The organism is Variovorax sp. 3319, from assembly GCF_031456585.1.
Lineage (GTDB): Bacteria > Pseudomonadota > Gammaproteobacteria > Burkholderiales > Burkholderiaceae_C > Variovorax > Variovorax paradoxus_P.
In genome coordinates, this window is record NZ_JAVDUZ010000008.1 from 111363 (window position 1) to 166950 (window position 55588).

Below are 55588 nucleotides of genomic sequence, written 5' to 3' on the forward strand. Positions count from 1 at the left end.
CCAGGTGCTGCAGCCCATCGTCGCTCACGATGATCTGGGTGGCCGGATGTCGCGCCAGCAGAGCCTGCGCAGCCTCCACACGGCGCCGGGCCACAAAAACAGGTGCACCGGTGGCATGGCGGATCAGCGCCGGTTCGTCGCCCACGTCTTGCGGATCGCTTTCGTCCAGCACCTCACGGCAGTCGTCTGTGCTGCGGCCGTAGCCGCGCGAGATCACTCCAACGCGCAAACCGCGGCCCTGCAGATGCCGAACCACCGCCATCACGACTGGCGTCTTGCCGGCACCGCCCGCAATGACATTGCCCACGACGATCACGGGCACCTGTACGCGTTCGGTTTTCAGCCATCCCAGCCGGTAGAACCAGCTTCGCAGTGCGAAGAGCGCCGCATAGACAAGCGACAGCGGCCAAAGCAGCCAAGCCAGCACACCGCGATGCAGCCACGCGCGCTGCAGCCGCGAGGCCGGTGCGCTGTGACTGCTGCTGCCGTAGGGCGGCACTCAGCGTCCCGCTTGCGCCGTCGATTGGGCTGCGAAGGTGATCTGCACCAGGCCGGCCCGGCGAGCTGCTTCCATGACCGTGATCACGGCCTGGTGCGGGCTGCTGGCGTCGGCGCTGATGATGACCACGCTGTCCTTGCCGCCCGTTGCTGCCGCGCCGAGAGCAGCGGCCACCGTGGCCACGTTGCGATCGGCAAGGGGGGTCTTGTTGATCGAGTAGCGGCCGTCGGCCGACACCGCCACGATCACTTCCTTGGGATAGTCGCGCTGCGAGTCGACGTCCGCCGTTGGCAGGCGCAACTGCATCTCCGTGAACTTGCTGTAGGTGGTCGACAGCATCAAAAAGATGAGCACCACCAGCAGCACGTCGATGAACGGGATCAGGTTGATCTCGGGCTCGTCCCGCGCGCCGTGGCGAAAGTGCATGCGGCCGCGGCTCATGCCCGGTCTCCGTCAAAACCGGCAATGGCAAGCGTGGGGACGGTCATCATTTCCGAAGCGCGTTCAGATGGCGGGCAAAGCGCTCGCCCGACAATTCGAGGTTCAACAGGTATTCGTCGACCCGGCTGCGGAAATAGCGCCAGAAGATCAGGGTCGGAATGGCCACGATCAGGCCGAAAGCCGTGTTGTAGAGCGCAATCGAAATGCCGTGTGCCAACTGCGCCGGATTTCCGGAACCCACCGCACCGCTGCCTGGCGACTGCGAACCGAAGATCTCGATCATGCCGATGACAGTGCCCAGGAGGCCGAGCAGGGGAGCGGCTGACGCAATGGTTGCCAGCGCCGGCAAATAGCGCTCCAGCTTGTGCGCCACCGTGCGGCCCGAGGCTTCCATTGCCGCGCGAAGGTCGTCTTCGGTGCAGCGGGGGTTGGCGTTGAGCGCGCGCAGACCGGAGGCCAGCACCTGCCCGAGCAACGAATTGCGTTCGAGCTTGGTCACCACGTCAGGGCCCGGAACCGAGCCGTGCGAGACGGTCATCGCCTCGTCGAGCAGTTTGGGCGGCAAGACCTTCACGGTCTTCAAGCTTGTGAAACGTTCTATAACCAGCGCGAGCGCGATGACCGAACAAGCGAGCAATGGCCAAATCGGCCAGCCCGCGGCAACTATGATGGAAAACAAGAAAATCCTCCGGCCCGTAGACTGCAAATGCGCGGCGATTATCCACCGAGCCCACCATCGCCACGCGGCTCGTTTGCTTGTAAGCAAAGACGCACAGATTCTGTGGATAACTTTGTGATTAACCCGTGGCGCAACGTGTCCGGACCCGCATGGCACGGGCTTTCCATTAGATCGATTGAATTTTGAGCAGCACTTTTCTTAATGAAATCAACAGGTTGCACGACAAACCGTGCGCCTGTTTCGTATCGGGCCCCTACCGCCTGTGGGTGGCCGCTCACTGTGGAAGAGTGGTCGCCGGCCACTTGTGCGATTTGTGAATCTGCGTGAACCGAATACCACACCAGGTCCGCGGATCTGGGCTGTAGGCGCGCTGTGCCGCGCGGTTGCCGATGCGCTCGACGCGCGGTTCAACCCGGTTGCGGTGCGTGGCGAAATCTCGGGTTTTTCGCGCGCCTCAAGTGGACATTGTTACTTCGCGCTCAAGGACGAGTCCGGCCAACTGCGCTGCGCAATGTTCAGGCGAGCGGCCGGCCTGCTCGATTTTTCGCCGCGCGACGGCGACCAGGTCGAGGTGCGCGGGCGCCTGGCGGTCTATGAGCCGCGCGGTGATCTGCAACTGGTGGTCGAAAGCTTGCAGCGCGCAGGGCAAGGCGCGTTGTTCGAGCAGTTTCTTCAGCGCAAGGCGCGGCTCGAGGCTGAAGGACTGTTCGATGCCGGCCGCAAGCGGGCACTGCCCACAATGCCGCGCGCGGTGGGCCTGGTGACCTCGCTGGGCGCAGCGGCGTTGCACGACGTGGTTACCGCGTTGCGGCGCCGCGTGCCGCACATTCCGGTGGTTCTGGCGCCTGCAGCGGTGCAGGGCGCGGGTGCTCCGGCAGAGCTCGTGCGTGCACTGCAGTCGCTTTATGCGCTGGAGCCGGCGGTAGACGCCATCTTGTTGGTGCGGGGCGGCGGCTCCATCGAAGACCTCTGGGCTTTCAACGACGAAACCTTGGCTCGCACCATTGTGCAAAGCCCGGTCCCGCTGATCTGCGGAGTGGGGCACGAAACCGACTTCACCATCGCCGACTTTTGCGCCGATCTGCGCGCGCCTACGCCTACCGCCGCCGCAGAACTCGTCAGTGCCCCCCAAGCCATGTGGCTTGGTGCGATCGATCTGCTCGGTGAGCGCCTCAGCGACGCTATGGATACCCGGCTTGACGTGTTGGGCCAGCGGCTCGACCAGGCGGCCGCAAGGCTTGGACGGCCTTCGACGCTGGTGGCCCGCCAGCAGCTTCAACTCGCGCACCATTCCCAGCGCCTGCGCTACGCATTGCTATCGAGAACCGAGCGTATCGCCCATGTGCCACGCTCCATCTCCGCCGATTTCCCCTTGAAGCTCGAGCGGGCGCTTGCCCAGCGGCGCGAGCGGCTCGAGCGGGTGGCCTTGCGCCTTCGGCTGCTCGATCCGGCGCTGGTGCTGCAGCGTGGCTACGCCTGGCTTACCGGCCCCGACGGCCGCGCGATCATCAGCGCAAAGACGCTGAATGCGGGCGACGCCGTCGTTGCGCGGCTCGCCGATGGCTCGGTCGACCTGACCGTAAGGTCCGGCGAAACGGGACCGCGTCCGACGCCGGGCGCGTGATTCCTTTCTAGAATCCTTTATTCCCCGCAACCAACCCACGAGAAAAAACCATGGAACATGTGCTCCCACCCCTGCCGTATGCGCTTGATGCGCTGGCACCCGAGTACTCGAAGGAAACCCTCGAGTACCACTACGGCAAGCACCACAACGCCTACGTGGTGAACCTGAACAACCTGCAAAAGGGCACCGAGTTCGAATCGATGACGCTCGAGGAGATCGTCAAGAAGTCCAGCGGCGGCATCTACAACAACGCCGCCCAGATCTGGAACCACACCTTCTTCTGGAACTGCATGAAGCCCCAGGGCGGCGGCACTCCGACCGGCGCGCTGGCCAAGGCCATCGATGCCAAGTGGGGCAGCTACGACGCGTTCAAGGAAGCGTTCGTGAAGTCGGCCGTGGGCAATTTCGGCTCGGGCTGGACGTGGCTGGTGAAGAAGGCCGACGGTTCGGTGGACATCGTGAACATGGGCGCCGCCGGCACGCCGCTGACCACGGGCGACACGCCGGTGCTGACGGTGGACGTGTGGGAACACGCCTATTACATCGACTACCGCAACCTGCGCCCCAAGTTCGTCGAGACATTCCTGGCCAAGCTGGTCAACTGGGACTTCGCGGCCAAGAACTTCGGCTGAGCGGGTTCTCCCATTGAAAAAGCCGACCCTCGGGTCGGCTTTTTTGTGGGCCGGACAATGGCGCGGACTCAGCGCCGCGACGCGGCAAACAACTCGCCGCCCAGCTTGGCGCCTTTCTTGATGTTCTTCTTGGCGAACCAGCCCTGGTTCATTTCGAGCACGTAGCGCACGGGCTCTTCGGAGCAGTGCGAGTTCTCCGTCATGGGCTGCATGTCGACCAGGTTGACGATGCGGCCATCGTCGGCCACGAAGGCGGCGGTCAACGGCAGCAATGTGTTTCTCATCCAGAAGCACTGGGTGGCCGGCTGCTCGAAAACGAAGATCATGCCCTCGGACTGCGGCATTTCCTTGCGGAACATCAGGCCGATTTCCCGCTCGCGAGGGGTTTGCGCCACTTGCGCATCGATCTTGTACAAGCCGAGCGACAACTTGGTGCGTGCGAGGTCGGTCTGGGGTTGCTGTTGTGCCTGTGCCGGGCCGATCAGAGAGGCGGCGAGCAGGAGCAGGGCGGCGAAACGCTGAAACATCGGGGCTTCTTTCAAGGCGGGTTCAAGGACGCAGGTTCAAAGGCGTGTGACCAAGAAAAATGCCCGCTGATGCGGGCATTGGCAGGCATTGCCGGTGAGCTCGGCAGCTTACACCTTCTTGGGTGCGGTCGCGTGGGCCTTGGCTGCGTGGTGGCGCACCTTGTGCTTCTTCACGGCGTGCTTTGCAGGCTGCTTGGCCTTGTGCGTGGCGGCGGCCATGGGCGCGTCTGTCTTGGGTGCGGGTTCGGCCTGTTGGGCAAATGCACCGGCTGCGAAGAGACCGGCGACCAGGGCTGCGAGCAGCTTGTTCATGGAGACATCCTTTGAGATTGTAGATATGGACCACCTCCTTGCGAGAGGTCATCAATCAACGCGCCAGTCGCACGCCCCGGTTGACAGCCGTTCGGCAATTGACGGCGAAAAAAAAGCGCTCCGAAGAGCGCTTTTTCGTGGAAGCTCGCCGAATTACTTCGGGGTGCTGCCTTGGGTCGACTTGCGCTTGACGCTGCCGTCCTTGTTGCGACGGCGCTGGTCGCGCGTTTCAGCGCGCTTTTCGCCGGAAGCCGCAGCCTTGTCGGCGCCGATGGCACCGCCTTCGGGCGTCTTGGCGATGTCGCCGGCGGGAGCAGCCACTTGACCTGCGGGCTTTGCTTCCTTCTTGGCTTCCGCACGGGCTTGCGGCTTGCTGTTGGTAGCGTTGCCTTGCTCGGGCGTGGTGCCGGTGGGGTTCTGGGCGTAGGCGCCAGCGGCGAACAAGCCAGCGATCATGACTGCGAGAATTTTGCTCATTGTGATTCCTCTATCGAGAATTGGTTGGAAACGCCTCCCGGCGAGCAGAAGGTCAGCCACTAACGAGACCATTGGCCTCAAGGTTGACAAACGCTCGCTGATGGGTTGCGTCTAAAATGTACAGCGATTTGTTCGCGGGCTGTACAGCGATTCCCCGTCGCTGTCTGAATTCGCAGACAGTCGTCCGAATTACGTCACTCCCGGAGTCATTCCCCCTCATGTCCAGCTACCAGCACATCAAAGTCCCGGCCGAAGGCCAGAAGATCACGGTCAACGCCGACAACTCGCTCAATGTGCCTGATCAGCCGATCATTCCCTTCATCGAAGGCGACGGCACGGGCCTGGACATCACCCCCGTGATGCTGAAGGTGGTGGATGCAGCGGTTGCCAAGGCCTACGGCGGCAAGAAGAAGATCCACTGGATGGAAGTCTATGCCGGCGAAAAGTCGACCAAGGTCTACGGTCCCGACGTCTGGCTGCCCGAAGAAACGCTGCACGCCGTGCGCGACTATGTCGTTTCCATCAAGGGCCCGCTGACCACGCCGGTGGGCGGCGGCATCCGCTCGCTGAACGTGGCGTTGCGCCAGGAACTCGACCTGTACGTGTGCCTGCGCCCCATCCAGTACTTCGAAGGCGTGCCCAGCCCCGTGCGCGAGCCGCACAAGACCAACATGGTCATCTTCCGCGAGAACTCGGAAGACATCTACGCCGGCATCGAGTTCGAAGCCGAAAGCGACAAGGCCAAGAAGCTCATCAAGTTCCTGCAGGACGAACTGGGCGTCAAGAAGATCCGTTTTCCCAACACCTCCGGCATCGGCGTCAAGCCCGTGTCCAAGGAAGGCACCGAGCGCCTGGTGCGCAAGGCGCTGCAGTACGCGGTCGACAACGACAAGCCCAGCGTGACCATCGTGCACAAGGGCAACATCATGAAGTTCACCGAAGGTGGCTTCCGTGACTGGGCCTATGCACTGGCCGCCAAGGAGTTCGGCGCCGAACTGATCGACGGCGGCCCGTGGATGAAGTTCAAGAACCCCAAGACGGGCAAGGAAATCACCGTCAAGGACAGCATTGCCGACGCTTTCCTGCAGCAGATTCTCCTGCGCCCCGCCGAGTACAGCGTGATTGCCACGCTCAACCTCAACGGCGACTACGTGTCGGACGCCCTGGCCGCGCAAGTCGGCGGTATCGGCATTGCCCCGGGTGCCAACCTGAGCGACACCGTCGCCATGTTCGAAGCCACCCATGGCACCGCTCCCAAGTACGCCGGCAAGGACTACGTGAACCCCGGTTCCGAAATCCTCTCGGCCGAAATGATGCTGCGCCACATGGGCTGGACCGAAGCCGCCGACCTGATCATCAGTTCGATGGAAAAGTCCATCGCCAGCAAGAAGGTCACCTATGACTTCGCGCGCCTGATGGACGGCGCCACCCAGGTGAGCTGCTCGGGCTTCGGCCAGGTCATGATCGACCACATGTAAATTGCGCGAGCAATAGCGCTCTGGCGCCCCGTGCGCCTTGAAGCAAAGGCCCTCTGGATCTTCCGGTCTAGAGGGCCTTTTCTTTTGACGCAAGCAAACCGGGTGGTTGGAGAAATGGAACACCCTGCTCCAAATACCCATTTTTTTGGAGTGCCTGCCGCGTAGCATTTGCGCTGCGGCGCCCGCAAACGGCAGGGCTTTTTTGCAACGTCTGTGGTGTCGCACACGACGCAAGCCCCTTGATTTGTCGATTACGCGCCACCAAGTCTTCTTGCGCCGGCACGGTGCTTGCACGCTCTATAGAATCTTTTTTATGGCAACGAGAATTCCCAAGACTCCCAGCACTCCGCCGGCCCAGAAACCGGCAGGAGATGACGGAGATTCGGTCGTTCTGGAGCGGCGGCCGCAAAAAACTGCGCCGCCCCAGATGTACCAGGTGGTCATGCTGAACGACGACTACACCCCCATGGAGTTCGTAATCGTCGTCCTGCAAGAATATTTCAACAAGGATCGCGAAACCGCGACCCAGATCATGCTAAAGATTCATCTCGATGGCCGCGGCGTTTGTGGGGTTTATTCCCGCGATCTCGCGGCCACCAAGGTCAACCAGGTGATGGAGGCGGCGCATCAGGCCGGACATCCGCTGCAGTGCGTGAGCGAGCCTGTTGCGTGAACCAGTTGAATTGCGCAAGCTCCAACCCATCTGAGAACTTATTTACAGCAAGGCAAAAGGAAATCACATGATTGCCCAGGAACTGGAAGTCAGCTTGCATATGGCCTTCGTCGAGGCCAGGCAGCAGCGCCACGAGTTCATCACCGTGGAGCATCTGTTGCTCGCTTTGCTGGACAACCCGAGCGCCGCAGAGGTTCTGCGCGCGTGCTCGGCCAACGTCGACGACCTGCGGGCGTCGCTCACCAACTTCATCAAGGACAACACGCCGCAAGTGGCGGGTACCGACGATGTCGACACCCAGCCCACGCTGGGTTTCCAGCGCGTGATCCAGCGCGCCATCATGCATGTGCAGTCCACCGGCAACGGCAAGAAGGAAGTCACCGGCGCCAACGTGCTGGTCGCGATCTTCGGCGAGAAGGATTCGCATGCGGTGTACTACCTCCACCAGCAAGGCGTTACCCGCCTCGACGTGGTGAACTTCATTGCCCACGGCATCAAGAAGAGCGATCCGCCTGAGGCCGTCAAGGGCAGCAGCGAATCGTCTTCGGGCGAGGGCGAAGAGGGCGGCGGCGAAAAGAACGAGAAGGCTTCGCCTCTCGAACAGTTCACGCAAAACCTCAACCAGCTCGCCAAGGACGGAAAGATCGATCCGCTGATCGGCCGCGAATACGAGGTCGAGCGCGTCATCCAGATTCTCTGCCGCCGGCGCAAGAACAACCCGCTGCTGGTGGGTGAGGCCGGCGTGGGCAAGACCGCCATTGCAGAAGGCCTGGCATGGCGCATCACGCAGACCGACGTGCCTGAAATCCTCGCCGAGGCGCAGGTCTACTCGCTCGACATGGGCGCGTTGCTGGCCGGCACCAAGTACCGCGGCGATTTCGAGCAGCGCCTGAAGGGCGTGCTCAAGTCGCTGAAGGACAAGCCGAATGCCATCCTGTTCATCGACGAGATCCACACCCTCATCGGTGCGGGCGCGGCCTCGGGCGGCACGCTGGACGCGTCCAACCTGCTCAAGCCGGCGCTCTCTAGCGGCCAGCTCAAGTGCATTGGCGCCACCACGTTCAGCGAATACCGCGGCATCTTCGAGAAGGATGCGGCCCTGTCGCGTCGCTTCCAGAAGGTCGACGTGGTTGAGCCGACCGTGCAGGAAACCGTCGACATCCTGAAGGGACTGAAGTCGCGCTTCGAAGAGCACCATGGCGTCAAGTACGCGGTTGCGGCCCTGCAGGCTGCGGCCGAACTGAGCGCCAAGTACATCAACGACCGCCACCTGCCCGACAAGGCCATCGACGTGATCGACGAGGCCGGCGCCGCACAGCGCATCCTGCCCGCGAGCAAGCGCAAGAAGACCATCAGCAAGTCCGAGGTCGAGGACATCGTCGCGAAGATCGCGCGCATTCCCCCGGCCAACGTCAGCAACGACGACCGCGGCAAGCTGCAGACCATCGAGCGCGACCTGAAGAGCGTGGTGTTCGGCCAGGACAAGGCGCTTGAGGTGCTGGCTTCCGCCGTGAAGATGGCGCGTTCGGGCCTTGGCCGCGAAGACAAGCCGATCGGCTCGTTCCTGTTCAGCGGCCCCACGGGCGTCGGCAAGACCGAAGCGGCCAAGCAGCTCGCCTACATCATGGGCATCGAGCTGATCCGCTTCGACATGTCGGAGTACATGGAGCGCCATGCGGTGAGCCGTTTGATCGGCGCGCCTCCGGGCTACGTCGGGTTCGACCAGGGCGGCCTCCTGACCGAAGCCATCACGAAGAAGCCGCACGCGGTGCTGCTGCTCGACGAAATCGAGAAGGCGCACCCGGACATCTTCAACGTGCTGCTGCAAGTCATGGACCATGGCACCCTGACGGACAACAACGGACGCAAGGCCGACTTCCGCAACGTGATCATCGTGATGACCACCAATGCGGGGGCCGAGACCATGAACAAGGCGACCATCGGCTTTACCAACCCGCGTCAGGCGGGCGACGAAATGGCCGATATCAAGCGCCTGTTCACGCCGGAGTTCCGCAACCGCCTGGACGCGACCGTGAGCTTCAAGGCGCTGGACGAGCAGATCATCCTGCGCGTGGTCGACAAGTTCCTGCTCCAGCTCGAAACGCAGTTGGCCGAGAAGAAGGTCGACGTCACGTTCAGCGACGGCTTGCGCAAGCACCTGGCGAAGAAGGGCTTCGATCCGCTGATGGGTGCCCGCCCGATGCAGCGCCTGATCCAGGACACGATCCGTCGTGCACTGGCCGACGAGCTGCTGTTCGGTCGCCTCATCGATGGGGGCCGCCTTTCGGTCGATATCGACGACAAGGGCGAGGTGCAGCTGGACATCCAGCCGCTGCCCAAGAAGGAAGGCAAGTCCAAGCCTGAAGCCGAAGAGGCTGCGGCAGGATAAAAAAGCGGGCCGACAGAGCCGGTTCCGCGGTATTCCTGGCAACACTGAAAAGGCCGGTAGCATTCGCTGCCGGCCTTTTTTCTTGGGGCCGGAAATTACCCGCACACAAGCTTCACCTTGATTCTTCCCGAGCTCAGTCAGGAATGGAAAACCGGCCTCTCTTTGGCCTGGAGTGGCTATATCGCCGTGCTGTCGGTGTGGATCGTGATGCAGAAGCGCGCGCCGGTATCCACCATGAGCTGGATCCTCTCGCTTGCGCTGCTGCCGTTTGCGGGATTCGTCATCTATTACTTCCTGGGGCCGCAGCGCTTGCGCAAGCAGCGGGTCAAGCGGTTGCGAAGCCGCGCCAAGGCCCACACGCAGGCCGATCTGGCCCGCCTGCGAGACGCGGCCCAGAATGCGCCGCCGGCTCTGCAGCAGATGGCACGGCTCGGTACCGCGGCCTGCGGGCTGCCCGTTTCCAGCGCCACGGGCGTTGCACTGCTTTCGGGCGGTGCGCGCACGTTCGATGCCATCTTCGATGCGGTGCGCGAGGCGCAAGACCACATCCACCTCGAGTACTACATCTTCGAGCCCGACAAGATCGGCACCGCGCTGCGTGACCTCTTGGTGGAACGCGTCAGGCAGGGCGTGGCGGTGCGCCTTCTGCTCGACGCACTCGGTTCCAAGCGCATCGGCCGCAAGTTCATGGCGCCGCTTTCTGCTGCGGGGGTGGAGATTGCGCTGTTCCACGACACGCGCATCGGTCGGCGCCTCCGGCCGGTAACCAACTACCGCACCCACCGAAAAATCGTCGTGTGCGACGGCCGCGTGGGCTTTACCGGCGGCGTCAACATTACCGACGAGGAAGACAAGCGCACCCGGCCCGACGCCTATCACGACGTGCACCTGCGCATCGAAGGCAGCGCGGTGCGCTGGCTCCAGACCACCTTTCTCGAAGACTGGGCCTACGCCACCGGCGAAGACCTTCGCAACATGGACCACCTCATGGGTGCCATGCTCCCGCAGGTGGAGGCTGGCGACATTCCTGTGCAAATTGTGACCAGCGGCCCGGACAACATGCTCGAGCCCATCCACCGCATGCATGTGGAGGCCATTCATTCGGCAAGCGAACGCGCCTGGCTCACAACGCCGTACTTCGTGCCAGGGGAGCCCGCGATGATGGCGCTTACCAGCGCCGCGCTGCGGGGTGTCGATGTGCGCCTCCTGGTGCCGCACCGAAGCGATTCAGCCATTGTGAGCGCGGCTGCACGCTCCTATTTCGACGAGTTGATCGGCGCTGGCGTGAAGGTATGGGAGTACAAGGCACGCATGCTGCACTCCAAGACCTTGGTGGTGGACGACCATTGCGCGATGATCGGTACGGCAAATTTCGACAACCGCAGCTTCCGGCTCAACTTCGAGGTGAGCGCTGTGGTCTACGGGCCCGAACTGGCGCGTCCCCTGGCCGCGCAGTTCGAAACCGACCTTCACAGCTCCGGTGCGGTGCGCGCCAACCGGCAGCAGAGTTTCTGGCGCCGCCTTGGCGATGCGCTTGCACGATTGTTTTCTCCCTTGCTCTGAATGAACCACACCTTTCTTTGGCACGACTACGAAACCTTCGGTGCGGTGCCGCGCCGGGACCGGCCTTCGCAGTTCGCCGCCATTCGCACCGACGCAGAGCTGAACGAGATCGGCGAGCCGCTGATGATCTATTGCAAGCCCGCGCCCGATTACCTGCCCAGCCCCGAGGCCTGCCTCATCACCGGCATCACGCCGCAAGTCTGCCTGGAGCGCGGCATTCCCGAACATGCCTTTGCGGCGCAGATCGAGAAGGCTTTTTCGGAGCCAGGGACCATCGGGGTGGGCTACAACACCATCCGGTTCGACGACGAGGTAACGCGCTTCCTGTTCTGGCGCAACCTCATCGACCCCTACGCACGCGAATGGCAGAACGACTGCGGCCGATGGGACCTGCTCGACGTGGTGCGCCTGACCTACGCGCTGCGGCCCGACGGCATCGTGTGGCCGAAGAAGGAAGACGGCAAGCCCAGCTTCAAGCTCGAAGACCTGGCGCGCGCCAACGGATTGCTGCATGAATCGGCGCACGATGCGCTGTCCGATGTGCGCGCCACCATTGCGTTGGCCCGGCTGATTCGCGACCGCCAGCCCAAGCTCTTCGAATTTGCGTTCGGCCTGCACAAGAAAGACCGAGTGGCCAGCGAACTTGGCCTGCCCGCCATGCGGGAAACGGCCAAGCCTTTCCTGCACGTCTCGGGCATGTTCCCGGTCGAGCGCGGGTGCCTCAGCGTGATGTGGCCTCTTGCGAGCCATCCAAGCAACAAGAACGAGCTGCTCGCGTGGGACCTGGCCCACGACCCGAGCGAACTGCGCGATATCGATGTCGAAACCCTGCGCCTGCGTCTTTTCACGCGCACCGCAGACCTGCCGGAAGGCGTGGTGCGCTTGCCGGTGAAGGGCATTCACCTCAACAAGTCGCCGATGGTCGTCGGCAACCTGCGCACCCTCGCACCGGCCATGGCCGAGCGCTGGAACGTCGATCTCGATGCGGCCATGCGGCACGCGGCCATCGCACGCGACTTGCCCGACATGAGCGCCATCTGGTCGCAGGTGTACGCCCGCCCCAAAGAGGCCACGCCAGACGTGGACGAAGATCTGTATGGCGGCTTTGTCGGAAACGCCGACAGGCGCCGCCTGAACCAGCTGCGCGGGCTTTCGCCCGAAGAACTCGCAAAGGACCGCACCGGTTTCGACGACGGCCGCCTCGAAGAAATACTCTTCAGATACCGCGCACGCAATTGGCCCGAACTGCTCAGCCCCGAGGAAGCCGAGCGCTGGGAGGCGCTTCGCGCCGCGCGGCTCTTCAAGGGCGAGGGTGGTGCTCGCACCATCGAAATGCTGTTCAGCGAAGTCGATGCGCTGTCGGAAACTGCGGATGAGCGGGGCGAGGAAATCCTGGGCGCGCTCTACGAATACGCCGAAGCCATCGCACCGGAAGCCTGAGGTGTCCTGTGCCCGCTTCTGAAAACCACCGCGGCTCCGTTCGCCGCCTGACAACCACCGACGCCGCGGCGTACCGCGCATTGATGCTCGAGGCCTATGCCACGCACCCGAGTGCCTTCACCACCACTGTGGATGAGCGCGCCGGGCTTCCGCTTGGCTGGTGGGAAGAACGGCTGGGCGCAGATGCGGGCGGGACCAGCGTGGTTTATGGCGCATTCGACGAGGCGGGCATGCTGGTGGGCGCGGCGGGCTTGAGCTTTGAAGCAAGGCAACGCGCGCGGCACAAGGCCACGCTCTTCGGCATGACGGTGGCAACCACTGCGCGCCGCTCCGGCTTCGGCCGCCGGCTGGTGCTTGCGGTGCTGGCGCATGCGCGTTCGCTCGAGACGCTGCGGTTGGTTCAGCTCACTGTGACTGAAGGCAACAGTACTGCCCAGGCGCTCTACGAGCGCTGCGGGTTCGAGGTTTTCGGCGTCGAACCGCTGGCCATTGCGGTCGATGGCGCGTTGCTGGCCAAGGTGCACATGTGGTGCGATCTGAGGGGCGCACCGGCGCGGTGAGCCTGCGCGGCCAACGCTAGGGTTTTTGAATCATCCAGCTGGTGGCCTGCCCCCGGCCCGGAAGGTGCAGCGCGGCGGTAGCAGCCGGCGTTTCCGCGAGCAGCTTTCCTTTACGGAAGACTTTGAGCCGGGTGGCACGCAGTCGAATCGCCTCGACCGCATCGCGCGCCTGCAAGAGCACAAAGCTCGCGTCGCAGCCTGCCGCGATGCCGTAGCCTTCAAGGTGCATCACGCGCGCAGCATTGGTGGTTACCGCCTCGTAGCATTGGCGGATGCCAGCCTGGCTGGTCATCTGCGCCACGTGCAGCCCCATGTGCGCCACCTCGAGCATGTCGCCCGAGCCCATGCCGTACCACGGGTCCATCACGCAGTCGTGCCCAAAGGCCACGTTCACGCCCGCGGCCATGAGCTCGGGCACGCGCGTCATTCCGCGGCGCTTGGGGTAGGTGTCGTGGCGGCCCTGCAAGGTGATGTTGATCAGCGGGTTGGACACGACGCTGACACCGCTCTGCGCTATCAGCGGCAGCAACTTGCTCACGTAGTAGTTGTCCATCGAATGCATCGACGTGCAATGCGAACCTGTGACGCGGCCCTGCATGCCGAGGCGCCAGGTTTCGGCGGACAGCGTTTCGATATGGCGGGAGAGCGGGTCGTCCGATTCGTCGCAATGCATGTCGACCAGCTTGCCGCGCTCGGCCGCAAGTTCCATCAGCAGCGTGACGCTGGCCGCGCCGTCGGCCATGGTGCGCTCGAAATGCGGAATGCCGCCGACCACGTCCACACCCTTGTCGAGCGCGCGCTTCAGGTTGTCGACTCCGCCGGATGAACGCAGCACGCCGTCCTGCGGAAAGGCAACGAGCTGCAGATCGACATATGGCGCGACCTGGCGCTTGACTTCTAGCAGCGCATCGACCGCAAGAAGGCTTGGATCGCTCGTATCCACATGCGACCGCACCGCCAGCAGCCCTTTGGCCACTGCCCAGTCGCAATACGCCAGCGCACGCTCGATCAGCGCCTCGGCCTTGAGCAGCGGCTTGAGTTCGCCCCACAGTGCGATGCCTTCGAGCAGCGTGCCGCTTTCATTGACGCGCGGCAGGCCGTAGCTCAGCGTGGCGTCCATGTGGAAATGCGGATCGACGAAGTGCGGCGAAAGCAGCAGGCCCTGGGCGTCGAGCTTTTCTTGCGCGGGTGCGTCGAGGCCCGCAGTGACTTCGGCGATGCGGCCTCCCTGCACGGCAACAGACATTCCGGTGCGGCCGTCGGGGAGGGTGGCGTTGGTGATGAGCAGGTCGAGCATCGTGAAAGTCTTTTGTCGGTCGGTGGCGAGCGTTCAGCGCGTGCGCTGCGCCCGGTAGCGGTATTGCCCCGGCGCCGGGCCGACCTCGACGGTGACTCGGCGCAGCTTGTCGTCATGGCCGGACGCGGCCCTTGCCGTTACCACGATGCCGCGCGGTGTGGCGCGGCAGGTGAGATCGGTGAGCGCGACTTCGGCATGGTCGTTGTCGAGCTCGGCAATTGCCAGCGTGTGCTCGGCATGCAAGCTGCCATTGGCGTCGCGCGCCATCCACTGCACATAGAGAAAAGACTGCGCGTACTGCTCGGCGTGAACCACGCGGTAGGTGCCCTGGTGGTCCTTGCCCCAGGTGCCGCACAGCTGAACCCAGCTGACCGCATCGGGAGTCTTGAAGGTTTCATAGCTGTAGTCGCTGCCCAGCGCATGCGCGCCCGCGCTGCAAGACGCGACCAGCGCCGCCAGCAGCATCTTGCGCAATTCGATGGCGCGCGGCATCAGCGCTCCCCCTTGCGATAAGGCTTCATGAGCGCCTGCGGATAGCTGGCCTTGCGAGCAACCAGCACCAGCGCGAGGATCGACAGCAAGTAGGGCAGCATCAGGTAGATCTGGTAGGGCAGCACGGCATCGCCCGATTGTTGCAGCCGCAGCTGCAGCGCGTCGAAGAACGCGAACAGCAGCGCCCCCAACAGGGCCTTGCCGGGCCGCCACGAGGCGAACACCACCAGCGCCACGCAGATCCAGCCGCGGCCGTTCACCATGTTGAAGAAAAAAGCGTTGAACGCGGAGAGCGTGAGAAACGAGCCGGCCATGCCCATCAGCGCCGAACCCGCGACGATGGCTCCGGTGCGCATGCCCGCGACCGAGACGCCCTGGCTTTCGGCAGCCTGCGGGTTCTCGCCGGCCATGCGCAGCGCCAGGCCCAGCGGTGTGCGGTACAGCACCCAGGCAATGGCCGGTACGAGCAGCAGCGCGAACAGGGTGAGTGATGTCTGCGCGTTCAGGATGGGCAGCGGCAGCCAGTCCATCGGCGCGAAGGGCGTGATGGTCGGCGGCGTGTTCACTTTTGGAAAGCTCACGCGGTAGCCGAAGTAGCTGAGCGCCGTGGCCAGCAGCGTGATGCCCAACCCCGAGACGTGCTGCGAAAGTGCCAGGCCCACGGTAAGAAAGGCATGCAGCAGCCCGAACACCATGCCCGTGAGCGCGGCCACTCCCACGCCGGCCCACAGCGGCGCGCCGGCATACACCGCGAGCCATCCGGTAAAGGCGCCCGCCACCATGATTCCCTCGATGCCCAGGTTGAGCACACCGGCGCGTTCGCAAAGCAGCACGCCCAGCGTGCCGAGGATGAGCGGCGTGGCAATGCGCAGCACCGCGACCCAGAAAGCGGGGTTGGCGAGGATGTCGAGCAAGTCGGTCATTTCCTCACCCGCACCCGGTATTGCGTGAGCAGCGTCGCCACCAGCACCGCGATCAGCGAGGCTGCAACGATCACGTCGGCGATGTAGGTTGGCACGCCCACAGCGCGGCTCATGGTGTCTGCACCGACCAGCACGCCCGCCACGAACACGCCTGCGGCAATCACGCCCAGCGGGTGCAGCCCGGCCAGCATCGCTATCACGATGCCGGTGTAGCCGTAGCCGGGCGACATGTCGAGCGTGACGTAGCTGGTGCGGCCCGCCACCTCGATGGCGCCGGCCAGCCCCGCCAGCGCGCCAGAGAGCAGCGCCACCATGACCACCGTGCGCGTCACTGGCACGCCGGCAAATTCTGCCGCGCGCGCATTTGCGCCGACCGCGCGGATGTCGAAGCCCAGCACGGTGTACTTGAAGATGGCCCACACCAATACCGCCAGCGACACCGCCCAAAGCAGGCCCGTGTGCACGCGCGTCTGCGCGATGAGCTTGCCGAGTTCCAGGTCGGGCTGCAGCGACACGCTCTGCGGCCAGCCCATGGCGGTCGGGTCTTTCATCGGCCCGTCGAGCAGCGCCGACACGCCAAGCAGCACGATGAAGTTGATCAGCAGGGTGGTCACGACTTCATCGACGCCGAGCTTGTTCTTCATCAGTGCCGGGCCGAGCAGCAGCAGGGCGCCTGCCACGGCGGCAGCCAGCATCATCAGCGGAAACAGCAGCCACGTCTGAAGCTCGAAGCCCGTTCCGCCGTGCATGCCGCCCACGGCCACGGCGGCAAGTGCGCCGGCGAACAACTGGCCCTCGGCGCCAATGTTGAAGAGCCTGGCCTTGAATGCAACCGTGGCGGCCAAGCCTGTAAGAACGAGCGGGATCGCGCGCGTCAACGTTTCGCTCCAGGCGAACACCGAGCCGAAGCCGCCCTGCAGCAGCAGCGCATATGTACGGCCGACCGGCGCGCCGGCCCACAGCACGAGCAGCGCGCTCACCAGCATGGTGAACAGCACCGCGCCGATGGGCGCCAGCACCAGCGCGGCACGCGATGCTTCGTGGCGCCTTTCGAGCCGCATCATGGCCGTGCCTTCCCGCGCAAGGCGTCGGTCGCGCCGGCCATGGCCAGGCCAATGGCTTCGCGTGTCCAGGCCGAGGCCGGGCGGGCCTCGCTCAAGTGGCCGCCATGCATCACGGCCACTCGGTCGCCGAGCGCCAGCACTTCGTCCAGGTCGTCTGAAATAACCAGCACCGCCGCGCCGGCATCGCGCGCGGCAATGAGTTGCTGCTGCACATACGCGACGGCGCCAATGTCGAGTCCCCAGGTCGGCTGGTGCGCGACGATGAGGCGCGGCGCGCGGGTCGGATACTTCTTGTTGTCGGCATCTTCGACTTGCTCGGGCGCGAGCAGTGCCCGGCCGAGGATCAGTTTTTGCATGTTGCCGCCAGAGAGCGAACGGGCCGGTGCCATGAGCCCGGCGCCGCGCACGTCGAATGCCTTTTCGATGCGCCGGGCGTGCAGCCGTGCTGCCGAACGCCGCACGAACAAAGACCAGCGCGAAAAGACCGGGCTGCGCAGCCGCTCCGACACCGCGTTCTCCCACACCGGCAGGTCACCGACCACGCCGACTGCGTGCCGGTCTTCAGGAATGCGCGCCACGCCGCGTTGCACCAGCCGGGAGGGCGAGGGCGGCAGCGCCCGGCCCATCAGCACGGCCGTGCCGGATGCAGCCCGGCGCGTGCCGCACAGCAGTTCGGCCAGCGCGACCTGCCCGTTGCCCGAGACGCCCGCAATGGCTGTGATTTCCCCGCCGCGCAGCGTGAGCGACACCTCGTGAAGCGGGCTGGAATGATCTTGCGCGCCGCTGCTGGCCGACGCGGTGCTCACACGGTCGAGCACGCAGACCGCGTCGCCCACCGAGCCGGCGGGCCGTCGCTGCGGGGCTTCGACTGCATGCCCGACCATCCACAGCGCGAGTTGCGCCTGCGTGGTGTCGGCCGTGTGCGCCTCGGCAACCAGCTTGCCGCCGCGCAGCACGGCAATGCGCCGCGATACCCGCAGCACCTCGCCCAGCTTGTGGCTGATGAAGATCACCGAGAGACCCTGCGCCACCATCTGCGCGAGCGTGGAGAACAAGGCTTCGCTTTCCTGAGGCGTCAGCACGGCGGTCGGCTCATCGAGGATGAGGATGCGCGCGCCGCGGTACAGCGCCTTCAGTATTTCGACGCGCTGCCGTTCGCCGACCGAGAGGGTGCCGATCTTTGCGTCGGGCTGCACCGGCAGGCCGAAGCGCTGCGCCACTTCGAGCAGCCGCGCTCGCGCGGCGGCGCGGCGCGAGAACACGCGCCAGAGCGGCTCCGTGCCCATCATCACGTTGTCGAGCACGCTCAGGTTGTCGGCCAGCGTGAAATGCTGGTGCACCATGCCCACGCCGGCAGCCAGCGCCGCCTTCGGGTTGCCAGGAGGCAAGGGCGCTCCAAACACTTCGATGCTGCCTTCATCGGCAACGTAGTGGCCGAACAGGATGGACATCAGCGTCGACTTGCCCGCGCCGTTTTCGCCCAGCAGCGCGAGCACTTCGCCGGCCTGCAGGTCGAGTGAAATATCGTCGTTGGCGACGAGGGAGCCGAAGCGCTTGGTAATGCCCCGAAGGCGCAAGACAGGAGCGCCGGTCACTTCCATGCAGCCAGGAACGCCAACATGACCTTGGCCGAGTTGTCGGCCGCAATGCCCATGAAGGTGCCCATCTCGTTGGCGCCCTCGCCACCGCCGGCAAGGTCGCTGAGCGAGCGGAAGGCGATGTAGGGCACGCCGTTGCTGTAGGCCACCATGCCCACGGCCGCGGTTTCCATGTCGAGCACGTTGGCCTGGAAGGTCTTGAAGGTGTACTCGCGGTAGGCCTTGTTGTCCATGAAAGCCGGGCCCGAGACACCATTGCCGCCAACAACGAGCTGGGGCTTGCGCGCCAGGCATTTGCCGGCGCTGCAGTTCGCCAGCTCGACGTTGCGGATGCTGCGCGCCACCTCGAGCATCTTCGGGTCGGCCTCGAACCAGAACTTGCGCTCGATGCCCGGCTTTGCGGCCGAGCGCACCTCGACCGGGCGCGGATGCATCATTCCGAAGTTGGGCAGCGTGGCGTCGGTAATGAAAGGCGGCGCGGTGAACTTGCCCGGTGCGGTTTCGCGCGCCATCAGCACTTCGAGATACTGGCCCCATTGGGCAGGCGCCGTCACGTCGCCAACGTGCAATTGCGGATTCACGCCGCCCGCGATGCCGCTGAACACGATGCTGGTCACGCGGAAGCGGTCGAGCACCCGTTGCGTGTTCATCGTCGCATTGGTCATGCTGATGCCGGAGAGGAACAGCACCACCGGCTTGCCTTCGAGCGTGCCGGTGGTGAACTCGACGCCGTTGACGCTGTGCTTGGCGGGCCCCTGCAGGCGGTTGAGCAGCAGCTTGAGCTCAGGCTCGAAGGCCGAGATCACTGCGATGCGCGGCGTGTCGTCCAGTCGAATACCGGTGGTTGCGGCGCCGCCGGGCTTGAAGACACCGGCGCAGCCCGCGAGACCGAAGGCCAGCACGCCGGCCGCAAGAAGAGAACGCCAACGCATCGTCGACGGCCCCTTCACTTGGCGGTCGATTTGGGCTGGGAGTCGTCGACCTTCACGGTGAACTTGCCGGCCAGGATGTCAGCCTGCCTGGTCTTGACCTTGGCGACGATTTCAGCCGGCACCTTCTTCTCGAACGTGCCGAGCGGCGCGAGCTCGGAGCCCTTGTGCTTCATCATCGAATAGGGGCCGTAGTCTTCGGCGGTGAACTTGCCTTCCTTCACCAGCTTGATCGCGCGGTCGGCAGAGGGCTCGAAGTTCCACAGGGCCGAGGCAACCACCGTGTCGGGGTATTGCGCCTGCGTGTCGATCACGTTGCCGATGGCGAGCTTGCCTTTTTCCTTGGCCGCGTCCGAGACGCCGAAGCGCTCGGCATACATCACGTCCGCGCCCTTGTCGATCATCGCGAAAGCGGCCTCCTTGGCCTTTGGCGGATCGAACCAGCTGTTGATGAAGCTGACGCTGAATTCGACCTTGGGGTTGGTTTCCTTCGCGCCGGCCATGAACGCATTCATGAGCCGGTTCACTTCAGGAATCGGAAAGCCGCCGACCATGCCGATGCGGTTGCTCTTGGTCATGCCGCCGGCCACCATGCCGCTCAGGTACGCCGGCTCCTGGATGTAGTTGTCGAACACGCTGAAGTTGGGTGCCTGCGGTTTGAGCGACGAGCCCATCAGGAAGGCGACCTTGGGAAAGTCCTTGGCCACCTTGCGCGCCGCCGCTTCCACGCCGAACACTTCGCCCAGGATCAGCTGGTTGCCGCCCGTGGCGTACTCGCGCATCACGCGTTCGTAGTCGGCGTTGCTGACGTTCTCGGTCGCCTTGTATTCAATTTCGCCGCGTGCTTCGGCGGCCTTGAGCGCCTTGTGGATTCGGCCCACCCATTGCTGCTCGAACGGCACGGTGTACACCGCCGCCACCTTCAGCTTGGCCTGCGCCAGCGCAAGGCCGGGCGCGCCCACCGCAAGGGCCGCGGCAATTGCGGCAGAACGAATGATCAACTGACGGCGTGCTGTCACGATGCTTCTCCTCGAGGTATGAAAATCTTCTTGTGGCCGACGGAACCGCGGCAGCCGCCGCCTGGGGGGCGTCGGCTTTACTTGGTGCCGAAGATGCGGTCGCCCGCGTCGCCCAAGCCCGGCAGGATGTAGCCGTGGCTGTTCAGCTCGCGGTCGATTGCGGCGGTGTAGATCGGCACGTCGGGGTGGGCCTTCTGCATGGTCGCGACGCCTTCGGGGCAGGTGAGCAGGCAGACGAACTTGATCGACTTGGGGTTGAGCTCTTTCAGGCGCTCGACCGCGGCCACGGCCGAGTTGCCTGTGGCCAGCATCGGGTCGACGACGATCACGTCGCGGTTCTCCATTTCGCCGGGCATCTTGAAGTAGTACTCCACGGCCGTGAGCGTCTTGGGGTCGCGGTACAGGCCGATGTGGCCGACGCGCGCGCCCGGAACCACGGTGAGCATGCCGTCCAGAATGCCGGTGCCCGCACGCAGGATGGACACCAGCACCAGTTTCTTGCCGTCGATGACCTTGGCCTGCATGGTCTCGAGCGGCGTTTCCACTTCGATGTCCTGCATCGGCATGTCGCGCGTGACCTCGTAGGCCATGAGCATGCTGATTTCGTTCAGGAGCCGCCGAAAGCTGTTGGTGGAAGCGTCCTTGCGGCGCATCAGCGTGAGCTTGTGCTGGACGAGGGGGTGGTCGACGAGATGGACGTTGCTCATTTGATTGTTCTGCCGTTGCTGGACCCGCAAGTCTAAAAGACGGTGCCGTCGCTCTCGATCAGGAGCGGTGGCGCTCCGTCACGCAAGCGTTGTGCCAGCACGCGACCGGCCGCCCAGGTGCCGCCCTCGAGCACGCAGGCCAGCGGCAGTTCTTCCTCGGTGCGGTCGAGCATCTTGCGCACGCGAGGGGCCAGTTCGTCGAGTAGCGCCACCGTGAGCGCGCGCCATTCGACGATGAATTCGTCGCCAGCCTTCCACACATGCGAAAGCGCGCCCTGGTCTTTCGGCACGATCACGCCGCTGTCGATCAGGAGGCCGCCGTTGCGGTATTCGGGCAGCGCCGTGAGCGCGTCGAGTTGGCGCACCTTCACACCGGCCCACTCGAAGGGTTCGAGCAGCGAATAGGTCAGCCATTGCGAAAGCTTGTGGAACGGCATCCATCCGTTGGTAAGGCCGGGCCCGCGCACTGCGCTATGGCGCCAGCAGTCTCCAAGCGCAAGGGCGGGGTCGCTCGAACCGATGCCGCCCGTGGTGTCGCTGCCGTCGACTGCAATGCTGTCGATGGAGTTGGCCGAGGGCCAGATGCGCGAGAGCGTTTCGAGCAGCAACGAGAGGATCTGGTGCGCGGTAATTTCGGCGGTGGGCGGTGCCGCGGCGCCAAAAGGGGCAACCAGCGCGTCGAACATACCGGCCGGCCGGCCGTCGTCGCCAAAGGTTTCGGGTTGTTCGCTCATTGCCTCGCCAAGACGGCGCAGCAGCACAGTACGGCCCGCAAGGCCCACCAGCGGATTGACGTCGCTCACCTGAAAAGCGTCGCCGAGCCGGTCGGTAACCAGGCCGCGCAATCCGGCCGCATCGGCTTGCAGCGGATGGTCGGGGTCGGACGAAAAGAGCCCGCTCGTGAAAGCGTGAAAGCTTGCCACGCCCAAGCCTTCGGACCGGGTGAAGCGCTGGCCTGTGGCCGGCTCGGTGTAGTGCCAATCGGGGCCGGCGCCGGCGTCGAGCAGCACGCTCACCAGCACCAGGTCGATGTGTGCACGGGCACGCTGCCGGGCGTCGATGTTGGCGCCGAGCAGAGCATCGAGCTGCTTCAGCCGGTCGACGCCGCCCGCCTCGAAGTGGCGCCAGCGGCTGTGATACGGAATGGTGTCCCACGGGTAGCGCTCGCGCGTGACTTCGGCCACGGCGCGGGCTGCGTCGTCTATGGCATCGTCGCCGCCGATGCGAAACCAGCGCGATTCGCCGTTGCGCGCGCGAGCGAGCAGGGCGGCCGCGCGCTCGCGAATGGCACCGGTGGTGCGCAAGAGGGTGGCGGCACCCGCGGGGCGGCTGGTGTCGGGCGCGAATTCCGTCGCCGGATCGATGTCGCCTGCGCTGCCGTCCGGCAGGTTGCCCGAACCGTCGGCGGGCAGGTAGTTGTTGCTGTGTTCCTTGTTGTCGCTCATTCGCTCAATCCCCGGCCTTTGGCCTTCTTGAGTTCTTCGGCGGTTGGCACCGGGCCGGGCGTGAAATAGCCGGCGGCCATCTTCGCGTCCATCTCGACCCGGGCGTCGGCCGGAATCAGTTCGTCCGGAATGTTCACGCGCTCGCCGATCTCGATTCCCGAGCCGGTGATGGCGTCGAACTTCATGTTGCTCATCGACACGAGCCGATGAATTTTCTTGATGCCGAGCCAGTGGAAGACGTCGGGCATGAGCTCTTGAAAGCGCATGTCCTGCACCCCGGCCACGCATTCGGTACGCGCAAAATACTGGTCGGCGGTGTCGCCGCCCACCTGGCGCTTGCGCGCGTTGTAGACCAGGAACTTGGTTACCTCGCCGAGCGCGCGGCCCTCCTTGCGCGAATAGGCAATGAGGCCCACGCCGCCGCGCTGAGCGCCCTGGATGCACTCTTCAATGGCGTGCGTGAGGTACGGGCGGCAGGTGCAGATGTCCGAGCCGAACACGTCGGAGCCGTTGCACTCGTCGTGGATGCGCGCGGTGAGCTCCACATCCGGGTTGGCCAGGTCGCGCGGGTTGCCGAAGATATAGAGCGTTTGCCCGCCGATGGGGGGCAGGAACACTTCGAGGTCGGAGCGCGTGACAAGCTCGGGGTACATGCCGCCGGTTTCCTCGAACAGTGTGCGGCGCAGGTCGGTTTCGGAGCAGCCGAAGCGCCGCGCCACTTCAGGCAGGTACCACACGGGTTCGATAGCGGCCTTGGTCACCATTGCTGCGCCGCCAGCCGTAAGAAAGTGGCCGTCGGCCTTGAGCCGGCCGCTCTGCAGCGCCTCGATCACCTCGGGCAGGATGACATGCGCCTTGGTAATGGCAATGGTCGGGCGAATGTCGTAGCCAGCCGCAAGTTCCGTTGAAAACACATCGGCCACCAGCGCGCCCCACGGGTCGAGCGAAACAATGCGCCCCGGCTCGGTCCATTGGGGGTACGGGCCGATGACGTCGGTGGGAGCGGTGTTGGTGAGGTCGGCCTTGTGCTCGCGCTTGAGGGCTCCGGCCGCAACGGCGAGCGCACGGTAGACGCTGTAAGAGCCGCTGTGCGTGCCGATGACATTGCGGTGCGCCCGCTTGGTGGTAGTGCCGACCACCGGGCCGCGCTCTGTGGCGGTGGCCGCACCCCATCGGATGGGCAGCGCGCCGAAGCCGCCGGCATGGGAGGTCAGCCGGATGTGCCCGGTCGACGATGAGGGGTGGAGCGCGGGAAGGGGAGAGACGGAGATCGCCGGATCCGCGGGGATGCCAGGGGTCGCGGGAGGCGCCGGGATGGAGGTACGGATCGCTGTGCTATCTGCGGACATTGGAGGCCCTCAAAAAATGCAATGTACCGATGAGCCGCGCCGCTGGCAAGCAGGGCGGGGTCATGGCTATTGCACTTTCTGGCGCGGCTTGCTTCAGGCCGGCGAGGAGCGCAGTCCATAGGCCTTGCCGCCGACGAACAGGTATTCGGCGCGCAGCACCGCATCCCCTTTTTCGCCCGTGTAGGTGAAGCCCAGCACCGCCACCGGCGTTCCGGGCTTGATCTCTTCGACCCCCCAGGCCTGCAGCCGCGTGAGAGGCGCCAGTTCGACGAGCCACTTGCGGTCGCGCCGGGTCGGCAGCTGGGCCTTGGCCAGCAGCCCGGGGCCGTCGACCGCCGTGCTCTGCCTGGGCAACGGGCGCTGCTTCAGGTCCGCTGGCAAGGAGGGGTTCTCGGGCAGCTCCAGTTCCAGCTCGCCGTGCGGGTTGCGCCACATGACCTTGGTCGCACGCCCCTCCAGGTACAGCGGGCGGTCCTGATCGAAACTGCTCCAGCCGTGGTGAGCCCACGCAGGAAAGGTCAGGCCCAGTGAACCGGCAACGAACATGCGCCTGTGCATCATCTCGGACTCCTTGTTCAGATGTAAGCGATCCATCGCCCGCAGATGATGACAGCGAGCCAAAACCCCAACGACAGCAGGCATTGCAGCTTGGGTATGGCGCCGCTCGCGGCAAGGCCGCCACGCGCGTGGAACCAGGCGGCGTTGGCGCCGGCCAGGCAAATCAGCAGCAGCTTGACGCGGAATGCCGAGTTGGAGAGCAGCTCGCCGGGCTGGCTCGCGAACATCGTGAGGCCGGTGGCGGCGCACAGGCCGAATCCCGCCAGCGCAGGCAGCAGCGTGAGCCGGGCCAGCTGGCTTTGCGACAGTTCCTTGCCCACGCCGAGCACGCGCAACTCGAAGACGAGCAAGCCGCCGAACAGCATGGCAATGCCCACGATATGCACCACCTCCAGCGCCGGATAGGCCCAGGGGTGCGAAGCAAGGCCGGCCAGCATCGGCGGGCCTCAGGTCCGGGCCGGAGCCCGCTCGAGAGGCGAAAGGCAATCCACAGGACAGTCGGCAACTGGTGGCACGGGCGCTCCTTCCATGGGTTCGGGCGAGCTTAGCCGAGCACGCGGCGTGGTGCCGCGCCATGGCGGCACAATCCGCCGGAACCTTTTTCTTGAAAGGGCTGTAACCAGCCGGTCCGATGGCACGAAACACTATGGACAGCAGGGCGCGATTGAGCGACGCCGAAGCGGCGCTGCGGGGCCTGTTCCTGCGCGGCCTTGCCGGCGACGCGGGGGCTTATCGCGAGTTCCTGCAGAAACTCAGCGCGCACTTGCGCGCCTTTCTGGGCAAGCGCCTTTTCGGCTGGCCCGACGAAGTGGAAGACCTTGTCCAGGAATGCCTGCTCGCCATGCACAACCAGCGCCATACCTACCAGAGCGACCAGCCGCTGACGGCCTGGGTGCATGCGATTGCGCGCTACAAGATGATCGACCTGCTGCGTGCCAAGTCGGTACGCGAGGCCCTGCATGACCCGCTGGACGACGAGCTTGCCGTGTTCGCCGAATCGGCCACCGACGCCAGCGATGCGCGCCGCGACATCGCCGGCCTCTTGCAGACCCTGCCGGAGCGCCAGCGCCTGCCCATCGTGCACGTGAAGCTCGAAGGCCTCTCGGTGGCCGAGACGGCCAGCCTCACCGGCATGTCCGAATCCGCCGTGAAGGTCGGCATTCATCGCGGCCTCAAGGCGCTTGCGGCCCGGCTCAGGAGCAATACGCCATGAAAACAGACGATCTCGTGGCCATGCTGGCCACCGGTCCAGCGCATGTGCCGCGCCGCGCCGCGGGCCGGCGGCTGGCACTTGCCCTGCTGGTGGGCGCACCGCTTTCGTTCGCCATCCTGTTGGCCGAATACGGCGTTCGCCGCGATCTGGTGCAGGCCATGTTCTGGCCGATGTTCTGGGTGAAGGTGCTGTTTCCGCTGTGCATTGCGGCGGCGGCCTTCGTGATGCTGCAGCGCCTTGCGCGACCCGGTGTTCCGGTGCAGCGTGCCTGGATCGGCATTGCCGTTCCGGTGCTCGTGGTGTGGGTGCTCGGCGCCATGTCGTGGTTCAACGCGCCGGCCGGAGCGCGCATGCCACTCCTCATGGGTGAGTCGTGGCGTATTTGCGCGATCAGCATCGGGCTGATGGCGCTGCCGGTTTTTGCTGCGGCGCTGCTGGTGCTCAAAGGCTTGGCGCCCACGCGCCCTGCGCTGGCAGGTGCGGCCGCGGGCGGGCTGGCCGGTGGCGTAGGCGCCGCCGTGTATGCGCTGCATTGCATGGAACTGACCGCATCGTTCCTGGCGGTCTGGTACGTCAGCGGCATTGCGGTGCCCGTGGTGCTGGGCGCCTTGCTCGGGCCGCGCCTCTTGCGCTGGTAAGCCCGGCCCGGCCTCAGCGCTTCTTGGCGCCGAAGATGCTGCCCAGCACGCCGCGCAGGATTTCCTTGCCGACCGACGTGCCCATGGTGCGCACGGCCGACTTGGCCATGGTCTGCACCAGGCCGTCGCGCTTGCCGCCACGCGGCCCCGTGCTGCCAAAGAGCAGGTCGTTCAGCATGCTGCTGCCTTCAGGCGATTCGGCCGCGCCCTTGGCGCCCGGCTTGGCCGCCGGCGCGTCGGGCGCGGTCTCGGCGCGGCCCTTGAGTTTTTCGTAGGCCGATTCGCGGTCCACCGTTTTCTCGTACACGCCCGCGACGAGCGAATTGGCGATCACGGCCTGGCGCTGCGCGGGCGTGATGGGGCCGATCTGGCTGCCGGGCGGCACCACGAACACGCGCTCCGTCACGCTCGGGCGCCCCTTGGCGTCGAGAAAACTCACCAGCGCCTCGCCCACGGCAAGCTCCGTGATGGCGGTTTCGATGTCCAGGCCCGGCTTCTGGCGCATCGTGGTGGCCGTGGCCTTTACGGCCTTCTGGTCGCGCGGGGTGAAGGCGCGCAGCGCATGCTGGACGCGGTTGCCCAACTGGGCCAGCACCGAATCGGGAATGTCGAGCGGGTTCTGCGTCACGAAATAGACGCCCACGCCCTTGGAGCGCACCAGCCGCACCACGAGTTCGATGCGCTCGATGAGTGCCTTGGGCGCTTCGTTGAACAGCAGGTGGGCCTCGTCGAAGAAGAACGCCAGCTTGGGTTGGTCGGGGTCGCCGATTTCGGGCAGTTGCTCGAACAATTCAGACAGCATCCAGAGCAGGAACGTGGCGTACAGCCGCGGCGAGTTCATGAGCTTGTCCGCGGCCAGGATGTTGACCACACCCTTGCCGCCCACCGTTTGCATGAAGTCGGCAATGTTGAGCATCGGCTCGCCGAAGAACTTGTCGCCGCCCTGGGTTTCGATCTGCAGCAGGCCGCGCTGGATGGCACCCACGCTGGCCGCGCTGATGTTGCCGTATTCGGTGGTGAACTGGCTCCCGTTCTCGCCCACGTACTGCAGCATGGCGCGCAGGTCCTTCAGGTCGAGCAGCAGCAGGCCGTTGTCGTCGGCAATCTTGAACACCAGGTTCAGCACGCCGGCCTGGGTTTCGTTCACGTCCAGCATGCGGCCCAACAGCAGCGGGCCCATGTCCGAAACAGTGGCGCGCACTGGGTGGCCCTGTTCGCCGAACACGTCCCACAAAGTCACAGGGCAAGCGGCCGGTTCGGGCAGGTCGATGCCGCGTTCCTTCAGCGTGGCCGCCATCTTTTCGCCGATGCTGCCTTTCTGGCTCATGCCGGTGAGGTCGCCCTTGACGTCGGCCATGAACACCGGAACGCCGATGCTCGAGAGCTTTTCGGCAATGGTCTGCAGGGTGACTGTCTTGCCGGTGCCGGTGGCGCCGGTAATCAGCCCGTGGCGGTTGGCTAGGCTGGGCAGCAGGGCGCACTCGGTGGCGTCGTGGCGTGCTATCAGGAGAGGGTCGGCCATTGAGGGCTCCGGGTCGTATCGAAGCGGGCAGTCTAATCAAGCGGCGCTCCTATAATCCACGGCCCCCGAGGTAGTTACGGAAAAAGTTTCAGGAGGTTTTTTTGTCATCGACTGCTCAGCCCCCCATTCCCGCCGCTGGCGATTCACCTGAACAGTCGCCGATTGAAAAAGAGTTGGCTGTCTTGCTGGTGAACGCGCTCAATCTCGAAGTCGCCCCCGAAGACATCGTGCCGACCGATCCGCTCTACGGCGAAGGCCTGGGCCTCGATTCCATCGACATCCTCGAGGTTGCACTCGAAGTGTCCCGGCGCTACGGCTTTCAGCTGCGTTCGGACGACGAGCGCAACCAGCAGATCTTCCAGTCGCTGCGCACGCTCGCGACCCACGTCGCCCAGCATCGCAGCGCCTCCTGATCCATGTCTCGATGGCGACTGGCGCTCCTGCTGCTGGTGGGGGTGGCCTATGCCGGCCTCTCTCACTGGATGATGCTGTTCCACCCCACCGAACCGTGGGCGGTGGTGGTCTTGCTCGGCCCGCTCTGGCTGGCGGCCATGGGTTTTGCCGCCAGCAAGCTCGGCCGTTGGGGCTTCGTTGCCGCCATGCTGCTCGGCATTGCGGGCTTTGCGCTCGTGTTCCTGGGTGAGGCGGGCGACACCAACCGGCTCTATGTATTCCAGCATGTGGCCATCAACGGCCTCCTGTGCGGCTGGTTCGGCGCCTCGCTGCGCGGGCCCGGCCTGCCGCTGATCACCCAGTTCGCGCAGCGCGTGCATCCTCTCAAGGGCCACATGCTGGCCTACACCACGCAGCTAACCCGCATCTGGACCGCGTATTTCGCGCTCGTGGTGGCGTCGTCCATCGTGGTGTACCTGACCTTGCCTTTCTCGGCGTGGTCGCTGCTGGCCAATGTGCTGACGCCGCTTTCGGTAACTCTTCTTTTCGTGGGCGAGCACCTGGTGCGCTACCGTCTGCACCCGGAGTTCGAGCGCACGCGGCTCATCGATGCGGTGCGCGCCTTCCAGGGAACATCGACCATCGACAACGGCACCGGCAGCCGGTAAAGCAGGGCACCCGCGTGACCGCCGAAACCCGCCTGCTGCCGCTCATTGCCAACCGCGACCTCGACGCGCCGCTGGCCTGGCGCGCTGGCGTGCCGGTAAGCACGCGCCAGTTCCTGGCCGACGTGGCCCGGTTCGCGCCGCTGCTCCCCGCACAGGGCAAGGCCGTCAACCTGTGTGTCGATCGCTACGCCTTTGCCGTCAGCCTGGCCGCCGCGCTGGTGCGAGGCCATGCAAGCCTGCTGCCGCCCGACGCGCGGCCCGACACGCTCGCGCGCCTGGTCGAATCCGGCGGGCCGAATCTTTTTGCGCTGACCGATGACGCCGGCCTGGCCACGCCCGGCATACCGCGCGTGCTCATCGAGGACCGCTCCAGCCCCGAAGGCGGCGCTGGCCTCGATGTGCCGGCTGTCGACGGCGGCATGCATGCGGTGAGCCTGCTGACGTCGGGCTCGACCGGTGTGCCCCAGCCGCACGCCAAGCGGTGGGAAACGCTGGTTGGCGATGTGGCCGTGGCGGTAGAGCGGCTCTCCAGCCTGCTTGGCCGGCCGTCGCTTGCGGGCCTGACGCTGGTCGCGACCGTGCCGGTGCAGCACAGCTACGGGCTCGAATCATCGGTGTTGCTGGCAATGCTCGGCGGCGCTGCATTCGACAGCGGGCGGCCGTTCTTTCCGGCCGATGTAGTCAAAGCGCTTGCCTCGGTGCCGCGCCCGCGTGCGCTGGTCACCACGCCTTTTCATCTGAAGACCCTGCTGCTCTCGGGCATCGAACTGCCACCCGTCGACCTGATTCTTTCGGCTACCGCGCCTCTCTCGCCGCAACTGGCAGCGCAGGCCGAGCAGGCTTTAGGCGGCGTGCTTATTGAAATCTACGGCAGCACAGAGTCCGGCCAGGTCGCCACCCGCCGCACCACGCAAAGCGAGGTGTGGGAGAACTTCGGCAACATTCGCGTGCATGCCGAACCGGGCGAGGGCGATGGCCCCGAGCGCTTTATCTTCAGCGGCGACTTTTTGCCCGAGCCCACCCCCATGGCCGACGTGCTCGAGCTGCTTGACGCACGCCGCTTCAGGCTCTTCGGCCGGGCCAACGACCTGATTCACGTGGCCGGCCGGCGCAGTTCACTCGCGCACCTCAACTATCACCTCAACAGCATTGCCGGCGTTGAAGACGGCGCGTTCTGGCTGCCTGACGAAGTGGCCGACGGCGTGGTACGCCCGGTGGCTTTTGTGGTGGCCCCCACGCTATCGGCTGGCGAAATCATTGCCGCGCTGCGGCAGCGGCTCGAGCCGGTGTTCGTTCCGCGCCGTGTGGTGCAGGTCAAGTCTTTTCCACGCGAAGGCACCGGCAAGCTCACAGTGCGGGCGCTGCGCGAATTTGCGCTTGCGCAACTGGCGGGAGACGACACGCCGGTGCAGATTGCCCACGCGGTGCCGGTCGATCATCCGGCGTTTGCGGGCCACTTTCCCGGCCAGCCGCTGCTGCCCGGGGCACTGATATTGGCCGAGGTAATGCAGGCCGTGCAGCGGGTGCCGGCGCTGGTTGCCCGCCTGGGCACCCATCCCACGCTCGCAGCGGCCAAGTTTCTTGCGCCCGTACGGCCAGGGAGCATGCTCTCCATCGACTTGCAACCCGAAGCCGGGGCCGCGCGGGGCGTGCGTTTTGACGTGCGCTGCGACGGCGTGGTGGCTGTCACCGGCCGCTGGACCGCGGCCCAAGACTCCGCGTGATGAAGCACACCCAAGCCGAGACGCGCGCCGTGAAAGAGGTGGCGCAGACAGGGCAGCGTGGCGACTGGGCGCGCGCGCCCGAGCGCAGCAACATGCTTGCGCTGCGCTTCATCTGCATGATGGCGCTGGTTTTCGGGCGGCACATCACGCGGCTGCTGCTGCCGCCCATCAGCCTGTACTTTCTGTTGTTCGCGCCCACGCCGCGCCGCCACATCAAGCGCTACCTGTTCAGGGCCATCGGCCCGCGTGCCGGATGGATCGACGGCTATCGCCTGCTGCACGCCTTTGCCTCGACGGTGCTCGACCGCGTGTACTTTCTGCGCGGGCGCATGGATCTGTTCGACGTAAAGGTCAGTGGCAACCTTCCGCTGGAGGCCGAGGCCCTGAAAGGGCGGGGCGCCTTCCTGCTGGGGGCGCATGTCGGCAGTTTCGAGGCGCTGGGCGCCTGCAAGCACCAAAGCCAGCACAAGCAGGCGCTGCGGCTCGCGATGCTGATGTACCCCGACAACGCGCAGCGCATCACGGCCATTCTCAATGCCATCAGCCTGCCGGAAGCACGGCCCCACGTCATCGCACTGGGCCGCCCGCACTCGATGCTCGACCTGCGCGACTGGCTGGACAACGGCGGCTTGGGCGGCATGCTGGCCGACCGCACGCTGCCGGGCAGCGAAGACCAACCCGCGCAGCAGCGCGGCAACAACATCGTGCTGCCTTTTCTGGGCCAGCCCGCCAGCTTCAACGACGGCCCGTTCCGTCTTGCGGCGCTGCTGCGGCGCAAGGTGTTCTTCATGGCCGGCCTCTACGGCGGCGGCGCGCGCTACGATGTTCAGTTCGACCTGCTGGCGGACTTCAGCGAACGGGCCTCCGACCCCGCCGAGCGGGAACGCCGCATCCGCGCAGCGGTCGAAGCCTACGTGGTGCACCTGGAAGCGCTGTGCCGCGCCCACCCCTACAACTGGTTCAATTTTCATGATTTCTGGCTCGAAGATTCGGTTTGACTGGCTTTGCCGTAGCCTGCTGCTGGCATTGGCCTGCTGTGCCGCTCCGGCGTGGGCTTTCGACCTGTCCGAGCTGATGGGTCTTCTTGCCAAGCAGAAAAGCGGCGAAGCGCGTTTCACCGAACAGCGCTTCGTCCATGGGCTTGAAGGCCCGCTCGATGCCCGGGGCACGCTGAGCTTCGAGGCCCCCGACAAGCTGGTGCGGCGCACCCTGTCGCCGCGTGTCGAAACCATGGCGGTCGAAGGCAACACGCTCACGCTGTCGCGTGGCGGCCGCAACCGCACCCTCACGCTCGACAGCATGCCCGAGCTGCTCGGCCTGGTCGAAGCCATGCGGGGCACGCTCACCGGCGACGGCACCACGCTGCAGCGCTATTTCCGCAGCGCCGTAAGCGGTTCGGCCGGCAGCTGGACGCTCGACCTCACGCCGATCGACAGCCGCCTTGCGGCGCAGATGCGCAGCATTCGCATCTCCGGCCGCGCCAGCGAAGTGCTGGGCCTTGAAATGGAATTCGTCGGCGGCGACCGCTCGGTAATGAGCATCACGCCCGAGCGGGCTGGGGCCGCTCCCGCTGCGCCGGCTGGTGCTGCGGGGCGCACCACGCCGTGATCGATCGCGACACCGCGGGCGGCCCGCCGAGCTGGCAGCGCCGCGCGCTGGTGCTGCTGGTGTGGGCGCTCGTCCTGCTGGCAGGCGCATTGCAGATCGCGCGAACGCATTTCAGCGCGGATCTCTCGGCTTTTCTGCCCAAGAGCCCTGACGTGCGGCAGCAGGTGCTCATCGAGCAACTGCAAAGCGGCGTGGCTTCGCGCACGTTACTGCTCGGTATCGAAGGCGGCGCGAGCGTGGAGCAGCGCGCAGCGGTGTCGCGCGCAGTGGCCAAGGCCATGCGCGAAAGCCGGCTGTTCGACCTGATCCAGAACGGCGACACGGGCGACTGGTCCGAAGCCGGCACCTGGGTGTTCGAGCACCGCTATCAGCTTTCGCCGGGCGTCAAACCCGAGCAGTTCACCGTCGATGGGTTGCGCGACGCAATCAACGAAACGCTGTCGATGCTGGGTACGCCCGCGGGCAACGTGATCAAGCCCTTGCTCGACCGCGATCCGACCGGAGAAACGCAGCGCATTGCAGTCGACCTGGCCCCGGCCAGCGCACCGCGCAGCGAGGACGGCGTGTGGATGTCTCGCTCGGCGCCGCGTGCGCTCATGATTGCCACCACGCGGGCAGCGGGCAGCGATCTCGATGCCCAGGCTGTTGCCATTGCACGCGTGCATGCGGCCTTCGACGCCGCAACGCGCGACATGGGCGAGGCCAAGCCCAAGCTGCTGCTCAGCGGCCCGCCGGTGTTTTCGGTGCTGAGCCGCGACAAGATCAAGACCGAAGCGACCCATCTCGCCATCGTGGGCGGCATCGTGATGGGCGGGTTGCTGCTGCTGGCGTTCGCGTCGCCGCGTGCGCTGGTCATCGCATTCTTGCCCGTGGCCACGGGCGTGGTCATCGGTACCGCCGCGGTGAGCGTGGTGTTTGGCTCCGTGCACGGCATGACGCTGGGCTTTGGCAGCACGCTGATCGGAGAGACGGTCGACTACGCCATTTATTACCTCATCCAGGCGCGCGGCGCCGCCGTTGCGGGCACTGGTTGGGCGAGGTGGCGCGATGTGCATTGGCCCACGGTGCGGCTCGGGCTGCTCACATCGGTGTGCGGCTTTGCGGCGCTGGTGTTTTCCGGCTTTCCAGGTCTCGCGCAGCTCGGCGTTTTCTCCATTGCGGGGCTCGTGGCCGCTGCACTTGCCACGCGCTACGTCTTGCCAATGCTCGCGCCGGACGGCGCCACCGGCATGGGCATGCGCAAATACATGGCGCGCGGAGCCGGCCTGCTGGTTCGCGGCCTGCCGCGCCTTCGCTGGGTGCTGGCCGGCCTGGGCGTTGCCGCACTGGCGCTGGTTGTGTGGCAGGGCGGCGATCTGTGGCGCGCCGATCTGGGCGCGATGAGCCCGGTGCCAAAGTCGGCCCAGCAGCTCGACGAAATGCTGCGCGCCGATATCGGCACCGGCGACGGCAGCACGCTGGTGGTGGTCTACGGTGCAGACGAAGAAACCGCGCTGCGCAACACCGAGACTGCCGCGGCACGGCTCGAGGCACTGGTCGACAAGGGCGAGCTCGGCGGCTTCGAAACAGTAACGCGCGTGCTCCCGAGCGCGGCAACCCAGGCGGCGCGCCTGGCTAGTTTGCCCGATGGCGAAACGCTGCGAACCCGCCTTGCCGAGGCCACGCAGGGGTCGCCGTTGCCCGCCACGCGCCTGGGCCCCTTCCTGGCCGAAGTCGAAGCTGCGCGCAAGCTGGCGCCCGTGCGGCGAGCCGACCTGAAGGACGGCCCGCTCGGTTCGGTCGTCAACACACTCATGTACCAGCGCCCCGGCGGCGGCTGGTCGACGCTATTGGTTCTTCATCCGGGCCCGAAGTTCGATGCCGGGCGGCTCGAAGCGGCGCTTGCCGGTGCGCCTGAAGTGCAGGTGGTCGACGTGGGCCGCGAGCTGGCAGGGCTCTATCAACGCTACCTGCATGAGGCCTTTGTGCAGGTGCTGCTCGGCGCCTTGGCGGTCGTGGTGCTGCTCGGCATCTACCTGCGTTCGGGCCGGCGCCTGCTTGCGGTGTGCCAGCCGCTGGTGGTCGCGGTGGTGCTCACCCTCGGCGGCATGGCTGTGCTCCAGGTGCCGCTGGGCATCTTGCACCTGGTGGGGCTGCTGTTGATCGTGGCGGTTGGCTCGAACTATGCGCTCTTTTTCGACCAGTTGCGTGTTTCCGGCCGAGCCGATGAAGACACACTGGCCTCGCTGATGCTGGCCAATGTGACCACGGTGGTCTCCTTCGGGCTGATCGCAATTTCGGATATTCCGGCGCTTTCGTCGATCGGCCGCGTGGTCGCGCCGGGTGCCTTGCTGGCACTGCTGCTCTCGGCGGCTTTCGCGAGCCGGGTAACACCGCCAACCGCGCGCGGCTGATGGGAAAATCCTGCTCCATGTCTTCTGCATCTGCCACAGCTTCCGGACCCTGGCCCTTGCCTCCGGCCATCCGCGCGAGCGCGCTGGTGCATATAGCCGCCCTCGGTGCGGGCGCGTTGGTGCCAGGTGCGGTGCCCTGGGCCATTGGTGCGGTCGTGCTGAACCATGCGCTCATAACCGGTGCGGGGCTCACGCCACGCAGCAGTCTTCTGGGGCCGAACGTCACGCGCTTGCCCGAGGCGGCCGGCGCACGGCGCCAAGTGGCCATCACCATCGACGATGGCCCCGAGCCCGAAGTGACGCCGCGCGTGCTCGACCTGCTGGATGCCTATGGCCAGCGCGCGACTTTCTTCTGCATTGCCGAGCGCGTGCTTGAGCACCCGGCTCTTGCGCGCGAGATCGTGGCGCGGGGCCACAGCATTCAGAATCACACCGCGCGGCACCGGCACAATTTTTCTTTTCTCGGGCCTCGCGGCTTTGCCAACGAAATAGCGCGGGCTCAAGACATCCTGGCTGAAACCATCGGCCAGCGTCCCACCTGTTTTCGCGCGCCGGCGGGCTTGCGCAATCCGTTCCTGGAGCCGGTGCTGCACCGGCTGGGCCTTTCGCTCGTCAGCTGGACGCGCCGCGGGTTCGACACGCGCGAAGGAAATCCCGCCAAGGTCATGGCGCGCCTTGCCCGCAATCTGCAGGCGCGCGACATCCTGCTTCTGCACGATGGCAACGCCGCGCGCACCCCTGAAGGAAACCCCGTTTTGTTGGAGGTATTGCCCTTGCTGCTCGAACGCCTGCGCGCCGATGGCCTCAGCGCCGTCACTCTGCCCGAGGGCCTGAAGCCATGAGCGCGGTGCAGCCTTCTTCAACCGTAACGACCGACAGCGCCTGGCGTGAACTGCACGAGGCCGCCACCATTCCCTACAAGAAGGGCGGCAGCTTTGCGTGGCACTTCGCGCGCGGCAAGCTGGGGCGCGATCCGGTGTTTCGCGGGCTGCTCGAACGCGGGCTGATCGGGCCGGAGCATCGCCGCGTGGTCGACATCGGCTGCGGGCAGGGGCTGTTTGCCAGCCTGCTCGCATCGATGAGCCGCATGCAGGCGCAGGGCCGCTGGCCTTCGTCGTGGAAGCCCACGCCGCCCGCAGCCGATTACACCGGTATCGAACTCATGCCCAAGGACGTGGCGCGTGCCGAAGCGTCCATCGGGCATTTGCAGCCCGCGCCCAAGCTGGTCTGCGCCGACATGTGTTCGGCGGTGTTGCCCGAGTGCGACCTGGTCGTGATTCTCGACGTGCTGCACTACGTGAACATCGAGGCGCAAGACGGCGTTCTGCAGCGCGTGCGCGATGCGCTGCAGCGCGGCGGCAGCCCCAACGCGCGGCTTCTCTTGCGCGTGGGCGATGCATCGAGCAAGCGCGGCTTTGCCATCAGCCAGTGGGTCGACCGCACCGTGACGCGCATCCGCGGTCACAAGGTGTCGCCCACGTGGGGCCGTCCGCTGACCGACTGGATCGCGGCGCTGCAGCGGCTGGGCTTCAAGGTGCAGAGCATTCCAATGAGCGAAGGCACGCCGTTTGCCAACGTGCTGCTGGTGGCCGACCTGGAGCGCGCTGCGTGACAACGGCCCCGCAAACGCTCGACCGCGCGGGCATTGCACAGCGCATTCCGCACAGCGGCAGCATGTGCCTGCTCGACCGGCTCGAGCGTTGGGACACCGAGTCAATCCATTGCAGCACCCGCACGCATGAGCAGCCGGACAACCCGCTGCGAACGGCGGACGGCCTGCTTGCGCCCAATGCCATCGAGTACGCCGCGCAGGCCATGGCGCTGCATGGCGGCCTGTTGGCGGCCGAGGGCAGCACGCCTTCAGCCGGATTCCTTGCGAGTGCGCGCAACGTGCGCTTCGCGGTCGCCCGGCTCGACGACGTTGCCGGCGCACTGCAGGTGCAGGCGCGGCGCCTCTCGGGCGATACCAACCAGATTCTTTATGAATTCGCGGTGAAGAACAGCGACGGCCTCATGCTGGCCGAAGGCCGCGCCGTGGTGGTGCTGAACACGCCGCTTGCAACCGGAGCGACTGCCACATGACCATGAGCCTCGAAGGAAAACGCGCACTCGTCACCGGTGCCAGCGGGGCGCTGGGTGCCGCCATGGCCGAGCGCCTTGCGCGCGATGGCGCCACTGTGCTGCTGCACGCGAACTCGCGGCCCGAGGCTGTAGAGCAGCTGGCGGCCAGGATTGCCGCAGCGGGTGGCAAGGCCGAATGCCACGTGTTCGACCTGCGCAGCGACGAAGCGTGCCGCGTGGCATGCGAACGAATGCTCGTAGATGGGCCGGTTCAGATCGTCGTCAACAACGCGGGCGTGCACGCCGACGCGGTGCTGCCGGGCATGCGCGCCGACCAGTGGCACAAGGTCATTGACATTTCGCTCAACGGCTTTTTTCGCGTGACGCAGCCGCTGTTGCTGCCGATGATGCGCACCCGCTGGGGCCGCGTGCTCAATATCTCGTCCATCTCGGCACTCACCGGCAATCGCGGACAGGTCAACTATGCGGCCGCCAAGGGCGCACTCAACAGTGCGACCAAGGCGCTGTCGCTCGAAGTGGCCTCGCGCGGTGTCACGGTCAACGCCATTGCGCCGGGCATCATCGCCTCGCCCATGGCCGATGCTACGTTCGACCCCGCCATGGTCAACCAGATGGTCCCGATGAAGCGTGCCGGAACGCCGCAAGAAGTGGCGGCGCTGGCTTCGTTCCTGGCCAGCGACGAGGCGGCCTACATCACGGGCCAGGTGATTTCGATCAACGGCGGAATGATCTGAGTTTTTCTGCTGCCGGACGCCCCGCGAAGCGCTATCTCTGAAAAGGCGGCGCCCCACGAAGCTTGCGAAAAACAAGCCCGGGCAGCCGCAACACGAATTCGATCATCAGACGCGTGTGCATCCACGTCAGCAGCACGTTGTCGCGCCCATAGCGAAAGTGCGAAACCCCGCCTTCCTCGGCGCTCAGGTACTTCACCGGCGCATCGATGTTCACCGGCTTGACACCGCGCCACGCCAGCCGCACGACGGCTTCGGTGTCGAAGTCGAAGCGGCGCATCCAGGGCTGCCGCGCCATGACGGCGATCAGGTCGGCAATCGGGTACACGCGAAATCCGTAGAGTGAATCGCCAACGCCGGCAAACAGGGTTTCCAGCTGCGTCCAGCCGTTGGATACGCGCCTTCCGCGCACGCGCAGCAGCGGGGCGGAGGCGTCGAACACCGGCCGGCCGAGCACCATGGTTTCGGGTCGCGCCTCTGAAGCGGCCATGAACGAAGGAATCAGGTCGGCGGGATGCTGGCCGTCGGAATCCATGGTCAGCGCATGCGTGAAGCCGGCCTCGCGCGCCGCCTGCAAGCCATGCAGCACGGCCGCGCCCTTGCCCTGGTTTTGCGGCAGCAGCCAGACCCGCAGGCCCGGGTCGCCGGCGGCCATCTGCTGCAGGCGTTCGCCGGTGCCGTCGGTGCTGCCGTCGACCACGACCCACACGGGGTTCCACTGCGCGCGGGCCGCTTCGACGGTCGAAAACAGGCGCTCGCCCGTGTTGTAGCTGGGGATCAGGACAAGGTGTGTGCGCGAGGCGTCTGGCATTCGGGGGACGCGTCGGTGGCGCGCTGTTCCATGTTTTGGCGAAAGTATTGTTCCAGCTCCGATTGCAGCACGTGGCTGTCCTGCATGGGCGCAAAACGCTGGCCCAGGCGGAGCGTGAAGACGATGGGCAGCGGCGGCACGCGCCACAGCGGCCATCCCTTGCTGAGGTACGGCGAGTCGGTTTCGATGAACACGGTCTGGACAGGCGCCTGCGCAAGCTTGGCGATCAGCGTCACGCCGTGTCCGAACGGGTTGAGCGGCGGCGTCACGGTGCGCGTGCCTTCCGGAAAAATGACCAGCTGCCCGCCGTTTCGCAGGTCCGCCACGGCCAGCCGCACCATGGTGCGCGCCGATTCGTTGCTGATGTAGCGCGCAAGCCGCGCGCCCGCGCCCAGAAAAATGTTGCGCAGCAGGTCGGCCTTCATGATGCAAGCGCTGCGCGGCAGCCGCGCCACCAGCAGCAACGCATCGAGCATCGTGGGATGGTTGGCAACAAAGATCACGCCCGGCTCGCTGCGCATCGGGTCGAGGCAGCTGGCATCGATGCGCATCATTCCGGTCACCGAGGCCAGGCCCCAGAACATGCGGTATGCAAAGGCAATGGTCAGACGGCCCAGCTTGCGGGCGGGGGCCTCGGGCATTACCGGGTAAAGCAGCATCGCGACGAAGTTCCAGACCAGTGAAATCAGGCCGAGGAAAAGCAGCAGCGCGTAGAGCATCAACGCGAGCGGAATGGTCGTGAGAATGCGCAGCACGCGGGTCATCGACGTCTTGCCGGTCTGGTCGGATCGCAACGACGGGTCAAGCCAGAAGGCGGCCCGGGGCGACGGCATGGGCCTCGATTTCCACCAGCAAGTCGCTTCGGCAGATGTCCGCCTCCAGGTAGACCGCATGGCGGATCATCGGCGCGTTGGCGCCAAGGGCGTTCTCGAGCACGCTGCGCACCGCGTCGGTGTCGCCCGGATGGCGCACATAGACCACGCAGTCGAGCATGGCAAGCGAAAACGTGGCCGTGACCTGGCTGTTGGCGGCTGCAATCACCGCTTCGAGGTTGCGCAATGTTTCACGCGTTTGTTCCAGCACGTCTCCCTGGTGAACGGTTTCATGCCCCACGATGCTCGCGGTGCCAGAGATGAAAAGCGCCACGTCGCCGTTGCCGACATCGGCCAGGGCGGCGCGCGAAAAGGTGGGCGAGCGCGGGCCGTAGGTTTCGGGATATCGGTAGGCGGAGACCTGGCGCGGGTTTTCGACCGGCACAGGGGCCGTTTGTCCGGCCAGGAACCGTATGGACAGTGCGCCCTGGTGAATGCCCAGCGCGCAAGCCGCCGGAGCGCCTTCGAAGGCGGCGCGGCCGGCTTCGAAAAACGCTTCCTGGCGGCCAAGATTGAACTGGCGGTAGCGCTCCAGCCCGCCGCCGTCGGCGTTGATTTGCGGCAGGTAGTTCCAGATGCGCAGCAGGTGCGGCGTCGCGGCCTGGTCGAGTGTCTTGAACAGGTCGCGATAGGCGCTGTGCGCAATTTCGGCCAGGTTCTGTTTTTCCGCGGATTCGTCGATGTCGATGGCACCCAGAAGCCACTGGCCGTTGCTGCGCCAGCGGGCAATGCCGGTGGTGCCCGATTGAACGTGCCCATTGTTCACGTGCCACACGTCGGCCATGGCGCCATGCCCGGAAAGCACCCGCGCGTTGACGGTAGGCATCCACGCCAGTCCGTGCGGCGTGCCGTAGCCGAGCGCGGCAAAAGGCGCAGTGCCGTTGGCGGCCAGCGCAAGGCTGTCGGACAGTGAAAGGCGCTCGACGCGCAGATGAGAAATTTCGCCCTGTACTCGCACGGTCAGCCGGCCTCGACAGTGTTTTCTGGCTTGCGGGCCATGTATTCGGAAAAAACGCCGAGGCTTGCGTGCCGGCGCACGTCGGTAAAGCCGGCGGCGCGCAAGGTTTCCAGCACGCGCTCGGGCGGAATGCAGGCTTCGATGGTGTCCCAGTAGTAGCGCCACAGCTCCGAAGTGTTGCTGCGGCGGCCGACCACCCGGGCGATGAGCGGCACCACCGCGCGCATGTAGCCCTTGAGCAGGGCTGTTGCAACGCGGCCTTCCGGCTTGGTGATTTCGAGCACCACCAGGCGTCCGCCGGGACGCAGCACGCGGTGGAACTCGCTGAAAGCGGCGGCCACGTCGCTGATGTGGCGCATGGCGTAGCCCATGCTCACAAAATCGCAGCTGGCGTCCGGCCGGGGCAGGGCCTCGGCCACGCCCGGCACCAGTTCAACGCCCGGCAGGTTGATCTGCTCCATCATGCCTACGCTGGGATCGACGCCCACCAGCTTGCCCGTCGGGCCGATGATCTTGAGCGCCTCGCGTGCGACCAGCCCGGTGCCAATGCCCACGTCGAGCACCTGCGCGCCCGCAGCGAGCCCGGCGTGCGTCAGGGCGGCCCGCCGGTAGGCGGGGCCGGTACCGAAGGCAAGCACGCTTTCGATGCGGTCGTAGTCGGCGGCGGTGCTGTCGAAGATGCGGCGCAGAAACGCCTGGTGCTCTGCCTCGTCCTTGTAGTACAGCGGCAAGGGGGTGTGCGGCGGAAGGATGGCCGGATTCCCGGGAGCGACAGAAGGCGATGGCGTCATCGACGGATTATCACCAAAAGACATGGCCGCTCCGGCTTGGCAGCCCGGCCGTTGCGTGCGCCGGACAGTAAACTCGGAGCCTGCTTTGAAAACACAGGATAGCGAGAGAAAAGTCATGGCCGGACATAGCAAATGGGCAAACATTCAGCACCGGAAGGGCCGCCAGGACGAGAAGCGCGGAAAGCTCTGGACCCGCGCCATTCGCGAAATCATGGTGGCGGCCCGTGCTGGCGGGGGCGACCTCAGTGGTAATCCCCGCTTGCGGCTTGCGGTCGAAAAAGCAAAGGCAGTCAACCTGCCGATCGACACCGTCAAGCGCAACATCGACAAGGCCACCGGCAACCTCGAAGGCGTGAATTACGAAGAAATTCGTTACGAGGGGTACGGAATCGGAGGCGCCGCAATCATTGTGGACACCATGACCGACAACCGCGTGCGCACCGTGGCCGAGGTGCGCCATGCATTTTCCAAGCACGGCGGCAACATGGGCACCGAGGGTTCGGTGGCCTTCCAGTTCAAGCACTGCGGGCAGATCATCTTTGCACCCGGCACCGACGAAGACAAGGTGATGGAGCTTGCGCTGGAGGCCGGTGCCGAAGACGTCGTTACCGACGACGACGGCGCCATCGAGGTGCTCACCGCAGTTGGCGATTTTGAAGCCGTCAAGAATGCACTCGAGGCCGCCGGCCTCAAGCCCGAGGTGGCCGAGGTCACCATGCGGCCCGAAAACACGGTCGAAATTACCGGCGAAGACGCGGCCAAGATGCAAAAGCTGCTCGATGTGCTCGAAGACCTGGACGACGTCCAGGAGGTCTATCACAACGCGGCGCTTTCCGAATGAACGACACACAGCGAATGAAGGCCTGCGAATGAAGGTATTGGTAATTGGAGGAGGGGGCCGCGAACACGCCTTGGCGTGGCGCTTGGCGCAGGCCAATCGGGTCAGCCGCGTGTACGTGGCGCCGGGCAATGGCGGCACCGTGAGCGACGAGCGCTACGACTGCATCGACATTACCGAGCCCGCCGCGCTGCGCGAATGGGCCACCAAGGAAAAGATCGCGCTCACCGTGGTCGGCCCCGAGGCGCCGCTCGCCGCTGGCGTGGTCGATGAATTTCGTGCGCACGGCTTGCGCATCTTCGGCCCCACGCAGGCCGCGGCGCAGCTCGAGAGCTCCAAGGCGTTTTCCAAGGCGTTCATGAAGCGCCACAAGATTCCGACGGCCGAATACGAGGCTTTTACCGATGCCGCCGCGGCCCATGCGTACATCGATGCCAAGGGCGCACCCATCGTCGTCAAGGCCGACGGCCTGGCGGCAGGCAAGGGCGTTGTGGTGGCCATGACGGCAGAAGAAGCGCACGAGGCGGTCGACTTCATGCTGGTCGACAACAAGTTCGGTGTGTCCCACAACGACGGCGGTGCGCGCGTCGTCATCGAAGAATTCTTGCAGGGCGAGGAAGCCAGCTTCATTGTGCTGTGCGACGGCAAGAACGTGACCGCGCTGGCCACCAGCCAGGACCACAAGCGCCTGCTGGACAACGACGAAGGCCCCAACACCGGTGGCATGGGTGCCTATTCGCCCGCGCCGGTGGTCACGGCCGAAGTGCACGCGCGTGCCATGCGCGAGATCATCCTGCCGACGATTCGCGGCATGGAAAAAGACGGCATTCCGTACACCGGCTTTCTCTACGCGGGTCTCATGATCGACCCATCGGGCCATCCGAAGACGCTCGAGTTCAACTGCCGCATGGGCGACCCCGAGACGCAGCCGATCATGATGCGGCTCAAGTCCGATCTGTTCGAGGTGTTCTGGCACGCGACCGACGGCACGCTCGACCAGGTCGAGCTGCAATGGGACCGGCGCGTAGCCTTGGGCGTGGTGATGGCCGCGCACGGCTATCCGCTCTCGCCGCGCAAGGGCGACCGCATTTCGGGCATTCCGGCCGAAGCGCCCGATGCCGTGGTGTTCCATGCCGGCACCACGCAGCAAGACGGCGAATTGAAGACCAGCGGCGGCCGCGTGCTTTGCGTGACGGTACTGGCCGACAGCGTGAAGCTCGCGCAGCAGCGGGCTTATGAGGTTGCCGCACGCATCAACTTCGATGGCGCGCAGTACCGCAAGGACATCGGGCATCGCGCGGTTCACGCGCGCAACCACCCCCAGGCTTGATGCAGCAGACCAATCCGGCAGCGGTGGGCGACTACCTGCGAGCGCTCCAGCAGGAGATCGTTGCGGCGGTAGAAGCTGCGGACGGCAGCGCCTGTACGCGCGATGCATGGCAAAAGGAACCTGGCGAGCCCTTGCAGGGCAACGGCCTCACCTGCATTCTCGAAGGCGGCGAGCTGTTCGAGCGCGCAGGCTGCGGTTTCTCGCAAGTGCGCGGCCCCAAGCTGCCGCCTTCTGCCACGCAGAACCGGCCTGAGCTTGCAGGTGCGCCTTTCGAGGCCATGGGGGTGTCGCTGGTGTTTCACCCGCGCAACCCCTACGTGCCCATCGTTCACATGAACGTGCGCATGCTGGCCGCGCTGCCCGAGGGCAAGGAGCCGGTGTGCTGGTTCGGCGGCGGCATGGACCTGACGCCTTGCTATGGCTTCGAAGAAGACGCGGTGCACTTTCACACCGCATGCCGCGACGCACTCGCTGCCTTCGGCGACGACAAATACCCGCGCTTCAAGACCTGGTGCGACGAGTATTTCTATCTGAAGCACCGCAACGAACAGCGCGGTGTCGGCGGCATCTTTTTCGACGATTTCTCCGAGGGCGGCTTCGAAAACGCGTTTGCCATGCTGCGTTCGGTGGGCAACGCCTTCTTGCCGGCCTATCTCCCAATTGTCGAGCGCCGCCGCGGCACGCCGTGGGGTGAGCGCGAACGGGCGTTTCAGCTGTACCGGCGCGGGCGCTATGTGGAGTTCAACCTGGTGTGGGACCGCGGCACGCACTTCGGGCTGCAGTCGGGCGGGCGCACAGAGTCGATCCTGCTTTCGATGCCACCGCTTGCAAGCTGGGCCTACCGCCAGCAGCCCGAGCCGGGCAGCCCCGAGGCCGCGCTGTACAGCGACTTCATCGTGCGGCGCGACTGGTTGTGAACCCCTCCGGCGCGCTGCGCATCGGCGTTTTCGGCGGCGCATTCGATCCGCCGCACCACGCGCATGTGGCCTTGGCCGAAGCAGCGCTTTCGCAACTTGGCCTGGCTGAACTGCACGTCATTCCCACGGGGCAGGCCTGGCACAAGAGCCGTACGCTCACGCCGGCGCAAGACCGCCTTGCAATGGCCCGGCTGGCTTTCTCCGGTTTGAAGGGCACGGTGGTGGTCGACAGCCGCGAAGTGTTGCGCGATGGCCCCACCTACACGCTCGACACCCTGCATGAACTGCAGAAAGAAGCGCCTCGCGCACAGCTCGTCTTGATCATGGGGGCCGACCAGGCCGCCGCTCTGCCCACATGGCACGGCTGGCAGGCTATACTCGGCATTGCTATTGTTTCTGTAGCGTATCGCGCATTGTCGACGGGCAACACTGCTCGTTTTGATCCGAAAATGCTGCCCGGCCTTCCGGCTGGCGCGCGTTTCGAAGCGCTCGAATTACCGGCCATGGACACCAGCGCTACCGACATTCGGCGGCGCGCGGCGCTCGGCGAGGACATTTCCTCGCTGGTTCCGCTCGCCGTTGCACGCTATATTGACCAACACCACCTTTACCGCCCTGCCTGATGACCACTGAAGCCGCCGCCAAGAAAGACACCCAGAAACTCCAGCGAGCCATCATCGATGGGCTCGAAGACGTCAAGGCGCAGGACATCCAGGTTTTCGACACAGAGCATCTTTCGCCGCTGTTCGAGCGCGTGATCGTTGCCTCGGGCACCTCGAACCGCCAGACCAAGGCGCTGGCCGCGAGCGTCCGCGATGCGGTGCGCGAAGCCGGCTTCGGCAAGCCGCGCATCGAAGGCGAAGACAACGGCGAGTGGATCATCGTCGACTGCGGCGCCGCCGTGGCGCACATCATGCAGCCCGCCATCCGCCAGTACTACCACCTGGAAGAGATCTGGGGCGACAAGCCGGTGCGCGCCAAGCTCGGAGGCACCAAGCCGGCCGTTGCAACCGCCAAGGTGGTCGAAGAGAAGAAGCCCGTCGCCGCCAAGATGCCGAACCTGCGCCGGGCAAGCGCGGCCAAGACCGCGGTCCGCGCGGCCGAGCAAGAGGCCAAGGCCGAGAAGGCCAGCAGGGGCACGGCCAAGAAGACCGCGGCCAAGAAAACCGCGGCAAAGAAGGCTCCCGCCAAGAAGACCGCGACCGCGCGCGTGCCGGTCAAGGTTGTGGGCAAGCCCGCCGCCAAGAAGCCTGCGGCCAAGAAGGCGCCTGCCAAGAAGGCGCCAGCGCGCCGCGCATGAAGCTCCTGGTGGTCGCCGTCGGGCAGCGCATGCCCGACTGGGCGCAGACTGCCTGGGACGACTACGCCAAGCGCTTTCCGCCGGAGCTCAAGCTCGAGCTGCGTGCGGTCAAGACCGAGCCCCGCGGCTCCAAGTCGCTCGAAACCCTATACGCCGCCGAACGCGAGCGCATCGAGGGCGCGATTGCAAGAGGCATGCGCATCGTGGTGCTCGACGAGCGCGGCACCGCGCTCACCACCAAGGCACTGGCCGCGCGCCTGCAAAGCTGGCAAGGCGAGGGCGACGACGTGGCGCTTGTCATCGGCGGCCCCGACGGGCTGGATCCCGCTTTCAAGGCCGCAGCGCACGAACGCATTCGCCTGTCCGACCTGACCCTGCCGCACGCAATGGCGCGCGTGCTGCTTGTGGAGCAGCTGTACCGGGCATGGTCGGTCAACGCGGGCCATCCGTATCACCGGGAATGACACCAGACTTCATCTATCTCGCGTCGCAAAGCCCGCGCCGCGCCCAGTTGCTCGGCCAACTCGGCGTTCGCCACGAACTGCTGCTTGCCGGCCCTGACGAAGACGCCGAATCGCTCGAAGCGGTGTTGCCCAATGAATCGCCCACCGCCTATGTGCAGCGCGTCACCGCGCTCAAGCTCGATGCGGCCGTCGCGCGCCGCAAGCGCCTGGGCCTTGCCGATGCGCCGGTGCTCTGCGCCGACACCACGGTTGCGCTGGGCCGCACGATTCTTGGCAAGCCCGAAGACGCGCGCGATGCCGAGCGCATGCTTGCGTTGCTCTCCGGCGCAACGCACCGCGTGCTGACGGCTGTCGCGCTTCAGCACGGCCATCGCCGCCATGCGGCGCTCAGCGTGTCGCGTGTGCGCTTCGCGGCAATCGGCAAAGAGCAGATCGCGCGCTATGCCGCAAGCGGCGAGCCGCTGGGCAAGGCGGGCGCCTATGCAATTCAAGGGGCTGCGGCTGCGTTCATCGAACACATCAGCGGGTCCTATTCGGGCATCATGGGACTCCCGATGTTCGAGACCGCGCAGCTCCTTCGCAGCGCCGGTTTCAATACCTGAGAATTCCATGCAAGACATCCTGATCAACTGGTCCCCTCAAGAGACCCGTGTGGCGCTGGTCGAGCACGGCGCAGTGCAAGAACTGCACGTCGAACGCACGCTGGAGCGCGGGCTGGTCGGCAACATCTACCTGGGCAAGGTTTCTCGCGTGCTGCCGGGCATGCAGTCGGCCTTCATCGACATCGGCCTCGAGCGCACGGCCTTTTTGCACGTGGCCGACATCGTGGCGCCGTTCACGCCGGGCTCGCGGCCGAGCGCGCCGGCACCCGATCGCGATCATCGCAACGGCGGGCCGATGGTGCCCATAGAAAAGCAGGTGTTCGAAGGCCAGTCGCTGCTGGTGCAGGTCATCAAGGACCCGATCGGCACCAAGGGCGCGCGGCTCTCTACGCAGATCAGCATTGCCGGCCGGCTGCTGGTGTTCTTGCCGCAGGACAACCACATCGGCGTTTCGCAGAAGATTCCCCCGGACCAGCGCGAATCGTTGCGTGCCCGCATGCTCGCCCTGATCGAGGCCGCAGCTGCGGCCGACAGCGGCGGTGTGGTGCCCGCCAACACTGGCGGCTTCATCTTGCGCACCAACGGCGAAGACTCGTCCGATGCCGAACTGGCCGAAGACATTGCCTACCTGCGCAAGACCTGGTCGCGCATTCGCGATTCGTCGGGCAAGGTGCCGCCCATGTCGCTGCTGCATCAAGACTTGAGCTTGCTGCAGCGTGTGCTGCGCGACATGACGAGTGAAGACACGCAAACCATCCGCATCGACTCGCGCGAGCAGTTCGAGGTGCTGCTCAAGTTCGGGCTCGAATACATGCCGCAGGCGGCCGGCAAGCTGCAGCACTACAAGGGCGAGCGGCCGATCTTCGACCTGTATTCGGTCGACGAGGAAATTGCCAAGGCGCTGGGGCGGCGGGTCGATCTCAAGTCGGGCGGCTATCTGGTGGTTGACCAGACCGAGGCGCTCACCACGGTGGACGTGAACACGGGCGGCTTTGTGGGCGCGCGCAATTTCGACGACACCATTTTCAAGACCAACCTCGAGGCGGCGCAGGCCATTGCACGGCAGCTTCGGTTGCGCAACCTGGGCGGGATCATCATTGTCGACTTCATCGACATGGCGCGCGACGACCATCGCGAGCAGGTGCTGGCCGAATTTCGCAAGCAGCTTGCGCGCGACCGCGTCAAGACAACCGCTGGCGGCTTTTCGCAGCTCGGCCTGGTCGAGATGACGCGAAAGCGCACGCGCGAATCGCTGGCACACATGCTTTGCGAGCCCTGCGCGGCATGCGGTGGGCAGGGTATCGTGAAGACCGCCCGCAGCGTGGCCTACGACGTGATGCGCGAGATCTTGCGCGAGGCGCGGCAGTTCACGCCGCGCGAGTTCCGCATTGTGTCGTCGCCGCAGGTAATCGAGCTTTTTCTCGACGAAGAAAGCCAGCATCTTGCCGGCCTGAGCGACTTCATCGGCAAGCCCATTTCATTGCAGGCCGAGCCCGCCATCGGGCAAGGGCAATACGACATCGTATTGCTCTGAGCGGTCGGCTCAGAGCGTCGGGTCCTGGCCCGGCGTTGCACTGCGCACGGCCAGCGTCTGCAGGCGCGCATAGAGCCCGTCGAGCGCCATCAGCTGCTCGTGGCTGCCTTGCTCGGCAATGCGGCCTTTTTCCATCACGATGATGCGGTCGGCATGCTGGATGGTCGAAAGCCGGTGTGCAACGATCAGCGTGGTGCGGTTCTGCATCAGGCGCTGAAGGGCGTCTTGGACCAGCCGCTCCGATTCGGTGTCCAGCGCCGATGTGGCCTCGTCGAGCAGAAGGATCGGTGCGTTCTTGTACAGCGCCCGCGCAATGGCCAGGCGCTGCCGCTGGCCGCCCGAAAGCTGCGTGGCGTTGTGGCCGAGCACGGTGTCTATGCCTTGCGGCAGGCTTTCTACGTGGCTCGCAAGATTGGCTGCCTCTATGCATTGCTGCACCCGGCTGCGGTCGATTTCGGAGCCCAGTGCCACGTTGGCGGCGAGCGTGTCGTTGAGCATCACCACGTCCTGGCTCACCATGGCGAATTGCGCGCGCAGGTTCTTGAGTTCCCAGTCGCTGGTGTCGTGGCCATCCAGCAGCACCTGCCCGTTGCTGGGCAGCACGAAGCGCGGCAGCAGGTTGACCAGCGTGGTCTTGCCGGAGCCCGAGGGGCCGACGAAGGCGACAACCTGCCCCGGCTCGATGGCGAGGCTCACGCCGTCGAGCGCACGGGCTTCGTCTTCGCCGCGGTAGCTGACCACCGCACCCTGAAGCTCGATGCGGCCTTGCGCACGTTCGATGCGAAAGCTGCCTTGCGGCTCGGGGGCCACGTCGTCTATCAGTACCAAGCCGCGCTCGAGTGCGGCCAGCCCGCGGGTAATGGGCGCTGCCATGTCCGCCAGGCGGCGAATGGGTGCAATCAGCATGAGCATGGCCGTGATGTAGGCGACGAAACCGCCCACCGTCAGGCCTTGCTCACCGCTTTGCCACAGCGCAATCATCACGACGACGGACAACGCAAGCGAAGCCATCATCTGCGTGAGCGGCGTGGTGGCTGCCTGCGCGATGGTCGACTTTACGGCGAGGCGATTCAGGCGCTGGCTCAGTTGCTCGAAGCGTTCGCCTTGTGCTTCTTCGGCGCCATGCAGCCGCACCATGCGATGCGCGAGCACGTTTTCTTCCACCACGTAAGCCAGCTCGTCGGTGGCTTGCTGGCCCTGCTGTGTGAGGCGGTAAAGGCGCTTGGAAAACACCTTCATGATCCACGAGATGCTCGGCACCAGGAAGGCGACGATGAGCGTGAGCTTCCAGTTCAGATAGACCAGGTAGGCAAGCAGCGCAACCAGCGTGAATCCGTCGCGCGAAAGCCCGAGGAGCGCCTGCACCAGGAGCATGGAACCCGTCTGCACTTCATACACCACGGTGTTGGAAAGCGCGCTGGCCGACTGCCGCGAGAACAGCGCCAGCTCGGCGCCCAACAGCCGCTGGAACAGCACGCGCCGCAGCCGCTGCATGCCTTCGTTGGCAATGCGCGAGAGCGCATATTGGGAAATGAACTGCGCAATGCCGCGCACTGCAAACAGCAGCAGCACGGCCGCGGGCACGATCCACAGCGCCAGTTGGCCGCGGTTGAATCCGCGGTCCAGCAGCGGCTTGAGCAGGGCGGCCATCAAGGGCTCGGTAATGGCGGCCAACAGCGCGCCAACGAGGCCGACGGCCCACCAGTGGCGCGAGCCGCCGAACCAGGTCATGAGGCGCGCCAGCCGGCGAATCAGGGGAGGGCGTGCGGTCTCACTGCCGGGGGATGCTTGCATGGCGGCGGATTCTACGGGGCGTCCGCAGAGGCCCTCGTAGAGCGGCTTTGTAGGACTGCATCGCTCGATACACGTTTTGTGACGGCACTGTCAAACCAGTGTGTAACATGTGGCCCGTCGCATCGGGTAGAACTTTTTTCCCCGAAACCTCTCCGAACCGCATGAACAAGCCGTTGCCAGTTTCCATTCCAACTCCTTCTTCATCGTTTTTTGCACGCCGCAGCCTTGTAGCGGCTCTTGCTGCAACTCCCATGATGCCCGCGCTCGCCCAGTTCAGGGTCGAGGTGTCCGGCGTCGGGCTGACCCAGTTGCCCATTGCGCTTGTCCCCTTCAAGGGGCAGGACGCCTCGCCCCAGAAGATTTCAGAGATCGTGCAGGCCGACCTCGAGCGCAGCGGCCAGTTCCGCGGCGTCGATGCCTCGGGCCAGGCGCTCGACGAAGCCTCGCGGCCCGACCTCGCGCTGTGGCGCCAGCGCACGGCAGATTCGCTGGTCGTCGGCAGCGTCACGCGGCTGGGCGATGGCCGCTTCGACGTGCGCTTTCGCCTCTGGGACGTGGTACGCGGGCAAGACCTCGGCGGCCAGAGCTACACCGTTCCGCAAGGCGACCTGCGCCTCGCGTCGCACCGCATTGCCGACTACGTCTATGAAAAGCTGACCGGCGACAAGGGCATCTTCTCTACGCGCATCGCCTACGTCACCAAGGGCGGCAGCCGTTATTCGCTGTGGGTGGCGGACGCCGACGGCGAAAACGCGCAAGCCGCGCTCGCAAGCCCGGAACCCATCATCTCGCCCGTGTGGTCGTCCAACGGGCAGCAGCTGGCCTACGTGTCCTTCGAGTCGCGCAAGCCCGTGGTGTACGTGCACAACGTGGCCAGCGGCCAGCGCCGGCTGCTTGCCAACTTTCGCGGCTCCAACAGCGCGCCGGCATGGGCACCCGACGGCAACTCGCTTGCCGTTACGCTCAGCCGCGACGGCGGCTCGCAGCTCTACACCATCTCGGCAAGCGGCGGCGAACCGCGCCGCCTGACCCAAAGCGCCAGCATCGACACCGAGCCTGTCTACTCTGCAGACGGCAGCACCATCTATTTTGTGAGCGACCGCGGAGGCGCCCCGCAGATCTACAAGATGAGCGCCGGCGGCGGTTCGCCAACCCGTGTCACGTTCAGCGGCACCTACAACATTTCTCCTTCTGTCAGCGGCGATGGCCGGTGGTTGGCCTACATCTCCCGCGTTGGCGGTGCGTTCAAACTCCACGTGATGGAGTTGGCAACCGGCAATGTCTCGGCCATCACCGACACCTCGGCGGACGAGAGTCCTAGCTTTGCCCCCAACAGCAAGCTGATCGTCTACGCAACGCACCTGCAAGGCCGCGAAGCGCTCATGACGACCACGCTGGATGGAAAAATCAAGGCACGGCTGGCGGGGCAGGCGGGAGACATAAGAGAACCGGACTGGGGTCCGTTTCAAAAGCAATGACCAAGGTTTATTTGAGGAGTTCCAGAATGTTGAAACGTACGATTTATTCGCTGGCTATCGTGGCTCTGATTGCCGGTTGCTCGTCGGGCACCAAGCTCAACGACACCCCGGTAACCGACCGCTCCGGCAACGCCGGCAGCCAGCAGGGCAGCGCCAGCGGGGTCGCCCCCGTCACCATCGACCCCAATGCCGGCACCGCCCAGGGCCCCGTCGGCATCGAACGGATCGTCTATTTCGACTACGACAGCTACACCGTCAAGCCCGAGTTCCAGGCCCTCATCGACGGCCACGCCCGTTTCCTCAAGGCCAACCCGCAGCGCCGTGTCTCCATCGAAGGCCACACCGACGAACGTGGCGGCCGCGAGTACAACCTTGCACTCGGCCAAAAGCGTTCTGAAGCCGTTCGCCGCGCCCTCACGCTGCTGGGCGTGAACGACGCGCAGATCGAAGCCGTGAGCTTCGGCAAGGAAAAGCCGGCGGCTCAGGGCTCGGGTGAAGAAGTCTGGGCACAGAACCGCCGCGCTGAACTCCGCTACACCCGGTGATGCAACACGCCCTATTGCGAGGCGCGGCACTGGCTGCCGCCTTGCTTTGCGTTTCGGCAGGCTCGCAAGCCGCGTTGTTCGAGGACGACGAGGCGCGCCGCGCCATCCTCGACCTGCGGCAGCGGGTCGAGGCCATGCGCCAGCAGACCGACCAGCGGCTCACCGATGAAAACGGCCAGCTGCGCCGCAGCCTGCTCGACCTGCAGAACCAGATCGAGCAGATGCGGGGCGATCTCGCGCGCATGACCGGCCAGAACGAGCAGCTGCAGCGCACCCTGGCCGAAATGCAGTCGCGCCAGAGCACCATCGATGACCGGCTGAAGCAGAACGAGCCTACCAAGGTGTCTGTGGACGGACGCGAGTTCTCCGCCGACCCGAAGGAAAAAGCCGATTTCGATGCGGCACTGGGCATCTTCCGTGCGGGCCAGTTCGCGCAGGCGCAAACCGCCTTCGCCGAATTCGTCAAGCGGTATCCGCAAAGCGGCTACAACGCCTCGGCGTTGTTCTGGCTCGGCAATGCGCAGTACGCCACTCGCAACTACAACGAGGCCATTGCAAACTTCCGCTCCATGCTGTCGCTCGCACCCGACCACGCCAAGGCTCCCGAGGCTGTGCTGTCGATTGCAAACTGCCAGATCGAGCTGAAGGACACGCGCGCCGCACGCCGCACGCTGGAAGACCTGACCAAGGCCTACCCGCAGTCCGAAGCCGCCCAGGCCGGCCGCGAGCGTCTCTCGCGCCTGCGTTGATGTGGGCGGAGCACTCCGCTTGAATGCACCCCTTCCACATGCGTTGACCGTTGCCGCGGCTGTCGTTACCGACACCGCGGCGCCTGACCTCGCGCGCCGCTTCGGCGGCCTCGAGCGTCTCTACGGCGTGGCGGGAGCCGCCGGCATCCGCAACGCCCACGTGCTCGTCGTCGGCATCGGCGGCGTCGGTTCATGGGCTGTCGAAGCCCTGGCGCGTAGCGGGGTGGGGCGGCTGACGCTGATCGATCTCGATCACGTGTCCGAGTCGAACATCAACCGCCAGATCCACGCGCTCGATTCGACCGTAGGGCAAGCCAAGGTCGAGGCCATGCGCGATCGCATTGCGCAGATCAACCCCGAGTGCAAGGTGTTCGCCATCGACGAATTCGTCGAGCCCGGCAACTGGACGGCGCTGCTCGATGCAGCGCAATCCGCAAACGGGCCCGCAACCGCAGTCATCGATGCGTGCGACCAGGTAAAAGCCAAGCTCGCAATGGCCGCATGGGCACGTGCATCGCGCGCTGCCTTTGTTACCGTGGGAGCGGCCGGCGGCAAGCGGCAGGCGCACAAGGTCGACATCGATGATCTTTCGCTTGTCACGCACGACCCGCTGCTTGCCCAATTGCGGCAACGCCTGCGCAAGGAACACGGCGCACCGCGCGAGGGCCGAAAGATCGGCGTGACCTGCGTCTTCAGCCGCGAAAGCGTTGCACCGCCCGACGCCTCCTGCGCCATTGAAGGCGACGGTTCGCTCAACTGCCACGGCTACGGTTCCGTGGTGAGCGTGACGGCCACTTTCGGGCAATGTGCGGCAGGCTGGGTTCTCGACAAAATCGCGAGCAGGGCCGCGCTATAATCTTTGGCTTTGCCGGATTCAACGTCCGCAAAGAAGAAAAAATGGTTCCGGGACGTTAGCTCAGTTGGTAGAGCAGCGGACTTTTAATCCGTTGGTCACTGGTTCGAATCCAGTACGTCCTACCACCCGAATCGCGCGAAAGCCAAAAGCCTGCTGTCGAAAGACAGCAGGCTTTTTTGTTTGCGCCAACGCTAAAGCTCCGAATCGCTCCCGGCTGACACGCGCATCGGCCCAAACCTACGCTGGAAACCAAAGTCTTCACCTTCAATCGCGCCCACGTCGAACGGAGGTTGAGGCGTGCCGTGCGTCTCCCCGTTGGCGGAACAGGAGACAGCCATGCGCACTCAGAACGAGAAGAAGAACGACGAGGCCAACCCCGGCGACCACGATGCCGGCATCGATCCCCCGCAGGGCCTGACAGGCAGTACCCGGCGCTCGCTTTTGCGCAGCGCCGTGCTGTTCGCGATGTTCTCGGGCACCGGAATCAGCTTGACCGCCTGTGGTGGGGGCGGCGGCGGTGGTGGAGGCGGTGGGGGCATAGGTATTGGGGGCGGAGGAGGAGGGGGAGGCGGAGGCACCCCGCCCGAAAGCTCCGGCTCGCTGTTCAAGCACGGCATCGCAAGCGGCGATCCGTTGTCCGACCGCGTGATTCTCTGGACGCGCATCACGGCTCCCGCGCCGGGAACCATCAACGTCTCCTGGGAAGTGGCCAGCGACGAGCGCTTCGGCATCATTGTTGCGCGAGGCAGCACGAGCACAGGCCCCGAGCGCGACTACACCGTGAAGGTGGACGCCACAGGCCTCCAGCCCGCGAGCGTCTACTTCTACCGTTTCACCGTGGGCAGCGAGAACTCGCCCATCGGCCGCACCAAGACGCTGCCGGTGGGCGGCGTGGCGCAGGCCAGGCTGGCGGTTGTTTCGTGCTCCAACTTCCCGAGCGGCTACTTCAATGTGTATGCCGACATTGCCAAGCGCACCGACATCGACCTGGTGCTGCACCTGGGCGACTACATCTATGAATACGGCAGGGTGGGCTACGCGTCGCAGCTTGCCATTGCCATCGACCGCGAGTCGACTCCCGACCACGAGATATTGACGCTTGCGGACTACCGCCTGCGCCATGCGCAATACCGCACCGACAACGACCTGCGCACCCTGCATGCGCGGCTGCCGATGATCGCCGTGTGGGACGACCACGACCTGGCCAACAACGCATGGTCGGGCGGTGCCGGCAACCACGACGAAGCAACCGAAGGCAGCTTTGCCGCGCGGCGTGCAGCTGCCGTGCAGGCCTATCACGAGTGGCTGCCGACGCGGCTGCCCGAGCCCGCCAATCCGCTGCGGATCTATCGCTCGTTCGACTTCGGCACGCTGGCGTCGATCCACATGCTCGACACCCGCCTGATCGGCCGCGACAAGCAGGTAACGCTCGACCAGTACCTGGCGGGCGAGGCGGCCGGCTCGACACGGCAACTGCTGGGCCAGCCGCAGGTGGACTGGCTCTCCGGTCGCATGGCTGCATCGGCAAGCACCTGGCAGGTGCTCGGCCAGCAGGTGCTCATGATGCGCATGCACATTCCGTTGAGCATTGCGGCCAACTTCTCCCTTGAAACCCTGAGCGACTACCTCGCTGCGCAGGCGCTGCCGGATTCCGCGCGCAGCGACAGCCAGCGAGCCCTGCTCGCGCAAGAGAAGGTGCCCTACAACCTCGACGCGTGGGACGGCTACCCCGCCGCACGCGAGGCCGTGCTGGCCATGGCCCGAACCCAGGGAAAAAACCTGATCTCGCTGGCCGGCGACACGCACAACGCATGGGCCGGCAATCTCACCGATCCTTCGGGGCAGCGGGTGGGCGTGGAATTCGCAACCTCGTCGGTCTCGTCTCCCGGCTTCGAGCGGGCGCTGCCCTTGATTGCCAACGACCTGCTGTCCGACGGATTCCGCCGCATGGTCGACGACTTGCGCTACGCCGAGACGAGCAAGCGCGGCTATGCCGTGCTCACCCTGACGTCGGCCGAAGCGCGTTGCGAATACATCGAGATCAGCACCGTTTTCAGCCGCGACTACACCACAAGAGCTGCTGCCCTGCTGCGCGCACTGCC

General features: G+C 65.4%; 57 protein-coding genes and 1 tRNA gene (2 of these 58 only partly in view). 34 read left to right on the forward strand and 24 right to left on the reverse strand.

Annotation, left to right across the window (positions count from 1 at the left end):
* From lpxK to J2X67_RS17185, 3 genes are all read right to left on the reverse strand, one after another.
* Positions 1 to 499, reverse strand: the 5' portion of a protein-coding gene (lpxK, locus tag J2X67_RS17175; RefSeq protein WP_309954640.1) for a tetraacyldisaccharide 4'-kinase. The gene continues 524 nt to the left of window position 1, outside the view; the window shows 499 of its 1023 coding nt (coding positions 1–499); it begins with the start codon at positions 497 to 499; its stop codon lies off the left edge, out of view.
* Positions 500 to 925: a biopolymer transporter ExbD gene (locus tag J2X67_RS17180; RefSeq protein ID WP_281151598.1), complete on the reverse strand. Its 426-nt coding sequence runs from the start codon at positions 923 to 925 to the stop codon at positions 500 to 502.
* 61 nt (positions 926 to 986) lie between these two features.
* Positions 987 to 1619 carry a MotA/TolQ/ExbB proton channel family protein gene (locus tag J2X67_RS17185; RefSeq protein WP_309954642.1) on the reverse strand — a complete coding sequence of 211 codons (633 nt, stop codon included), beginning with the start codon at positions 1617 to 1619 and terminating at the stop codon, positions 987 to 989.
* A 313-nt stretch (positions 1620 to 1932) separates the two neighbouring features.
* On the opposite strand from J2X67_RS17185, the gene xseA reads away from it, so the two are divergent.
* Both xseA and J2X67_RS17195 read left to right on the forward strand, forming a co-directional pair.
* Positions 1933 to 3243: an exodeoxyribonuclease VII large subunit gene (gene xseA / locus J2X67_RS17190; RefSeq protein WP_309954644.1), complete on the forward strand. Its 1311-nt coding sequence runs from the start codon at positions 1933 to 1935 to the stop codon at positions 3241 to 3243.
* A 50-nt stretch (positions 3244 to 3293) separates the two neighbouring features.
* Entirely contained in the window at positions 3294 to 3875 is a 582-nt protein-coding gene (locus J2X67_RS17195) for a superoxide dismutase (RefSeq protein ID WP_258506636.1), read from the forward strand.
* A gap of 68 nt (positions 3876 to 3943) precedes the next feature.
* Here the strand turns inward: J2X67_RS17195 and J2X67_RS17200 are convergent, their stop codons facing one another.
* The 3 genes from J2X67_RS17200 to J2X67_RS17210 all read right to left on the reverse strand — a co-directional run bounded on the left by J2X67_RS17200 (position 3944) and on the right by J2X67_RS17210 (position 5191).
* On the reverse strand, positions 3944 to 4402 hold the full coding sequence (locus J2X67_RS17200) for a DUF192 domain-containing protein (protein ID WP_309954646.1): 459 nt from the start codon (positions 4400 to 4402) through the stop codon (positions 3944 to 3946).
* A 108-nt stretch (positions 4403 to 4510) separates the two neighbouring features.
* A complete protein-coding gene (locus tag J2X67_RS17205) occupies positions 4511 to 4714 on the reverse strand; it encodes a hypothetical protein (RefSeq protein ID WP_309954648.1) in 204 nt (67 codons plus the stop codon).
* A 153-nt stretch (positions 4715 to 4867) separates the two neighbouring features.
* Positions 4868 to 5191: a cell envelope biogenesis protein TolA gene (locus tag J2X67_RS17210; protein ID WP_281151039.1), complete on the reverse strand. Its 324-nt coding sequence runs from the start codon at positions 5189 to 5191 to the stop codon at positions 4868 to 4870.
* A gap of 218 nt (positions 5192 to 5409) precedes the next feature.
* On the opposite strand from J2X67_RS17210, the gene icd reads away from it, so the two are divergent.
* The 6 genes from icd to J2X67_RS17240 all read left to right on the forward strand — a co-directional run bounded on the left by icd (position 5410) and on the right by J2X67_RS17240 (position 13294).
* The gene (gene icd / locus J2X67_RS17215; RefSeq protein WP_012747756.1) at positions 5410 to 6669 is read left to right on the forward strand and encodes an NADP-dependent isocitrate dehydrogenase; all 1260 of its coding nucleotides are present in this window, start codon (positions 5410 to 5412) and stop codon (positions 6667 to 6669) included.
* Positions 6670 to 6982: 313 nt separating this feature from the next.
* Complete coding sequence (gene clpS / locus J2X67_RS17220) at positions 6983 to 7342, forward strand: ATP-dependent Clp protease adapter ClpS (protein WP_021007487.1); 360 nt, start codon at positions 6983 to 6985, stop codon at positions 7340 to 7342.
* Between the two features lie 67 nt (positions 7343 to 7409).
* Positions 7410 to 9731 carry an ATP-dependent Clp protease ATP-binding subunit ClpA gene (gene clpA / locus J2X67_RS17225; protein ID WP_126746055.1) on the forward strand — a complete coding sequence of 774 codons (2322 nt, stop codon included), beginning with the start codon at positions 7410 to 7412 and terminating at the stop codon, positions 9729 to 9731.
* Positions 9732 to 9848: 117 nt separating this feature from the next.
* The gene (gene cls / locus J2X67_RS17230) at positions 9849 to 11294 is read left to right on the forward strand and encodes a cardiolipin synthase (RefSeq protein WP_309954654.1); all 1446 of its coding nucleotides are present in this window, start codon (positions 9849 to 9851) and stop codon (positions 11292 to 11294) included.
* Positions 11295 to 12734, forward strand: coding sequence for an exodeoxyribonuclease I (gene sbcB, locus J2X67_RS17235; protein WP_309954656.1), 1440 nt, complete (start codon positions 11295 to 11297; stop codon positions 12732 to 12734).
* 8 nt (positions 12735 to 12742) lie between these two features.
* On the forward strand, positions 12743 to 13294 hold the full coding sequence (locus tag J2X67_RS17240; protein WP_309954657.1) for a GNAT family N-acetyltransferase: 552 nt from the start codon (positions 12743 to 12745) through the stop codon (positions 13292 to 13294).
* A 16-nt stretch (positions 13295 to 13310) separates the two neighbouring features.
* Here J2X67_RS17240 and J2X67_RS17245 read toward each other — a convergent pair whose 3' ends face one another.
* From J2X67_RS17245 to J2X67_RS17300, 12 genes are all read right to left on the reverse strand, one after another.
* On the reverse strand, positions 13311 to 14591 hold the full coding sequence (locus tag J2X67_RS17245; RefSeq protein ID WP_309954659.1) for an amidohydrolase family protein: 1281 nt from the start codon (positions 14589 to 14591) through the stop codon (positions 13311 to 13313).
* 33 nt (positions 14592 to 14624) lie between these two features.
* Positions 14625 to 15083: a hypothetical protein gene (locus J2X67_RS17250; RefSeq protein ID WP_309954661.1), complete on the reverse strand. Its 459-nt coding sequence runs from the start codon at positions 15081 to 15083 to the stop codon at positions 14625 to 14627.
* Complete coding sequence (locus J2X67_RS17255) at positions 15083 to 16006, reverse strand: ABC transporter permease (protein ID WP_309954663.1); 924 nt, start codon at positions 16004 to 16006, stop codon at positions 15083 to 15085. Before J2X67_RS17255 ends, J2X67_RS17250 begins: the two co-directional genes overlap by 1 nt.
* Positions 16003 to 17067, reverse strand: coding sequence for an ABC transporter permease (locus J2X67_RS17260; protein ID WP_309954993.1), 1065 nt, complete (start codon positions 17065 to 17067; stop codon positions 16003 to 16005). Before J2X67_RS17260 ends, J2X67_RS17255 begins: the two co-directional genes overlap by 4 nt.
* Complete coding sequence (locus tag J2X67_RS17265) at positions 17067 to 18671, reverse strand: ABC transporter ATP-binding protein (protein WP_309954665.1); 1605 nt, start codon at positions 18669 to 18671, stop codon at positions 17067 to 17069. The genes J2X67_RS17260 and J2X67_RS17265 overlap by 1 nt, the downstream gene beginning before the upstream one ends.
* Complete coding sequence (locus J2X67_RS17270) at positions 18662 to 19600, reverse strand: 5'-methylthioadenosine/S-adenosylhomocysteine nucleosidase (protein WP_309954667.1); 939 nt, start codon at positions 19598 to 19600, stop codon at positions 18662 to 18664. The genes J2X67_RS17265 and J2X67_RS17270 overlap by 10 nt, the downstream gene beginning before the upstream one ends.
* Before the next feature lie 14 nt (positions 19601 to 19614).
* Entirely contained in the window at positions 19615 to 20616 is a 1002-nt protein-coding gene (locus J2X67_RS17275; protein ID WP_309954669.1) for a BMP family protein, read from the reverse strand.
* 77 nt (positions 20617 to 20693) lie between these two features.
* The gene (gene upp, locus J2X67_RS17280) at positions 20694 to 21323 is read right to left on the reverse strand and encodes a uracil phosphoribosyltransferase (RefSeq protein WP_013541661.1); all 630 of its coding nucleotides are present in this window, start codon (positions 21321 to 21323) and stop codon (positions 20694 to 20696) included.
* Between the two features lie 32 nt (positions 21324 to 21355).
* A complete protein-coding gene (locus J2X67_RS17285) occupies positions 21356 to 22768 on the reverse strand; it encodes a URC4/urg3 family protein (protein WP_309954672.1) in 1413 nt (470 codons plus the stop codon).
* The gene (locus J2X67_RS17290) at positions 22765 to 24117 is read right to left on the reverse strand and encodes a GTP cyclohydrolase II (protein WP_309954674.1); all 1353 of its coding nucleotides are present in this window, start codon (positions 24115 to 24117) and stop codon (positions 22765 to 22767) included. Before J2X67_RS17290 ends, J2X67_RS17285 begins: the two co-directional genes overlap by 4 nt.
* A 93-nt stretch (positions 24118 to 24210) precedes the next feature.
* Positions 24211 to 24678, reverse strand: coding sequence for a DUF6152 family protein (locus J2X67_RS17295; RefSeq protein WP_309954676.1), 468 nt, complete (start codon positions 24676 to 24678; stop codon positions 24211 to 24213).
* A gap of 14 nt (positions 24679 to 24692) precedes the next feature.
* The gene (locus J2X67_RS17300; RefSeq protein ID WP_309954678.1) at positions 24693 to 25112 is read right to left on the reverse strand and encodes a hypothetical protein; all 420 of its coding nucleotides are present in this window, start codon (positions 25110 to 25112) and stop codon (positions 24693 to 24695) included.
* 194 nt (positions 25113 to 25306) lie between these two features.
* Here J2X67_RS17300 and J2X67_RS17305 point away from each other — a divergent pair, with 194 nt between their 5' ends.
* Positions 25307 to 25888: a sigma-70 family RNA polymerase sigma factor gene (locus J2X67_RS17305; RefSeq protein WP_354328441.1), complete on the forward strand. Its 582-nt coding sequence runs from the start codon at positions 25307 to 25309 to the stop codon at positions 25886 to 25888.
* Positions 25885 to 26526: a DUF1109 domain-containing protein gene (locus J2X67_RS17310; protein ID WP_309954680.1), complete on the forward strand. Its 642-nt coding sequence runs from the start codon at positions 25885 to 25887 to the stop codon at positions 26524 to 26526. Before J2X67_RS17305 ends, J2X67_RS17310 begins: the two co-directional genes overlap by 4 nt.
* A 13-nt stretch (positions 26527 to 26539) precedes the next feature.
* On the opposite strand, the gene J2X67_RS17315 is transcribed toward J2X67_RS17310, so the two are convergent.
* A complete protein-coding gene (locus tag J2X67_RS17315; RefSeq protein WP_309954682.1) occupies positions 26540 to 28048 on the reverse strand; it encodes a helicase HerA-like domain-containing protein in 1509 nt (502 codons plus the stop codon).
* Between the two features lie 101 nt (positions 28049 to 28149).
* Between J2X67_RS17315 and J2X67_RS17320 the strand changes: the two genes are divergently transcribed.
* The 10 genes from J2X67_RS17320 to fabG are packed head-to-tail and all read left to right on the forward strand — an operon-like array spanning position 28150 to position 37650.
* Positions 28150 to 28461, forward strand: coding sequence for a phosphopantetheine-binding protein (locus tag J2X67_RS17320; RefSeq protein WP_012747776.1), 312 nt, complete (start codon positions 28150 to 28152; stop codon positions 28459 to 28461).
* Between the two features lie 3 nt (positions 28462 to 28464).
* Positions 28465 to 29109 carry a hypothetical protein gene (locus tag J2X67_RS17325; RefSeq protein WP_281151023.1) on the forward strand — a complete coding sequence of 215 codons (645 nt, stop codon included), beginning with the start codon at positions 28465 to 28467 and terminating at the stop codon, positions 29107 to 29109.
* A 14-nt stretch (positions 29110 to 29123) separates the two neighbouring features.
* Complete coding sequence (locus J2X67_RS17330; RefSeq protein WP_309954685.1) at positions 29124 to 30833, forward strand: AMP-binding protein; 1710 nt, start codon at positions 29124 to 29126, stop codon at positions 30831 to 30833.
* Positions 30833 to 31831, forward strand: coding sequence for an acyl-CoA synthetase (locus tag J2X67_RS17335; protein WP_309954687.1), 999 nt, complete (start codon positions 30833 to 30835; stop codon positions 31829 to 31831). Before J2X67_RS17330 ends, J2X67_RS17335 begins: the two co-directional genes overlap by 1 nt.
* Positions 31803 to 32441 carry a LolA-related protein gene (locus J2X67_RS17340; RefSeq protein WP_309954689.1) on the forward strand — a complete coding sequence of 213 codons (639 nt, stop codon included), beginning with the start codon at positions 31803 to 31805 and terminating at the stop codon, positions 32439 to 32441. The genes J2X67_RS17335 and J2X67_RS17340 overlap by 29 nt, the downstream gene beginning before the upstream one ends.
* On the forward strand, positions 32438 to 34834 hold the full coding sequence (locus tag J2X67_RS17345; protein ID WP_309954691.1) for a transporter: 2397 nt from the start codon (positions 32438 to 32440) through the stop codon (positions 34832 to 34834). Before J2X67_RS17340 ends, J2X67_RS17345 begins: the two co-directional genes overlap by 4 nt.
* Positions 34834 to 35676 carry a polysaccharide deacetylase family protein gene (locus J2X67_RS17350; RefSeq protein ID WP_309954693.1) on the forward strand — a complete coding sequence of 281 codons (843 nt, stop codon included), beginning with the start codon at positions 34834 to 34836 and terminating at the stop codon, positions 35674 to 35676. Before J2X67_RS17345 ends, J2X67_RS17350 begins: the two co-directional genes overlap by 1 nt.
* Positions 35673 to 36446, forward strand: a complete 774-nt coding sequence (locus tag J2X67_RS17355) for a class I SAM-dependent methyltransferase (RefSeq protein ID WP_309954695.1) — start codon at positions 35673 to 35675, stop codon at positions 36444 to 36446. Before J2X67_RS17350 ends, J2X67_RS17355 begins: the two co-directional genes overlap by 4 nt.
* Positions 36443 to 36916 (forward strand): hydroxymyristoyl-ACP dehydratase, encoded by a 474-nt coding sequence (locus J2X67_RS17360; protein WP_309954697.1) that lies wholly within the window; start codon positions 36443 to 36445, stop codon positions 36914 to 36916. Before J2X67_RS17355 ends, J2X67_RS17360 begins: the two co-directional genes overlap by 4 nt.
* A gap of 2 nt (positions 36917 to 36918) precedes the next feature.
* Complete coding sequence (fabG, locus tag J2X67_RS17365) at positions 36919 to 37650, forward strand: 3-oxoacyl-ACP reductase FabG (protein WP_309954997.1); 732 nt, start codon at positions 36919 to 36921, stop codon at positions 37648 to 37650.
* A gap of 31 nt (positions 37651 to 37681) precedes the next feature.
* On the opposite strand, the gene J2X67_RS17370 is transcribed toward fabG, so the two are convergent.
* Genes J2X67_RS17370 through J2X67_RS17385 form a run of 4 tightly spaced genes read right to left on the reverse strand, consistent with a single transcriptional unit; the run spans position 37682 to position 41079 of the window.
* Positions 37682 to 38458, reverse strand: a complete 777-nt coding sequence (locus J2X67_RS17370; RefSeq protein WP_309954699.1) for a glycosyltransferase family 2 protein — start codon at positions 38456 to 38458, stop codon at positions 37682 to 37684.
* Positions 38425 to 39291: a lysophospholipid acyltransferase family protein gene (locus J2X67_RS17375; protein WP_309954701.1), complete on the reverse strand. Its 867-nt coding sequence runs from the start codon at positions 39289 to 39291 to the stop codon at positions 38425 to 38427. Before J2X67_RS17375 ends, J2X67_RS17370 begins: the two co-directional genes overlap by 34 nt.
* Complete coding sequence (locus J2X67_RS17380; protein ID WP_309954704.1) at positions 39260 to 40288, reverse strand: Rid family hydrolase; 1029 nt, start codon at positions 40286 to 40288, stop codon at positions 39260 to 39262. Before J2X67_RS17380 ends, J2X67_RS17375 begins: the two co-directional genes overlap by 32 nt.
* A 2-nt stretch (positions 40289 to 40290) precedes the next feature.
* Positions 40291 to 41079 (reverse strand): class I SAM-dependent methyltransferase, encoded by a 789-nt coding sequence (locus tag J2X67_RS17385; protein WP_309954999.1) that lies wholly within the window; start codon positions 41077 to 41079, stop codon positions 40291 to 40293.
* 115 nt (positions 41080 to 41194) lie between these two features.
* On the opposite strand from J2X67_RS17385, the gene J2X67_RS17390 reads away from it, so the two are divergent.
* Genes J2X67_RS17390 through rng form a run of 8 tightly spaced genes read left to right on the forward strand, consistent with a single transcriptional unit; the run spans position 41195 to position 48064 of the window.
* Positions 41195 to 41920 (forward strand): YebC/PmpR family DNA-binding transcriptional regulator, encoded by a 726-nt coding sequence (locus tag J2X67_RS17390; RefSeq protein ID WP_281151010.1) that lies wholly within the window; start codon positions 41195 to 41197, stop codon positions 41918 to 41920.
* A gap of 28 nt (positions 41921 to 41948) precedes the next feature.
* Positions 41949 to 43247: a phosphoribosylamine--glycine ligase gene (purD, locus tag J2X67_RS17395; protein WP_309954707.1), complete on the forward strand. Its 1299-nt coding sequence runs from the start codon at positions 41949 to 41951 to the stop codon at positions 43245 to 43247.
* Positions 43247 to 44164: an oxygen-dependent coproporphyrinogen oxidase gene (gene hemF / locus J2X67_RS17400; protein ID WP_309954709.1), complete on the forward strand. Its 918-nt coding sequence runs from the start codon at positions 43247 to 43249 to the stop codon at positions 44162 to 44164. The genes purD and hemF overlap by 1 nt, the downstream gene beginning before the upstream one ends.
* The gene (nadD, locus tag J2X67_RS17405; RefSeq protein ID WP_309954712.1) at positions 44161 to 44787 is read left to right on the forward strand and encodes a nicotinate (nicotinamide) nucleotide adenylyltransferase; all 627 of its coding nucleotides are present in this window, start codon (positions 44161 to 44163) and stop codon (positions 44785 to 44787) included. The genes hemF and nadD overlap by 4 nt, the downstream gene beginning before the upstream one ends.
* Positions 44787 to 45464 (forward strand): ribosome silencing factor, encoded by a 678-nt coding sequence (rsfS, locus tag J2X67_RS17410; RefSeq protein ID WP_309954714.1) that lies wholly within the window; start codon positions 44787 to 44789, stop codon positions 45462 to 45464. Before nadD ends, rsfS begins: the two co-directional genes overlap by 1 nt.
* Positions 45461 to 45928, forward strand: coding sequence for a 23S rRNA (pseudouridine(1915)-N(3))-methyltransferase RlmH (gene rlmH / locus J2X67_RS17415; protein WP_081270496.1), 468 nt, complete (start codon positions 45461 to 45463; stop codon positions 45926 to 45928). Before rsfS ends, rlmH begins: the two co-directional genes overlap by 4 nt.
* Positions 45925 to 46530, forward strand: coding sequence for a Maf family nucleotide pyrophosphatase (locus J2X67_RS17420; RefSeq protein ID WP_309954717.1), 606 nt, complete (start codon positions 45925 to 45927; stop codon positions 46528 to 46530). Before rlmH ends, J2X67_RS17420 begins: the two co-directional genes overlap by 4 nt.
* Before the next feature lie 7 nt (positions 46531 to 46537).
* Entirely contained in the window at positions 46538 to 48064 is a 1527-nt protein-coding gene (gene rng, locus J2X67_RS17425) for a ribonuclease G (RefSeq protein WP_309954719.1), read from the forward strand.
* A 9-nt stretch (positions 48065 to 48073) separates the two neighbouring features.
* Here the strand turns inward: rng and msbA are convergent, their stop codons facing one another.
* Positions 48074 to 49858 carry a lipid A export permease/ATP-binding protein MsbA gene (msbA, locus tag J2X67_RS17430; protein ID WP_309954721.1) on the reverse strand — a complete coding sequence of 595 codons (1785 nt, stop codon included), beginning with the start codon at positions 49856 to 49858 and terminating at the stop codon, positions 48074 to 48076.
* 251 nt (positions 49859 to 50109) lie between these two features.
* On the opposite strand from msbA, the gene tolB reads away from it, so the two are divergent.
* The 6 genes from tolB to J2X67_RS17460 form a co-directional block, all read left to right on the forward strand.
* A complete protein-coding gene (gene tolB, locus J2X67_RS17435) occupies positions 50110 to 51336 on the forward strand; it encodes a Tol-Pal system beta propeller repeat protein TolB (RefSeq protein ID WP_309954723.1) in 1227 nt (408 codons plus the stop codon).
* A 26-nt stretch (positions 51337 to 51362) separates the two neighbouring features.
* A complete protein-coding gene (gene pal, locus J2X67_RS17440; RefSeq protein WP_309954725.1) occupies positions 51363 to 51881 on the forward strand; it encodes a peptidoglycan-associated lipoprotein Pal in 519 nt (172 codons plus the stop codon).
* Positions 51881 to 52630 carry a tol-pal system protein YbgF gene (gene ybgF / locus J2X67_RS17445; protein WP_281151001.1) on the forward strand — a complete coding sequence of 250 codons (750 nt, stop codon included), beginning with the start codon at positions 51881 to 51883 and terminating at the stop codon, positions 52628 to 52630. Before pal ends, ybgF begins: the two co-directional genes overlap by 1 nt.
* A gap of 19 nt (positions 52631 to 52649) precedes the next feature.
* The gene (locus tag J2X67_RS17450; RefSeq protein WP_409050511.1) at positions 52650 to 53486 is read left to right on the forward strand and encodes a ThiF family adenylyltransferase; all 837 of its coding nucleotides are present in this window, start codon (positions 52650 to 52652) and stop codon (positions 53484 to 53486) included.
* Between the two features lie 49 nt (positions 53487 to 53535).
* Positions 53536 to 53611: transfer RNA gene (locus J2X67_RS17455), tRNA-Lys, on the forward strand.
* Positions 53612 to 53822: 211 nt separating this feature from the next.
* Positions 53823 to 55588: the 5' portion of an alkaline phosphatase D family protein gene (locus J2X67_RS17460; protein WP_309954728.1), read on the forward strand. Its footprint extends 34 nt past the window's final position; the window shows 1766 of its 1800 coding nt (coding positions 1–1766); the start codon lies at positions 53823 to 53825; its stop codon lies beyond the right edge, outside the window.

Excerpts from the sequence above, each read along its gene's own strand:
- J2X67_RS17180 (WP_281151598.1), bottom strand. The coding sequence starts at position 925 with ATGCACTTTCGCCACGGCGCGCGGGACGAGCCCGAGATCAACCTGATC.
- J2X67_RS17195 (WP_258506636.1), top strand. The coding sequence starts at position 3,294 with ATGGAACATGTGCTCCCACCCCTGCCGTATGCGCTTGATGCGCTGGCA.
- J2X67_RS17200 (WP_309954646.1), bottom strand. The coding sequence starts at position 4,402 with ATGTTTCAGCGTTTCGCCGCCCTGCTCCTGCTCGCCGCCTCTCTGATC.
- J2X67_RS17205 (WP_309954648.1), bottom strand. The coding sequence starts at position 4,714 with ATGAACAAGCTGCTCGCAGCCCTGGTCGCCGGTCTCTTCGCAGCCGGT.
- J2X67_RS17210 (WP_281151039.1), bottom strand. The coding sequence starts at position 5,191 with ATGAGCAAAATTCTCGCAGTCATGATCGCTGGCTTGTTCGCCGCTGGC.
- icd (WP_012747756.1), top strand. The coding sequence starts at position 5,410 with ATGTCCAGCTACCAGCACATCAAAGTCCCGGCCGAAGGCCAGAAGATC.
- clpS (WP_021007487.1), top strand. The coding sequence starts at position 6,983 with ATGGCAACGAGAATTCCCAAGACTCCCAGCACTCCGCCGGCCCAGAAA.
- clpA (WP_126746055.1), top strand. The coding sequence starts at position 7,410 with ATGATTGCCCAGGAACTGGAAGTCAGCTTGCATATGGCCTTCGTCGAG.
- sbcB (WP_309954656.1), top strand. The coding sequence starts at position 11,295 with ATGAACCACACCTTTCTTTGGCACGACTACGAAACCTTCGGTGCGGTG.
- J2X67_RS17245 (WP_309954659.1), bottom strand. The coding sequence starts at position 14,591 with ATGCTCGACCTGCTCATCACCAACGCCACCCTCCCCGACGGCCGCACC.
- J2X67_RS17250 (WP_309954661.1), bottom strand. The coding sequence starts at position 15,083 with ATGCCGCGCGCCATCGAATTGCGCAAGATGCTGCTGGCGGCGCTGGTC.
- J2X67_RS17255 (WP_309954663.1), bottom strand. The coding sequence starts at position 16,006 with ATGACCGACTTGCTCGACATCCTCGCCAACCCCGCTTTCTGGGTCGCG.
- J2X67_RS17260 (WP_309954993.1), bottom strand. The coding sequence starts at position 17,067 with ATGCGGCTCGAAAGGCGCCACGAAGCATCGCGTGCCGCGCTGGTGCTG.
- J2X67_RS17265 (WP_309954665.1), bottom strand. The coding sequence starts at position 18,671 with ATGGAAGTGACCGGCGCTCCTGTCTTGCGCCTTCGGGGCATTACCAAG.
- J2X67_RS17270 (WP_309954667.1), bottom strand. The coding sequence starts at position 19,600 with ATGCGTTGGCGTTCTCTTCTTGCGGCCGGCGTGCTGGCCTTCGGTCTC.
- upp (WP_013541661.1), bottom strand. The coding sequence starts at position 21,323 with ATGAGCAACGTCCATCTCGTCGACCACCCCCTCGTCCAGCACAAGCTC.
- J2X67_RS17285 (WP_309954672.1), bottom strand. The coding sequence starts at position 22,768 with ATGAGCGACAACAAGGAACACAGCAACAACTACCTGCCCGCCGACGGT.
- J2X67_RS17290 (WP_309954674.1), bottom strand. The coding sequence starts at position 24,117 with ATGTCCGCAGATAGCACAGCGATCCGTACCTCCATCCCGGCGCCTCCC.
- J2X67_RS17295 (WP_309954676.1), bottom strand. The coding sequence starts at position 24,678 with ATGATGCACAGGCGCATGTTCGTTGCCGGTTCACTGGGCCTGACCTTT.
- J2X67_RS17300 (WP_309954678.1), bottom strand. The coding sequence starts at position 25,112 with ATGCTGGCCGGCCTTGCTTCGCACCCCTGGGCCTATCCGGCGCTGGAG.
- J2X67_RS17305 (WP_354328441.1), top strand. The coding sequence starts at position 25,307 with ATGGCACGAAACACTATGGACAGCAGGGCGCGATTGAGCGACGCCGAA.
- J2X67_RS17310 (WP_309954680.1), top strand. The coding sequence starts at position 25,885 with ATGAAAACAGACGATCTCGTGGCCATGCTGGCCACCGGTCCAGCGCAT.
- J2X67_RS17315 (WP_309954682.1), bottom strand. The coding sequence starts at position 28,048 with ATGGCCGACCCTCTCCTGATAGCACGCCACGACGCCACCGAGTGCGCC.
- J2X67_RS17325 (WP_281151023.1), top strand. The coding sequence starts at position 28,465 with ATGTCTCGATGGCGACTGGCGCTCCTGCTGCTGGTGGGGGTGGCCTAT.
- J2X67_RS17335 (WP_309954687.1), top strand. The coding sequence starts at position 30,833 with ATGAAGCACACCCAAGCCGAGACGCGCGCCGTGAAAGAGGTGGCGCAG.
- J2X67_RS17340 (WP_309954689.1), top strand. The coding sequence starts at position 31,803 with ATGATTTCTGGCTCGAAGATTCGGTTTGACTGGCTTTGCCGTAGCCTG.
- J2X67_RS17350 (WP_309954693.1), top strand. The coding sequence starts at position 34,834 with ATGGGAAAATCCTGCTCCATGTCTTCTGCATCTGCCACAGCTTCCGGA.
- J2X67_RS17355 (WP_309954695.1), top strand. The coding sequence starts at position 35,673 with ATGAGCGCGGTGCAGCCTTCTTCAACCGTAACGACCGACAGCGCCTGG.
- fabG (WP_309954997.1), top strand. The coding sequence starts at position 36,919 with ATGAGCCTCGAAGGAAAACGCGCACTCGTCACCGGTGCCAGCGGGGCG.
- J2X67_RS17370 (WP_309954699.1), bottom strand. The coding sequence starts at position 38,458 with ATGCCAGACGCCTCGCGCACACACCTTGTCCTGATCCCCAGCTACAAC.
- J2X67_RS17375 (WP_309954701.1), bottom strand. The coding sequence starts at position 39,291 with ATGCCGTCGCCCCGGGCCGCCTTCTGGCTTGACCCGTCGTTGCGATCC.
- J2X67_RS17385 (WP_309954999.1), bottom strand. The coding sequence starts at position 41,079 with ATGACGCCATCGCCTTCTGTCGCTCCCGGGAATCCGGCCATCCTTCCG.
- J2X67_RS17390 (WP_281151010.1), top strand. The coding sequence starts at position 41,195 with ATGGCCGGACATAGCAAATGGGCAAACATTCAGCACCGGAAGGGCCGC.
- purD (WP_309954707.1), top strand. The coding sequence starts at position 41,949 with ATGAAGGTATTGGTAATTGGAGGAGGGGGCCGCGAACACGCCTTGGCG.
- hemF (WP_309954709.1), top strand. The coding sequence starts at position 43,247 with ATGCAGCAGACCAATCCGGCAGCGGTGGGCGACTACCTGCGAGCGCTC.
- rsfS (WP_309954714.1), top strand. The coding sequence starts at position 44,787 with ATGACCACTGAAGCCGCCGCCAAGAAAGACACCCAGAAACTCCAGCGA.
- rlmH (WP_081270496.1), top strand. The coding sequence starts at position 45,461 with ATGAAGCTCCTGGTGGTCGCCGTCGGGCAGCGCATGCCCGACTGGGCG.
- J2X67_RS17420 (WP_309954717.1), top strand. The coding sequence starts at position 45,925 with ATGACACCAGACTTCATCTATCTCGCGTCGCAAAGCCCGCGCCGCGCC.
- rng (WP_309954719.1), top strand. The coding sequence starts at position 46,538 with ATGCAAGACATCCTGATCAACTGGTCCCCTCAAGAGACCCGTGTGGCG.
- msbA (WP_309954721.1), bottom strand. The coding sequence starts at position 49,858 with ATGCAAGCATCCCCCGGCAGTGAGACCGCACGCCCTCCCCTGATTCGC.
- tolB (WP_309954723.1), top strand. The coding sequence starts at position 50,110 with ATGATGCCCGCGCTCGCCCAGTTCAGGGTCGAGGTGTCCGGCGTCGGG.
- pal (WP_309954725.1), top strand. The coding sequence starts at position 51,363 with ATGTTGAAACGTACGATTTATTCGCTGGCTATCGTGGCTCTGATTGCC.
- ybgF (WP_281151001.1), top strand. The coding sequence starts at position 51,881 with ATGCAACACGCCCTATTGCGAGGCGCGGCACTGGCTGCCGCCTTGCTT.